Source organism: Pseudomarimonas arenosa (assembly GCF_014841215.1).
GTDB lineage: Bacteria > Pseudomonadota > Gammaproteobacteria > Xanthomonadales > Xanthomonadaceae > Pseudomarimonas > Pseudomarimonas arenosa.
The window spans coordinates 1-40,431 of the sequence record NZ_JACYTR010000043.1 but is presented as its reverse complement, the minus strand read 5'-3'; the positions used below and the strand labels follow the sequence as shown (position 1 = coordinate 40,431).

Sequence of the window (40,431 nt, the reverse complement as noted above, 5' to 3'; positions counted from 1 at the left end):
CCAAAAAGTTCGCCTTGAACGGTACACTCTGTCATGACGGCGTGGTCCTTGTTATTCAGCGTAGACAACTGAATCTTAAGGGAAAACCACGCCGTCACTCATTCTTCTGATGAAATATCCGGGCTAACCCGGATATTTCATGAGGGGTGCGGATGATCACCGAGGACTTTGCGTCGAGTGCAAGGCGCGACGAGCCCAAGTGGTGGGCCCACTTGGGCGAGATCGGGACGCAGTCCCGCGTAGCTGCGACAGCAGCCGAACAACGCGGCAATCGGCGCAAAGGACCTCAGGGCGAATGCCCTGCGTAGCCGCGCAGCGGCCGAATGAGGGCCGTGCCAGCGCCGAAAGATCGCGAACACTCTGTTATCTCAATACCATCGGTCGAAACTCTCGCCCCGCTTGGAATTGCCGGATCTTTCGGCGCGACCTCATGAAATATCCGGGTTAAACGGTGGCTGGCGTCGTTCTGGTCCTGGATCTGGGCGGCCATGCCGCCCGTTGCTTTGCCTACCTGGCCTCGGGCGAGCGGCTGGCACAGTCGATGGAGCCGATCGCCACCGCGCATCCGGCTCGCGGTCGGGTGGAGCATGATGCGGCAGCGCTGCTGCAGGCGTGTCGGCAATCGATCGGCGCGGTGCTGGCCCAGCTTCAGCCCCCTGAACAGGGTGTTCCGCTTGCGATCAGCTGTCAGCGGGCCAGCGTGCTGGCCTGGAGTAGAGACGATTGCCGACCGCTCAGCCCGGTGTTGAGCTGGCAGGATAGTCGCGCCGCCGATCGCATCGAAGCCTGCCGCCAGCACTGGCCGGAATTGCAGCGCATCTCCGGCCTGCGCCCGAATGCCTTTGTCGGCGCCAGCAAACTGGGCTGGCTGGTCGAACACGTCGATGGTCTGCGCGTCCGGCTGCAGACCGGACAGGCGTTGATCGGCCCGCTGGCCAGCTTCCTGCAGCAGGCGCTGATCGGCGAAGCGCAGGCTCGCTGCGCCTACACCTTGGCCCAGCGCAGTCTGCTGTTCGATATCCAGCGTCTGACCTGGTCGGCGTCGGCCTGTGCGCTGTTCGGGCTGCGTGCCGACTGGCTGCCCAGACCGCAGCCCGACGTGCAGGTCGAGCTGTTCGGCAGCCTGCCGTGGTCAACGGCAACGAGCTTGCGCTGTGAGTTGCAGGCCGGTGACCAGAATCTATTGCCGGCCGCACTCTCTGAACACGGCACTTCACCGACGATCATCAATCTGGGCACCGGCGCATTCGTGCTCAGCCCAGGCGAAGCCGGGCCGGGATTGCTGCGTAGCTTGCTGCCCACAGCGGATACGCCGGACGCGACGGCGGAAGGCACGGTGAACGCCGCCGGTGCCGCGTTCGAGTGGTTGGCCAAACAAAGGCATTGGCACAGCACGCCCTGGCAAGCGATCCGTTCACCCGGGCGCGATGCACCGCTCTGCCTACCAGCCCCGAGCGGGCTCGGCTCACCCGACTGGCGAGCGTTGCCGCGCTTCGAATTCAGTGCCGAGCCGGCCGATGATGCGGCCGCCATCAGCGCGGTGGCCGAAGGCATCGCCTTTCTGTTGCGCCGAAACATCGACTGCATGCGCGCTGCCGGCTCAGATCCGATAGCGCTCGGTGGTGGACTGAGTCGTTCAGAGGACTTCTGTCAGCTGTTGGCCAACAGCCTGCAACGTGCGCTGTACACCGTGGATGAGGACGAACTGAGCGCCTACGGCGCCGCCCGCCTGCTCTGGCGAATTCACGGCATCGAACTGCCCGCGCCTCGAGTAGCAGCCCGCTTCACGCCCAACGCGCGGGCCACCCGTATCGGCGAGCAACGCTACCAGCGCTGGCAGGCCGAGTTCTTTCCGTAATCGATTGACTTGAACACTTTGTTTCGATTCGACTCGTCGTCTCAACCACAACCGGCGCGACGTCGTCAGTGCGAATCGGTCTCTTTCCATGAACCGATATCGCAACCTATTGATTCGCCAAAGATGCGCCGTTGCTCCCTTCTCCCCTGGAGGGAGAGATCGATGCGCACTGACAACGCGCGCCGGCTGGTGCCCCGGAACTCCCTCCCCGATGTTCGGGGAGGGCCGGGGTGGGGTTAGCGAGCCGATCTTTGCCTGCCCAGGGGCCTCGCATAGCGAGGTTCCTGGGTAGGGGTCGGGGGTGAGGGGGCGGCGGGCGGCATTCCCCCTCACCCCAACCCCTCTCCCTCCAGGGGAGAGGGGCTTGAAGCCGCTTCGGGTCAAGGCGAACTCCGAATCCCGAATCCCGAATCCCGAATCCCGAATCCCGAATCCCGAATCCCGAATCACGAATCACGAATCCCGAATCCCGAATCCCGAATCACGAATCACGAATCCCGAATCCCGAATCCCGAATCACGAATCACGAATCACGAATCACGAATCACGGCTCTCTGCTTGATAAACCCAAGTCCCATGCGCGCCTGTTGGGCAAACATCTTGAACTGCTGGAACAGTTCGGCATCGAGCGGTCGGCCACTGGGCGCGCGGTCGGCATACAGGCCGCCGATGGCGGTACTGCCTACCCACAAGGGGGCAAAAAAACAATGACCGCCATTCAAGGCGCGCATCGTCTTGCTGGCAGGAACAGGCGGTAGCTCGCCCTGCAACCATGCCGGTTCGGTCTGCTTGAGCCAGGCCGAAAAGCCGTAGGTTTCGCCATCACGAATCGAAAACTCAAATGGCGGACTGAAGTTGGCGCCGTCGGCGATCAGGCTGCTACGCGCCCTCAGCTGGCTGCGGTCCGGCGTGAGCAGGGCAAAGACGACGCGATCCATGCCGACGCCGCGAAACACGCCTTCCAGCACGACCTCCATCAGGGTGATGGCGCTGGGCTTGCCTTCCAGCAAGGTCTGCGAAAGGTCGCGAATGATGGCCAGCTGCAGATGAGCGTCACCCTGCGGCCACAGCGTGCTGGGCGCTGCCGGCTTGGTGTTCGGCACAGCAGCTGCCTGGTCGGCGACCTCGGCCTGAGCGGCGCTGTCTGCTGTCGGTGACCGCGGCGTGGCAGGCGTGTGTGGAACGAGATCAGCCACCGCTGGTGCACCGAGTGCTCTGAGTGTATCGGCTGTTTGTTGTGCCACCTGCCACACGGCACTGTGCAAGTCGCGACTTGAGATGTGCAGGGACTTGGAGATTTCATTGATCAACGTGTTAAGTTCAGGGCCCTCGCCCTTGTGCCGCAGTAGGTAGGCCAGGCTGTTGCCATGCCCGATCAGACTGCTGGCGGTGTTCATCGGCGAGCTGCGATCAAGGGCCTGTGTGAGGGCGGAGCTGAGCCGCCAATCCTTGTTCAGCACGGCGGTCAGATCGCGTAGGGCGAAACCCAACACGTCACGTTCCACCGATTCGCGCTCGGCCGGCGGCCGGCCGAGGGTGTCAAGCAATCGCTGTCGCTGCGCGTCGCCAATATCATCGAGGAAACACATCACCGCCATTTCGCCCAGGTGCGAGAGCAAGGTGGCGATGTAGACCTCTTCTGCGCTTGGATGATGGCTGAGTTGGGCCAGCTTCTGCGCCTGCATGGCGCTGTGAAAGGCAGTGGCCATGGCGTTGGCGACCTGATCGCGATGCGGTCCGACCCACAGGCTGTCGATCACGGCGATCGACAGGCTGAGATCGCGCACCGTGTCGAAACCCAGCATCACGATGGCGCGACTGACCGTGTTGATGCGGGTGCCGGGCGGCGCAAAATAGCTGCTGTTGGCCATGCGCAGCAGGCGGGCGGTCATCGACATGTCCTGCAACACGCAGCGTGCGAGTTCAGCGGCCGAGCTTTCCACGTCATTGCTACGATTGATGATCTGCGCCGCGGTCTGGGCGAAGGCCGGCAGTGAGCGTTCTGACAGCCGTTCTGACCAGGTTTGCAAATTGCTTACAGCGGCTTCCATAAGAATCCTTAGCGCAAGCGTGGCACCGCGAGTATCGGGCAGTTTTATTCGCGCGATTTTCACATTTCGCGGCTGCCGACGTCTAAGGATCATCTTATCCGCAGCGCTGCAGGGTCGACAGTCCAAACGATGAGGAAAGCTGTCAAAGTCGGCGTCACGTGACGGTCGTCGCAGTATCCAAGCTCCACGGGCTCATGCTTAAATGAGCCGTCGACTGGGCCAGGGATGCCGCGGCAGGCGGTAGCCCGCTTTGGAGGTCAGCGGATGGCGGATAGTCAGGCGAGACTGATCGATATCGCACGCTTGCGTATCGGCCTGTTCGTTTACCTCGATTTGAGTTGGACCGAGCACCCGTTTCCGTTCAACAGCTTCAAGTTGCGCAGCCAGGATCAGATCGACACCCTGCGCAACCTCGGTCTGCAGCGCATTCGCTATTCGCCCGATCGCAGTGACGTCGAGCCCTTGAGCGATGCTGAGCTGAGCGGTACAGAGCCGAGCGTCGAACCTGCGGTCGTGGCGCAAGTTCCGGACGGCAAGCGTCCTGAAGATCTGGCCAAAGCCGCGCGGCGCGAACAGTTGCTGGCTCAGCAGGCCAGTCTCGAACGCTGCGAGCGTGCCTTCAGTCAGGCCTCCAGAGCGTTTCGCTCGGTGATCCAGACGGCCCGTGGTCAGCCGGAGATGGCCCGCGAAGAGGTCGAGAATCTGATCGGCTCGATGGTGGCCGAGATGACCGACGAGCGCGAAGTGGCGATTCGCCTGCTGTCAGAAAAGGCCGGAGAGGAAACCAGCCTGCATCCCTTGAACGTGACCGTGCTGTCGGTACTGCTTGGCCGTGCCTGTGGCCTGGACGAGGAAACCCTGTTGACCATCGGTCAAGGCGCCTTGCTGCATGACATCGGCAAGCTCGACCTGCCCGATCGGCTGCATTTTGCCGACGACCCCAGCACGGCAGCGGAACGCAAGGTGTTCCAGCAGCATGTGGAGCACGGCATCGGTATCGGCCAGCGGATGGGTCTGCGCCCGTCGGTGATCAGGGTGATCAACGAGCATCACGAGAATTGCGATGGCAGTGGCTATCCCCTGGGGCTGAAGGGCGAGCAATTGTCCGCCGCATCGAAAGTGGTGTGTCTGGTCAACTACTACGACAACTTGGTCAATCCGGGCAATCCGGCTCAGGCCGCCACCCCGCACGATGCGCTGGCGATCATGTTCGCCAAGCATCGGCAGCAGTTCGACGCCACCACCATGGCGGTGTTCATCCGCATGATGGGCGTGTACCCGCCAGGCTCGGTGGTGCAACTCACTGACAATCGCTTCGCCCTGTCTGTTGCCGTGAACCCGATGCGACCGCTGAAACCGCGTGTGGTGGTGTACAGCGAAGAAGTGCCGGCCGAAGACTCGATCATTCTCGATCTGGAGGATTTTCGCGATCTTGGTGTGCAGCGCAGTATCAAGCCGCTGCAGCTGCCGCGTGCGGTGTTCGATTACCTGTCGCCACGCAAGCGCATGTGCTACTTCTTCGAGCGCGCCCGCTTGAGCGGCGAGGATATTGTCGCTGCATGACGCCACATGCCATCCAGCCGCTGATCGAAGGTGTGCTGGAGGCGGTCTGGCTGGTCGATGCTATCGACTTGCACGTGCGCGGCGTCAATCGGGCGGCCGAAGCGCTGTTCGGCCTGCCGCGCTCACAGATGCTGGGGCGCCCGGTGGTCGATTTCGCCAGCACCTCACAGGATGTGTTTTTCTGGGAAGACGTCGCCGCCGGCCGCTCTGACAATATCTATTCGGAAACCCTGGTCACTCGACCCGACGGCAGCCTGGTGCAGATTGACCGCCGGGTCAGCAAGCTGGCCTTCAGCGGTGGCCCGGCCTTCTACGTCGTCGCCATGCTCGATCGCTCGGCTCAGCATCGTGCCGAGCACGAGCTCGAAACCATCATCTCCGAGCTTCGCGCCACGCTCGAATCCACCGCCGACGGCATTCTGGTGCTGGATATGGACGGCGCCATCCGCGGCTATAACCACCGGTTCGCCGAGATGTGGGATCTGCCGGAAATGCTGCTTACCAAGCGTGACGATCAGGCGGTGTTTGCCTGGATGGAACAGCATGTTACGGACAAGGATAGCTATAGCCAGCGCATAGGGCAGATCGACCGTTCGCCCCTGTTGGAAGCGCAGGATCTGCTGGTGCTGCGTTCGGGCAAGGTGCTCGACCGCGTCACCCTGCCGCAATATGCCCGCGGCCGGCCGATTGGTCGGGTGTTTTCCTTTCGCGATGTCACCCAGCGACTGGCCGACGAAGCCCGGCTGAAGCTGGCCGCCCGCGTGTTCGAATCCAGCATCGATGCGATCTTCGTTGCCAATCCACGGCTCGATCTGATTGCGGCCAACCCGGCGTTTCAGCGCATGACTGGTTTTGCCGACGACGAGATCGAGCATCTCAGCAGTGAGCGATTTCTGGCCGAGCGTGAAAGCGGCAAGTCATTTGCACAATTGCAGGAATCGCTGATCGAGCACGACTACTGGCAAGGCGAGCTGTGGGCGCGGCGCAAGAGCGGCGAAGCCTATCCCTGCCTGCTGTCTCTGGTGCGGGTGCCGAAGAGCGAGGCAGGGGATGAAAGCTATATCGGCTTCTTCAAGGATCTTACCGAGGCACGCGAGGCACAACGCCGGATCGAGGAGCTCGCCTACAGTGATGCGCTGACCGGCCTGCCAAACCGGGTGATGCTGCAAGAGCGATTCCAGCTGGCCATTGCCCACGCCGTGCGCTCGAAGCAAAGCTTCGCCACCTTTTTCATCGATCTTGATCGATTCAAGCAGATCAATGATTCGCTGGGCCATGCCTTCGGCGATCGCGTTCTGGTCGAAGTGGCCGAACGACTGCGACTGTGCCTGCGGCAGGTGGATACCGCCGCACGACTGGGCGGCGATGAGTTCATCTTGCTGTTGAACAAGGTCGATGCGGTGGGGGCCGAAACTGCAGCACGGCGTGTATTGAATGCGTTGGCAGAGCCGATTGAACTGGATGATATGCGGTTCAACCTCAGCTGTAGCATCGGCATTGCCATGTATCCGGGCGATGGCACCGACATGGACGAGCTGATCAAGAATGCCGACTCGGCGATGTATGCCGTGAAGGAGCGCGGCCGTTCGGATTTTCGCTTCTATCAGCGACAGATGAATATCGGTCTGCTGGCGCGGGTCAAGCTCGATCAGGCCCTGCGTCAGGCCTTGAAACAGGGGCGTCTGCAGTTGCATTACCAACCCAAGGTCGACTTGAACAGCGGTCAGGTGGTGGGTGTGGAGGCCTTGGCGCGCTGGCACGATGAGGAGTATGGCAATGTGCTGCCGGCGCGTTTCATTCCGGTCGCGGAGGAAAGTGGCGCCATCGTGCCGTTGGGCGCCTGGGTGTTGGATCAGGCGGTGACCCAGGCCGGTGCCTGGCGCAAGGCAGGATTGCTGCTGCCGGTGGCGATCAATATCTCCGCCGTGGAATTCAATCAGTCAGGCTTCGTGAAACTGGTGGCCGAAGCGCTTGAGCGTCATCAGGTGCCGGGGGAATGCCTGGAGCTTGAACTGACCGAATCGATCCTGGTGGTGGATGCCAACGAAGCCATGGCGCGACTCAAGTCGCTGCGGGAACTGGGTGTGAGGTTGTCGATCGATGACTTCGGTACAGGCTATTCCAGTCTTGCCTACCTCAAGCGCTTCCCGGTTGAACGGCTGAAGATTGACCAGAGCTTTGTCGCCGATATTCCGGGCGATCAGGAGGATGAGGCGATCGCCGTGGCAGTGATCGAGCTGGGCCGGGCGCTGAAACTGCGGGTGACGGCGGAGGGGGTGGAGAACCAGGCGCAGCTCGACTTCCTCAAGCAGCGAGGTTGCACTGAAGGGCAGGGCTTTCATTTCTCCAAAGCCCTGCCAGCGCCCGAGTTGACCGCCAGGTTTGCCAAGCAATTGGTTAAGGTGTAGCCACCGGGTTGTCCAGTGCGCCCACGGCGCATTCGATCAATCTGCGGGCAACACGGCTTCGCGTTGCAGAAAGGCCTGCAGCTGCCGCATGAACGCAGCCTCGAAGTAGGGCGCGTCGTTGTGGCCGCCCGGCATCTCGATCAGTTCGGCACGATCGGCAGCGGCTAGCAGGGCCTGACTGTGCGCGAACGGAATGATTTCGTCATCTCGGCCATGGAACAGCAGCACGGGGCCACTGAACTGGCGCAGGGCAGCGCGGTTATCGAACGGGTCGCGAATCAGTAGCGGCGGCGCCAGCATGCGCCAGGCGAAATCGCGGATCGCGGTGAAGGGTGATAGCAGGACGATGGCGCGCAGCGGGCGATCGAGGCTGAGTTCGCTGGCCGGCCCGGTGCCGATGGAGCGGCCCATGGCGATGATCCGCTCGGTATCCACCTGCGGTTGCGCTGCCAGCCAGTCATAGCCGACGCGCGCCGCTTCACGCAGGCTGTCACGCGAGGGCGCGCCGTCACTGCCGGCATAGCCGGGGTATTCGATCAGCAGGACGTGCAGGCCCAACCTGTTCAGAGGCTTGAGTAACTCGATGCTATGTTCGGCAAGTTCGTAGTTGCCGTGAAAATACAGCACAGCGGCGGAAGGCGGCTCGGCGCGTTCGGCTTCCAACCACCATGCCTTGACCTGGCCAAAGGAGGCCGGAAGGGCGATCTCGTTCGACGCGCCCGTCGGGACGTGCCCCGTACCGGACTGCAGCGCAACGCCGGGAAACATCATCGCGCGCTGCTGCATGAACAGCAGGGCGAGAAACAGCAGGTAGGCCATCGCTACCAGCTTCAGCGTGGACAACAGAAAGCGCCGCATCGGCCTGCTCACAGTTCGATGCGGCGAGTCTGACACAGGCGGCTACAGCGGCGCCCTGGTTCGACGGTTGCGCTGAACAACTCCCGGACGGAGGTGCTTCAGCATCCCGCTACTTGACGCCGTGCATCATCCGCCGCACCAAGGGAATCGACAGGCCAGCCAGGACGGCACAGCCGATACCGATTGTGGTCATCAGCCAGAACAAATCCGCGTACTTGCTGGCTGCTTCGACCAGATTGATCGCCTCGCCCTCGGGAATCTCGATCGAGGCCAGCTTGCCGAACTGTGCGGCCAGTACCTCGGAGAACGCGGTAGCCAGGAACCAGGTGCCCATCATCAGGCCGGCAACCCGCGCCACCGACAACTGGGTGACCGCCGACAGACCGACCGGCGACAGGCACATCTCGCCGATTTCAAGGATGAAGTAGGCCAGCACCAACCACCACACGCTGGCCATCTGGCCGGTGCTGCCGACTTGTTCTGCCGCCATCGCCAGAGGGATAAAGGCGAGACCGCCGAACAGCAGGCCGATAGCCGACTTGGTCGGCTTGGTCGGATTCAGCTGATAGCGATCCAGCCAGCCCCACAGGACGGTGAAGATCGGTGCCAGCAGCACGATGAACATGGCGCCGAGGAAGGTCAGCGAACCGGCGGTTTGCGGCAGCACCAGCAGGTCGCGCACCAGGAGCACCAATACCAGGGCAAAAATGCCGGTGAATACCAGCTTGGGGGCCTGGGAGCTGGCGTTGCGATCGGACAGCTTGGCAGCGATGACAAAGGACAGCGGCGCCAGCAGCAGGGAAGCGATCGACCACGGCATCGGCGTGCCCTCGCGAATCACAAAGCTGGGAAACAGCTCCTTGTTGAGCAAACGATCGGTAAAGGCCACCCAGGAGCCATACGTCTGCTCGTACAGGGTGAAGAAGATCAGCGCCATGAAGATCAGCACCATCAGGGCGATCATGCGGTCGCGCTCGACCTTGCTGCATTGGCTCAGGGTGAACTGCATAAACCAGATGATGACGCCGGTCATCATCAGCGACATCAACGCCAGGGCCGGCGACCAATGCTCGCCCAATCTGCCGACGCCATTGCCCACCGCCCACATCAACCCGGCAATCACCGGCACCGCCAGTACCGCAGCAAGATAGATACTGAACTCACGGTTCAGTCCTGGAATTCCACCTGCCTTCAGCCAGGCAGCATCCGGCGCTTCGGCCTTGCCATGCAGATAGCGCTGACCCCAGAGGAACATGCCCAGGCCCAGCACCATGCCGATGCCGGCAGCGCCAAAGCCGTACTTCCAGCCGTAGGTCTCACCGAGGAAGCCGCAGATCAGCGAGGCGAACAGGGCACCCAGATTGATGCCGGCATAGAACAGCGAAAAACCGGAGTCGCGACGTGGGTCATCCTCGGAATAGAGTCGGCCGACGATGGTGGAAATATTGGGCTTGAGAAAGCCGACGCCGGCAATGATCAAGGCCAGCGAGGTATAGAAAACCAGCAGTGCCGCATCGTCGCGTTGCACCACACCATTGACGCTGGAGGCCTGCTCACCTTCCACCGCCATGCCCAAATGACCGAGCACCAACAGAATGCCGCCAAAGATCACTGCCTTGCGCATACCGAGATAGCGGTCGGCCAGCAGGCCGCCCAGCACCGGAATCGCGTACACCAGGCCACCATAGGCGCCGATCACCTCATAGCCGGCATCGTCGCCGAACAGGTGGTACTTGGTGAGATACAGAAACAGCAGCGCCTTCATGCCATAGAACGAAAAGCGCTCCCACATCTCGGTGAAGAAGCAGACATACAGGCCCTTGGGATGGCCAAGAAAATCATCGTTGCTGAGCTGGGTGGCGTGGGACACGCGCATCCTCCCCTGGTTGTTCAAGTCATGCGCTCGACCACCCTCAGCAGTCGGAACGCGTTGTTAAAATCCCCTTGCGCAAAGGTCAAGGGTAGGGGATCGTCGCGTTACTCGGCGATCCCGAATCTCCAGCATGCCGATCAAGCCGCACTCGACACTGCCGAAGCCCATCCTGGCAAGCCCCTCTCCTCTGGCGGGAGGGGGGGGAGAGGGGGCGTTGCGCCACCAGGCTCAATCCCTCGCTCCCCGCAAGCCCGCGAGTATAGGCGCAAGCGCGGCGCCTGCGGCTAGTCAATCGCCGGGCGGAGGCCTACCATCGCCCGCTGACCTGATTGGGAGGGTGGTGATGTTGCGAGTCAGTCTGGGAATCGCGTTGGCCGCTGTCATCGGCCATGCAGGGGCGGTCGAGCGCGGGATGGCGGTCGAAGATCTGGTCCAGTTCGAGCGCGTTTCTGCGCCAACCCTGTCGCCGGACGGCAAGCAGGTGGCCTACCTGCTGCGCCGCACCGATATGGAGGCCAACAAGGGCCGCACCGCGCTGTGGCTGCAGTCACTAGCCAACGGTGAGCCGCGGCGAATGACTGAGCTCGAGAGCAATGCCAGCGAGCCGAGCTGGTCAGCCGACGGCCAATCGCTGTATTTCCTCTCCTCGCGCAGTGGCTTAAATCAACTCTGGCGCCTGGATCTGGCCGGCGGCGAGGCGCAGGCCGTCTCCGAGCTGCCGCTCGACGTGCTGAATTACCAACTCTCGCCCAATGGCGGGCAGGTGGCCTTCAGCCTGGAAGTGTTCACCGACTGCCCTGATCTCGCCTGCACCACCCAGCGCCTCGACGCGCGCAAGGCAGAAAAGCACAGCGCCCAGGTGTTCGATGCCATGTTCGTGCGCCATTGGGATACCTGGGCCGACGGCCGACGCAACCAGCTGTTCGTGGCTGCCATTGGCGAAGACGGCAAGCTTGCCGCGCCGATTCGGGTCAGCGCCGGGGTCGATGGCGATATCAGCAGCAAACCGTTCGGCGGCAATGCCGACTACGCCTGGTCGGCCGACGGGCGCAGCCTGGTGTTCAGTGCACGATTGGGCGGCAGCAGTGAGGCCTGGTCGACCAATTTCGATCTCTACTCGGTGCCGGCCGACGGCAGCGCCGCACCGAGCAATCTCACCGAAGCCAACAAGGCCTGGGATGCCAATCCTCTGTTCTCGGCCGATGGCAAGACCCTGTATTACCTGGCGATGCAGCGACCCGGTTTCGAGGCCGATCGCTTCGCCATCATGGCCCGTGACCTGGCCAGCGGTGCAACCCGTGAAATCGCCCCGAGCTGGGATCGCTCGGCCGGCAGCCTGGCCCTGGCCGCCGATGGCAAGCGCCTGCTCACCGACAGCAATGATCTTGGCGAGCACGCGCTGTTCGCCATCGACATCAAGACTGGCAAGGCCAGCAAGCTGGCCGGCGGCGGCAGCGTGGCCGGCTTTGATCAGGTCGGCAAGCACCTGGTATTCGCCCGCAGCACGCTCACCGAACCGGCCCAACTGTTCGTTGCCGATGCGCAAGGCCGCGGCACCCGTCAGTTAAGCAGGTTCAACAGCGATCGCCTGGCCGACATCGCCATGGGCGAATACGAGCAGTTCAGCTTTTCCGGCTGGAACAACGAACAAGTGCATGGTTATGTAGTGAAGCCCTGGAACTATACGCAAGGGCAGAAGTATCCAGTCGCCTACATCATCCATGGCGGCCCGCAGGGCTCGATGGGCAATAACTTCCACTACCGCTGGAATCCGCAAACCTATGCCGGCCAGGGCTGGGCCGTGGTGTTCATCGATTTCCACGGATCGACCGGTTATGGCCAGGCCTTCACCGACTCAATCAGCCAGGATTGGGGCGGCAAGCCGCTGGAAGACCTGCAAAAAGGCTGGGCTGCCGCGCTGGCCAAGTACGACTTCCTCGATGGCGACCGCGCCTGCGCCCTCGGTGCCAGCTATGGCGGCTTTATGGTCAACTGGATTGCCGGCGTCTGGACTCAGCCCTGGCGCTGCCTGGTCAGCCACTCTGGCGTCTTTGACCAACGCATGATGGGCTACGCCACCGAAGAACTCTGGTTCACCGAATGGGAGAACGGCGGCAGCCCCTATCAAGTGCCCGGCAACTACGAGAAATTCAACCCCGTTACCCGGGTCAGCCAGTGGCAAGTGCCGATGCTGGTCATCCACGGCCAACTCGACTTCCGCATCCCGGTCGAACAAAGCCTCGCAGTCTTCCACGCCCTGCAACGCCGCGGCGTCGACAGCAAGTTCGTCTACTACCCCGACGAAAACCACTGGATCCTCAAGCCCGCCAACAGTGTTCACTGGCATAACGAGGTGAATGGCTGGCTACAGAGACATTTTGAAGGTGCGGGTAAGTAGACGCGGTGGAGAGTGGCCTGTCAGGGTGCACGGCCGCTTTGTCGCGGCCCGCACAACAGCCCCGTCTCCATGGACTGAGGGAGCCGGGAGGCTGTGCGTGGGATCGGCGATTTGTTTACTTTTGCCTTCGCCGTGCTCACAAGTCAGCTGCTAAACTGCGACCGCTATGAGTACCTCCAAGGTCATCAATCTCAACTCGCTGCGCAAGTCCTGCGGCCAGTGCTCGTTGCAGGAGCTGTGCCTGGGCGGCGGGGTGACTTCGCATGATCTGGAAACGCTGGAGGATCTGGTCAAGAACCGCCGACCGCTGCAGCGTGGCGACGCACTGTATCGAGCGGGTGCAGAGATGCATTCGCTGTTCGTGGCCCGGGAGGGCGCGTTTAAAACGGTGGCAATCAGCGAGTCGGGCGACGAGCAGGTGATCGGCTTTCATCTGCCGGGTGAGCTGATGGGGCTGGACGGCCTGGGCAATGGCCGCCATCGCTGCGAAACCCTGGCGCTGGAAGAGGCCCAGGTCTGCGAAGTGCCGTTCGCGGATCTGGAGCGAGTGGCGGCCAAGATTCCGAGTCTGCAGCACCAGTTGCTGAAGGTGATGGGGCGCAGCATGAATCGCGATCACGATCATCTGGAGATGCTCGGTCGCCGACACGCCACCGAGCGCGTGGCGCTGATGCTGCACAGCATGTCGAGCCGGCTGGAGCAGCTGCATCGGCCGCATCTGAGCTTCAGCCTCAGCATGAGCCGGGAAGAGATCGCGAGCTATCTGGGTCTGGTGATCGAAACGGTGAGCCGCACTTTCTCGCGCCTACAGGATGAGGGCGTCATCAAGGTGCAGGGGCGCAAGATCAGCCTGCTCGATCCGGAGCGTTTGGCGACCCTGGTGCATGAGGGTGACGAGCGGCGCAGTACGCGGGCGTCTTAGCACAGGGTGCTGGACTCAGGCCAAAGCACCAAGATGGATGGCTTTGGCTTCAATTGCGGTCCCGCCCACTTCCCGTGCTCTCGACTTCGGCCCCTCTATGGCCCTCTTGCGGTCCCTCTCGCCTGCGATACCTGGGGAGCGAACGGAGGTTTTCGCGTTCCGTTCTTGGCGCGCGCTATCAGGCTGCTGAAATGCGTCTCAGCAGCCCGCTATAGGCGAGAGTAGGGTGGGCCTGTGGCCCAACCGATGCCAAAGATTGAACCGCTTCCCGATGGCTAACTAAACCGCTGCTTCAGTGCTGGTCGCGCGACTGATCGCCTTGTTAAGGAATTCGTTCAGCGCTTCGCGGCTCAGCGGCTTGCCGATGAAGGCCACGCCAGCGGGCAGGCCGCCGAGTTCGCGGATCTCTTCGGCAGAATGGCTGGACACGGCGAGAATGGCCATGCTGCTGTGTTCGGGGTCGGCCATCAGCGTACGCAGCATGGCCGGACCATTGAGATAGGGCATGACGATATCGGTGATCAGCACGTCGGGACGGTGACGGCCGATCGCCAGCAGGGCGGCGAAGCCATTTTCGGCGAATTCGACCTGCCAGTTCGGCCGCAATCGATGTAGCAGATAGCCGATCAGTTCGCGGTCGGCCTCGTCATCGTCGGCCACCACTACGCGCGGTTCCGCGACGGGTTCCAGTACCTCCTCCGCTGTCACTTTGTGACTCAGCTCGGGATGGCTTAGGGCCAGTTCGCCACTGGCCTGGCGAAACTGCTGCAGGCTGTTGGCATCGATGCGACGGTGTCCGCCGACGGTGCGCCAGGCCTGCAGATGGCCAGCATCGACCCAGCGTTGAACGGTCTGCACCGTCACACTCAACAAACGCGCCACCTCCAGGGTGGAGTAGCTATCTGCGCGTCGCTTCTTCATCGATTCGGTCTCCAGGCTTCGTCGATGACCGGCAGGCCGGTCGCTCGCGCCAGGCGTTCATGGTTTCGGGCATTCGCTCATTGCTCTGAGAGTCAGGCTTTCCAGCCAATTGTTCAAGTTCAAGCACCCGGCGGCTTGCCGGCGCGGTGAGAAGATGACACAAGGAGCGTGAGTAGCCATAGATCAAAGTGCAATCCGGCCGATAGCCGGTGCGATCTGATCGAGCGGCAGCACTTCATTCACGGCTTGCAATCGAATCGCCTCGCGCGGCATGCCGAACACGACGCAGCTGGCTTCGTTCTGGGCAATGGTGTAGGCGCCCTGGGCCTGCATTTCCTTTAGGCCGCGGGCGCCGTCGTCACCCATGCCGGTCATCAGGATGCCGGTGGCATTGGGGCCGGCGGCCTGGGCCACCGAACGAAACAGCACATCGACCGAGGGCTTGTGCCGATTCACCGTCGGGCCGTCGCTGATCTCCACCCGATACAGCGCACCGCTGCGGGCCAGGCGCATGTGCCGGCCGCCGGGCGCGATCAGTACCCGGCCGGGCAGCACCCGATCGCCGTGTTCGGCTTCCTTCACTTCGACCGCGCAGAGCGAATCGAGCCGGGCGGCGAACGCGGCGGTGAAGCGTTCTGGCATGTGCTGCACCACCACCATGCCCGGCACCACCCGTGGCAATCCAGTCAGCACCAGTTCCAACGCCTGGGTGCCGCCGGTCGAGGTGCCGATGGCGATCACCTTGTCGGTGGTCTTGGGTAATGCCTGTGGCGCTGAAACCGCGGGTGGTGGGCGGCTCGGGCGCAGCAGGCGCGGCCGGCTGCGAGCGGCCTGGCGAATCGATTGCAACAGACAGCTGGCCTGCTCGGCGAGAAAATCCTTCAGGCCGAGTCTGGGCTTGGTGATCACGTCGACTGCGCCAGCGGCCATCGCTTCCAGACTGGTGGCGGTGCCGTGTTCGGTCAGGGTTGAGCAGATCACCACCGGGGTCGGATGCTCGCCCATCAGCTGGCGCAGAAAGGTGACCCCGTCCATCCTGGGCATTTCCACATCGAGCACGATTACATCAGGCCATTCCAGCGACAGCTTGGGCTGGGCGGCGATTGGATCGCTGGCGGTCGCCAGCAGGCGCATGCCGGGCGCCTGGTTGATCATCGCCCCCAGCACCTGCCGCACCACGGCCGAGTCGTCGATGATCATCACCTTGATCTCGGTCGGGCGCATCAGCTGCGCCCCGGCTCGCTGCTGAAACTATCGGCTATGCTGCGCAGGCTGTCGAAACGTTGCTCCACCGCGCCTGAGCTGAGGTCGAAGCGGACTCGCCGATAGCCGGCGCGACCGACGCACTGAGCCGCCACTGCCATGCCTTGCTGCTGCAGCAGGTCGAGCACGGCATCGATATTGCGCTGACCAATATCCGGCCCGCTGCAGTGGAACATCTTGCCGCCGCCGAACAGTTTGGCCTGGCATTGGCGTGGGTTGGCGCCGCGCCGACGGAGTTCGCGCAGCATATGGCTTACAGCTGCCGGCGCGTAGCGTGGGTCATCCTGCTCGGCGTGCGGGCCAGGTTCGGGCAGCATGATGTGGCAGGCGGCACCGAGTCGGGTGTTGGGATGCCACAGGGTGAGGCAGATGCAGGAGCCGAGCAGGGTCTCCACCGTGCCGCTGCCCTGGCCGACCATCCAGTCGCCGGGGCCAAGCTGATGCGCGCGGCCGGGCTGAAACGGCACTGCTGCAAACGGCTCGACCGGTTGGCGCGCCAAGACGGTCATTCCTGCTCGCTCAGTCGGTAGGCGCCGGGGGCGATCGACTGCAGCCCGGCCATGCTGCCGTCGAGCAGGGTGCCGAGGTTTTCCGCCAAGCCGACACAGAACAGGCCGCCCGGGCGCAGATGCTTGATCAGCTTGTGCACCACCCGACGTTTGGTCTCGGCATCGAAATAGATCAGCACATTGCGCAGAAAGATCGCATCGAAGCGGCCGAGCTGCGGCATCGCGTCGATCAGATTGATCGCAGCAAAGCTGATATTGCGCCGCAGCTCGCGTGCTACCAGCAGGCTGCCCTGCTGTTCGCCGGTGCCGCGCAGGCAGTACCGGCTGAGCAGTTCACGCGGCAATTGCTGGGCGCGCTGCAGCGGGTAGTGACCCTTAACCGCGCGTTGCAGCATGCGCATGCTGATGTCACTGCCGAGAATCTGCCAGCGCAGGCCAAGGCCCTGGTCACACAGGTTCTGCAATGCCATGGCCATGCTGTACACCTCTTCGCCAGACGCGCAGGCCGCGCTCCAGGCGCGAAACTCGCGGCCGGCCTGTTGCGCGCCGCGGGCGGCTTCGGTCAGCAAGCCGAAGTGGGCCGACTCGCGCCAGAAATAGGTTTCGTTGGTGGTGAGCAATTCAATTGCACATTGCCGCTCTTCAGTCTGTGCAGGGTGTTCGATCTGCTGCAGATAATCGCTGTAGCCGATGCCCAGGGTGTGCAATCGCTTCTGCAAGCGGCTGGCAATCAGGGCCTTCTTGTTGTCCGACAGGGCAATACCGGCGTGTTGCTGCAGCAGGCGGCGGAAGCGCAGAAATTCGCCATCGCTGATTTCCTGCGTGTCGCCGACTGCTGAGTGATTGGCCATCATGACACCAGCTCCGCTTCGAGATTAAACGCGGCCACCGCTGCGCTGAGCTCGGTAAAGTCGAAGGTATGTTGCACATCGAGCAGAATGACCAGACGCTGATTGAGCGTGGCCACGCCGCGGATGAAGTCGGCCCGTACCTGGGTGCCGAAATGCGGTGCCGGGTTGATCTCGGCGGCCGCGATGTTGATCACCTCATTGACCGCATCGACCAGCACACCGACCTCCTGTGTCCGCTCGCCCCGGTCGACTTCCATGATGACGATGCACGAGCGTTTGCAGATCCTGGCCGGCGGCCTGCCGAAACGAACAGCTAAGTCGATCACCGGCACCACCTGGCCGCGCAGGTTGATCACGCCGCGGATTTCGGCCGGCATCAGCGGTACGTCAGTGACCTGTCCGTACTGGATGATCTCCTTCACCGCGAAGATGCTGCTGCCGTACTGGCCGCCGGCACATTGAAAGGTGAGGAACTGCTCCTCACCGCTGGTGAGTTCGAGCGGGCCGGGAGCGACTGCAGTGAGCTGATTCATGGCTGGGGCTCAGAAGCGGGCGAACTGTGTTTCCAGGCTGGGTTCGGCCAGAGCCGGCAGGGTGTGCAGCTTGTTTGTTGCCGTGCGCTGGATGCGTTCGCTGCGGCTGGCCTCGTCGCGGCGCTGCAACTTGAAGAACTCGATCAGCTGCTGCAATTGCTCGGCCTGGCCGGACAGCTCCTCGGCGGTGGCCGCCAGTTCCTCCGACGCTGAAGCATTCTGTTGCGTGGCCTGATTGAGTTGGTTCATCGCCGCATTGATCTGCTTGACGCCGACCGCCTGTTCCTCCGAGGAGGCGGTGATCTCCTGCACCAGATCGGAGGTCTTGCGGATGCTCGGCACCATTTCGTCGAGCAGCTTGCCGGCGCGTTCGGCCACGGTGACACTGGTGCCGGCCAGCTCGCCGATTTCCTGCGCCGCGACCTGGCTGCGCTCGGCCAGCTTGCGCACTTCGGCCGCCACCACGGCAAAGCCCTTGCCATGCTCGCCGGCGCGCGCCGCTTCGATCGCCGCGTTCAAGGCCAACAGGTTGGTCTGGTAGGCGATGTCGTCGACGATGCCGATCTTGGCCGCAATCTGCTTCATCGCATCGACGGTGCGGGTCACCGCTTCGCCGCCTTCCACCGCTTCCTTCGACGCCTTGCCAGCCATGCCATCGGTGACCTTGGCGTTTTCGGTGTTCTGCGCGATCGAGGCCGACATCTGTTCCACTGAGGCGCTGGTTTGCTCGACGCCGGCCGCTTGTTCGGTGGCGCTTTGCGAGATCGATTGCGCGGTGGCATTGACCTGGGCCGAGGCCGAGGTCAGCGACAGCGCCGAGTCGCGCACCCCGGCAATGGTGCCGGCCAGCTTTTCGATCATGGTCTGCATCGCCGCCAGCAGCTGGCTGGGTTCATCGCGTCCTTTGGCTTTGCGGATGCTGACGGTCAGGTCGCCCTCGGCCAGCCGATGCGCTGCGTTGACCGCTTCATTGAGGGGCTTGGTGATACTGCGTGCCAGCAGAAAGGAAAGCACGAAGCCAAGCAGCACCGCGATCGCCATCGCCAGCATCGAGCGGCTGCGGGTTTCGTTGTAGTCGGCCTGCGCCTCGGCGAATTCGCGTTCGGCATTGCTGAGCTGCAGTTCGATCAGTTCAGACAGTTTGGCCGACAAGGGGTCGATCAACGGGTAGAGTTCCTGGATACTGAAACGCTCCAGAGCGGCACGGTCCTGCTCCAGCAGCGCGCGACGCAGCGCCGCAATGGGTTGATCGGTGGCCTGGCGCAGTTGCTCGGCGGCCTGAATCAGCTGCCGTTCTTCCAGGTTCTCGACGCTTTTGGCATAGCGCGTCCAAGTCTGTTCGATCTGCTGCAGGGCCTCCGCAACACCGCGTTCCGCTTCTTCGTAGCTCAGGTTGCCATTGCGCGCCTTGTGGGTGGCATCGACGATGTTTACCGCGTACAGATCGGCCACCACTTTCAGGTCGCGCAGCGGCACCACGTGATGGTGATACAGGCCCTCCATGGAGTGCAGTGCTGCATTCAGGTGCTGCAGACTGAACAGGCCCAGGCCGAGCAGGAACAGGATGTAAATCGATGACAGCAGGCCAAGGCGGGTGCTAACACGCAGTTTGTTCAGCATGGGGAATCTCCACGGAAATCGATTCGGCGGGTACCGGGTCGGGCCGGCGGTTCAGGCAGGTTGTGGCTCGGCGGCAAGTCGCTGCCTGGCCGTGTGGGAATTGCGACTGGCGCGGTGCGCTTGACTGGCCTGTTCGATCAAGGCCGGTACGTCGAGAATCAGGGCCACTTCGCCCGAGCCGAGAATGGTCGACCCGGCCAGGCAGCGCAGCGGGCTGAACAATTCGCTCAGAGGTTTGATGACGGTCTGGTGCTCACCGAGTAGCTGGTCGACCAGCAGCCCGGCGCGCCGCACGCCGTCGCGCACCACCACGATGCTCGGCCGTTGGCTGGATGCGCCGCGCAGATGCATCAAGCGACTGATGCTCAGCACCGGTAGTGGGCGATTGCGTTGCTCGATCACCGTGCAGGCGTGATCCAGGCTCAAGCCAGCCTGACCGCTGATGCACTCCTCGACCTGATCCAGCGGCACGATAAAGTTGCTGCCAGCGCAGCGCACCAGGAATCCGTCGATGATGGCCAGGGTGAGCGGCAGACGAATCGTCATGCAGCAGCCCCGGCCGCGCTGCGAGGCGATCTGTACGCTGCCGCGCAAGGCCTCGATATTGCGTTTAACCACATCCATGCCGACGCCACGGCCGGATAGGTCCGATAGCTGCTGGGCGGTGGAAAAGCCCGGTTCGAAGATCAGGTTAAGTATCTCGTCGTGACCGGGGTTGGCATTGGCGGCCAGCAGCCCGCGTTCGCGGGCCTTGGCGAGTACACGCTCGGTGTCGATGCCACGGCCATCGTCGCGGACCTGCAGCACGATGCTGCCGGAATCGTGCCAGGCACTGAGCTTTAGCAGGCCTTGTTCGGGCTTGCCTGCGGCCAGGCGCTGCGCCGGCAGTTCCAACCCGTGATCGAGCGCATTGCGCACCAGATGCAGCAAGGGGTCGCCGATCTTCTCCACCACCGATTTGTCCAGCTCGGTGTCCTGGCCCTCGAGCTCCAGCCGTACGTCCTTGCCCAGGCCATTGGCGATATCGCGCACCACCCGCTTGTATTTGCTGAAGCTCTCGCCGATCGGCACCATCCGCAGGGCCAGGGTGCCGTTGCGGATCTCTTCGATCAGCCGGGTCATCTGCTGACTCGACTCGACCAGTTGGCCGGCGCCGCTGGCTTCGGCCTGCAGTTTGGTAGCGGCACTGAGGATCACCAGTTCGCCGACCACATTGATCAATGCATCGAGCTTGTCGGCATCGACACGCAGGAAGCGGCTCGATTCGCCTTGTTCGCGCGTGCGGCTCTGCTTGCGCAGGGCGGCGTCGACCAGCTCGGGCTCAACCCCTCGTTCGATCAGGATCTCGCCCAGCGGCGCCGCAGCCGAGGATTCTGCCGCCTGGCTATGCTGGCTGGCGAGTGCGCGATGCAGTTCGGAAGCGCTAACGGCGCCGCAACCGACCAGGATTTCGCCCAGCCGGCTGGCATCATCGGGCAAGTCTTCAATCAGGGCGATATAGGCCTGGGTGCTGGTGTTCGGCGGCAACAAGTGCACCACGCATTGGTCGCGGATGAACTCGAAGGCGTCGTCCAGGGTGGCCTGATCGGCTTCGGTGCGTAGTCGCAACTCAAAGCCGAGGTAGCAGGTTTCGGCGCTGAGCTCGGCCAGGGCCGGCAAGCGGGCATCGAAGGTCTCGACGAATTCGATCTCGCCCAGGCTGGCTAGATAGCGCAGCGTGGCCAGCGGATCGATGCCATGCAAGAAACTGTCGGCAGCAAAGCGCAATGAGATATGCCAGACCGCAGGTACGGCAACTGCCACCAGTTCGGTGGAACGGCTAGGTTTGGAGGCTGTGGTCGGTAGTCCACTGAGTGGGCGCAAGGACTTCAGCAGGGCCTGGCCATCGTCAGCCAGATCGGGCGGCAGCGCCGCCCCTGGCGCCTGACGCGCATGATCGAGCAGATCGGCAATATGATCGGCGCATTGCAGCAGTTGCGAGCTTAACTGGTCGTTCAGAGTAAGGGCGCCAGCGCGCAGGCGGTCGAGCACGGTCTCGACCTCATGGCTGAAGCGGACCAGATCGTCCAGTGCGAACAAGCCGGCCGAGCCCTTGATGGTGTGCACGCTGCGAAACAGGGCGTTCAGGGTGTCGCTGTCATTGGGCGCGTCTTCCAGCGCGAGCAGGCACTGCTCCATCTGCTGGACCATGTCGCGGGCTTCGATGTGAAAGGTTTCCAGGGCGCGAGCGTAGGCATCTTCCTTGTTGCTCCGATTCATGACGCGGTTCCTTCATCGAGCAGGGGAAACCGACCGCGCAGGCCGGTCAGGCCCAAGGTGCGCTGCAACACCGCCGAGGGACGGCGCAGGCGCAATGTCAGGCCGCGCCGTCTGGCTTCTTTCTGCGCCGCCAGCAGCAACTGCAGTCCGGCGCCATCGATCAGTTCAATCGCCGAGCCATCGACTTCGAGCTCGCCTTGGGCGCAGGCAAGCCGGGTCAGCAGCTCGCCCTGCAGCTCGGCCGCTGCCTGCACCACCAGTTCGGTAGGGAGCGCGTAGGGTTGGCTCATCGCTGCAGCCCGTATTTAGCGGCGGGCGCGACCTGTGATCGAGACATCGACTGGCCCTCAGGAAACATCGATATCATTAATATCATCACTTTGATGTGGTGCAACTACCGTCCGTCGCCTCGCGATTTGCCGCTTTAAAACTTGAAGAGTGGGCTAATCGATGAATCTGCGGCTAGTATCGGCTGTCTCCAAACGAGAGAGCAGCGCATGGCGGCGGAGCTTAGAGACCCGGTCGGTGAGCCCAGCGCCTCCGCGGTGGCGATTCCGGCCTGTGATCCGAGCCTGTACAGCGTGGTTGAAACGGCCCTCGATGGCATCATCACCTGCGATGCAGACGGTCGGGTGATGATCTTCAATGCCGCCGCCGAAGCCATGTTCGGTGTGCCGCGCGCTGAGGTGCTGGGGCAGCCGATGGAGCGCTTTATCCCGCCGCAGGTTCGCGAACGACATCCCGGGTGGATGCGCCAGTTTGCCGAAAGCCGCACCCCGCCGCGGCGCATCCGCGGGCCCGGCCAGGTTCGTGCCCTGCGAGCGAACGGCGAACAGTTTCCGGTCGAGGCCTCGATTTCGCACACCGTGGTGAACGGTGCTTCGCTGTTTACCGTGGTGCTGCGCGATATCAGCGAGCGGGTGGCGCAGGAGCTGGCCCTGCGCCAGAGCAGGGCTGCGGTAGCCGATCTCAACAACCGCCTGGCATTGGCCGTGGCCGGCTCGGGCTATGGCATCTGGGAGCGCGATCTCAGTCATCAGCAGCTGACCTGGGACGCGCAGATGTGCCGCATATTTGGCTTCACGGAGCAGGAATTTGATGGTCGCCACGAAACCTGGCGTGCCTGCGTACACCCCGACGAGCTTGCGCGAGTGGATGCCGAGGGGAAAGCATTTCGCCAAGGGCGACCATTTCAGCAGTTCCTCTACCGCATCTATCGACGCAACGATGGAGAGCTGCGCTATATCGAGGGCAATGGCTATGTCCAGCTCGATGAGCAAGGCAAGCCGCAACGCTGGGTTGGCATGAACCGTGATGTCACCGATCGCGTGATGGCGGAAGAAAGGTTGCGCCAACTTAACGCAGAACTCGAACAGCGGGTCGAGCAGCGTACCGCGCAGCTGCTGGCGGCCAAGGATCAGGCCGATCATGCCAGTCGCGCCAAGAGCGAATTCCTGACCAAGATGTCGCATGAGCTGCGCACACCCTTGCACAGCATCCTTGGCTTCACCAAGTTGGCGATCGAGGATGATGCAGAGCTGAGTCAGGAGCAGCGGATGCGCTTTCTGGAGCGGATTCGCCATTCAGGAGACGTGCTGCTTGGCCTGGTCAACGACCTGCTCGACACCGCCAAGATTGAAGCGGGAAAACTGCTGCTTAGTCGTGGTCCAGTTGATCTCGCCGTTATCCTGCTCTGCGTGCTGGAGGAGTTTCAACCGGCGATGGAACAGAAGTCGCTGCAACTGCGCGGCAAACGGCGAGCGCATGCGCCAGCGCTGGGAGATGAGGCGCGATTGGCGCAGGCCCTGCGCAATGTGATCGCCAATGCGCTGCGCTTCGCGCCCCCAGGTTCGGCCGTGCAATGCGAGCTTGAGTCGTTGCCGCGCGCCTGGTTGATCTCGGTCAGCGACCAGGGGCCGGGTGTGCCGGCAGCCGAACGCGAGTCGGTATTCGAGCCCTTCACCCAGAGTTCGGTGGCCACCGGCAGCGGCGGCACCGGGTTGGGATTGCCGATTACCCGCGGCATCGTCGAGTTACACGGCGGACGGGTCTGGTGTGAACCGAGCCCATGCGGAGCGCGCTTCTGCATTGAGTTACCGCGCGAAACCGATGGCGAATAGCTGAATGTGTAGGGCGGCCCCTGGCGCGCCATCGCTCCCCCAGGCAGCCCGCCAGCCCTCCCTCAGGCCTGCCGCTTCAGCACCTGCCGACTGATCTCTCCATCAGCCGCCACCGCCAAACACTCGCCGCTCTCCCGCCAGTCAGCGAGCACGATCCGTTCTGCCGGCTGGCTATTGCTCAGCCTGACTTCATGTTCTGCCGGCCGATGAGTATGGCCGTGAATCAATCGGCCAACGCCGTACAGGTGCAGTGCCTGTTCAATGGCTTGCGGATTCACATCCATCAGTTCCATCGACACGCCTTGCTGATGTGCCTTGCTCTGCGCGCGAGCCTGTTCGGCAAAGGCTCGTCGCGCTGCCAGCGGCTGGCCCAGGAAGCCGGCCTGCCATTGCGGGTCGCGAAATTGCTTGCGAATGGCCTGATAGCCGAGGTCATCGGTGCAGTAGGCATCGCCATGGGCAATCAGGGTATCGATGCCGCCCAGCCGCACCACGCTGGGATCGGGCAGCAAACGGGCCCCGGCGCGCTCGGCAAACTCCGCGCCGATCAGGAAATCCCGATTGCCGTGCATCAGGTACACCCGGGTGCCGGCCTCGTTCAGTGCGCGGAGATGCTCGGCCACTACGGCCAGCAGGGCGCTGTCATCGTCGTCGCCGATGTAGGCCTCGAACAGGTCGCCGAGAATGAACAGGGACTCGGCATTGCGCGCAGCGCCTTGCAAATAGCGCAGCAGGATCTGGCAGCGCGGCTCATCGGTCGAGTCCAGATGCAGATCGGAAATGAAATGGGCGCTGGCTGTGTGCATGGTCGATTTCGCTGATTCGGCCTGGCAAGGGTGCGACTTGGACGCACCGAATGCCGAACGCCGAGTCGCGCGCCGTCGCTTAGTTGCTTACCGCCGGCGCGGCTTCTTCGGCCGCCGGGGCCGCGGGCGGGGCGGCTTCTGCCACCGGCACGATGTCGACCTTTTCGATCAGCACTGTTTGCAGCGGCACATCGCGACTCATCGGGCCTTGCGCCCCGGTCTCCAGGCTGCGGATCTTGTCGACCACATCCATGCCTTCGATCACTTTGCCGAACACCGTGTAACCCCAGGTGTAAGCAGTTTGTTCGCTGACGAAATCGAGCCGCGGATTGTCCACCACGTTGATGAAGAACTGCGCCTGCGCACTGTGCGGTTCGCTGGTGCGAGCCATGGCCAGGGTGCCGCGCAGATTCGACAGGCCATTCTTGCCCTCGTGTTCGATCGCCGGGCGCATCGGTTTGAGCTGCAGATCGGCGGTATAGCCGCCGCCTTGAATCATGAAGCCGTCGATCACCCGGTGGAAAATGGTGCCGTTGTAGTGCCCAGCCTTGACGTACTCAAGAAAGTTGGCGACCGACTTCGGCGCTTTCTCCGGGTAGAGCTCGATGCTCAGGTCGCCCATATTGGTGCGCATGATCACCTTGTTGGGCTGTGCCGGCGCAGCGGCGACCTCCTCGGCAGAGGGCGGTGCAGTGTCCTGCGTCATCGCCGTGCTCGGCAGGGTGATCAGGGCAGACACGGCCAGGGCACGCAGCCAGTTCGATTGCAGCATGGGGTTCTCCAAATCCTAATTAGCAGATCAAGCGGTGAAGGGCTATGACAGCCGGCGAACGCCAAGGTTCGATGGCCGCCATTGTAGCCATAGCCAGCATGATCGGGCGTGTTCTACCAGCAATGTGCATCGCGGTTACACTGCGCGCTATACCAGAACCAGGAGAATCATCGTGCGGACCTTGCTTCTGTCCTTGTTGTGGGTTGGCCTGTTGTTCAGCGCAGAGGCGCAAAGCGCCGAGTCACCGGCCGATGCCGAGCTCTACTTCATCAGTCCGCAGGACGGTGCCCGCCTGAAGTCGCCGGTCACGGTTCGTTTTGGCTTGCGCGGCATGGGGGTGGCCCCAGCCGGCATCGATCTGCCCGCCACCGGCCATCATCATTTGCTGATCGACACCGATCTGCCGCCGCTGGATCAGCCGATTCCGGCCGACGCCAAGCACCTGCATTTTGGCAAGGGGCAGACCGAAGTACAGCTGGAGCTGACGCCTGGCGAGCACACCTTGCAGCTGTTGCTGGGTGATCACCTGCATACACCGCATAAGCCGGTGGTTAAGTCGGCCCGGATCACCATCACGATCGAGCCCTGAGCAGATTCGATGCTCGTTCGGCGCTGCGGGGTTCGATAGCGCCGCAGCGAAGCGATCGCTTCGTCCTGCTTCAGCATCACCCCGCAACCGCGCTAAAATGGCCGGCTTGCTTTGTTGAGAATCATCCATGACCTGTCGTACCCGTTTTGCCCCCAGCCCGACCGGCTTTCTGCATATAGGCGGTGCCCGTACTGCGCTGTACAGCTGGTTGGAGGCGCGTCGCCAGGGCGGCCAGTTCATCCTGCGGATCGAGGACACCGACCGCGAGCGCAGCACCCAGGAGGCGGTCAACGCCATCCTCGAGGGCATGCAGTGGCTGGGGCTGGAGCACGACGAGGGCCCGTTCTACCAAACCCTGCGTACCGATCGCTATCTGCAGGTTGCCGAAGATCTGCTGAAAGCCGGCAAGGCCTATTGGGCCTACGAGAGCAAGGACGAGATCGAGGCGATGCGGGCGGCGGCGATGGCGGCTGGCACCAAGCCGCGCTACAACGGCTACTACCGTGACCGCAACGAGCCCAAGCGCGATGACCCCAACCGGGTGCTGCGCTTCAAGAACCCAAGTTCGGGCAGCGTGGTGTTCAACGACGCGGTCAAGGGCCGGGTCGAATGGAGCAATGAAGAACTCGACGATCTGGTGCTGATCCGCTCCGACGGCTTCCCCACCTACAACTTCGCTGTGGTGGTCGATGACCTTGACATGAAGATCACCGAAGTGATCCGCGGCGATGACCACGTCAACAACACGCCGCGTCAGGTCAACATCTACGAGGCGCTGGGCGCCAAGGTGCCGCGCTTTGCGCATCTGCCGATGATTCTCGGGCCGGACGGCGCCAAGCTGAGCAAGCGGCACGGCGCGGTGGGTGTGATGCAGTACCGCGACGATGGTTTTCTGCCGCATGCGGTATTGAACTACCTGGCCCGGCTGGGCTGGTCGCATGGTGATCAGGAGATCTTCTCGATCGAAGAGATGATCAACCTGTTCCGCATCGAGGACGTCAATCACTCAGCGTCTCGCTTCGATGTCGAAAAGCTGAGCTGGCTTAACCAGCAGTATCTGAAGACCGATCACCCGGACAGTCTGGCGCCGCATCTGATCTGGCACCTGGAAAACCAGGGCTACGATTGGCAAGCCGGACCGAACCCATCGGATGTCATCGTCGCCTTGCGCGATCGGGTGAAAACGCTGAAGGATATGGCCGAGCGTGCGGCCATGTGGTACCGGTCGATCGAAAACTACGATCAGGCCGCGGTGGCCAAGCACCTGAAGGGCGCCGCGCTGATTCTGAGCGCAGCGCGCGATGCCCTGGCGGCGCTGTCGGTGTGGAGCCCGCAGGAGGTCGACGCCGCCCTGCGTCAGGTGGCGGAAGGACAGGGCGTGGGCGTGGGCAAGGTGGCTCAGCCGATGCGTGTCGCCATCACCGGCACCCAGGTGTCCCCCTCAATCGATTACACAGTGTTCCTGGCCGGGCGCGACGAGGCCCTGCGCCGAATCGATGCTGCCTTGCCGCTATGCACTGAATGAAGTCCAAGTCTGGGCATAAAGCGCGGCCTGCTGCACGACAGTGGGCCGATGCACCGATGCTATGATCCGGGCCATGAGCCATGGCCCGATCGAACAGGTGTGCACCCATCCCCATCATCATGTGCATGATGCGCCGGGTCTGGTTGCCGCGGTGGCGGCCATCTGCGAAGAACGTGGCCTGCGCCTGACCGAATTGCGCGAACGGGTGCTGACCTTGATTGCCCAGGAAGGTCGGCCGATCAAGGCTTACGATCTGCTTGAACGGATGCGTGCGGTGCAGGGGGCTGTGGCTCCGCCGACGGTGTATCGGGCGCTGGATTTTCTACTGCAGAGCGGCTTTATTCACAAGCTTGAATCGATCAATGCTTTCGTTGCCTGTCACCATCCGCGGATCGAGCATTCGGTACCGTTTCTGATCTGTGATCAATGCCACGACGCCATCGAGCTGGAAGACGAAGAGATCCCGCAGTTGTTGCGCAGCCGCGCAGAGGCGCTGGGGTTCAAGCCTCTGGCTCAAACCCTGGAAGTGCATGGCCGCTGCGCCCGTTGTCTCAAAAGTGATTGAGCTGAGACGGCACATGGTCAAGCGTCGGTCGGACGTGGTGTCGGCGCTGATGATAGGTCTGTTGCTGGGTGTCGTTGATGTCGGCGCTCAGCAGTCCGCTGTGTCGTCCGCTGTGGAAGTGAAACAGGGTGTTGAGGGTGAAGTAGAGGCTGCGCCGGAGCGGGCGGCTGTGTCGGCAACAACCGCGGACCAAGCCGTGCCGCCAGACGCGGAATTGCAGGACGACATCGAGCGCCTGCAGGAAGTGGCCCCGGCGGTAGTGGAGGCGCTGCCGGAGGTTGCCACCCGCAACTCAAATGAATCGACCGCTACCGCCGAGGCCAGCATGGGCGCGCGGGTAGCGACACCGAGCGTGCTTGATTTCGTCGGTCCACCGGCTTTGGATCCGATCGCGCTGCCGGGGAGTCCGGACTTTGTCGGCCCACCACAGCTGACTTCGTTCGAAATTCTTGGCGAAACCGTGGCGCCCGGTGATCGCAAGCTGTTGCGCTGGAGCGTCAGTCAGACCTTCGCCGGCGGCGATACGGTGGTCTCGGTCAATGTGGTGCATGGAGTGCGGCCGGGGCCGGTGCTGTGCATGGCCGCCGCCATTCACGGCGACGAAATCAACGGTGTGGAGATCGTGCGTCGGGTACTCAATGGGGTTGACGCGAGCGTGCTATCCGGCACCGTGGTGGGCGTGCCGATCGTCAATCTGTTCGGTTTCAGCCGCAATTCGCGTTACCTACCCGACCGTCGCGACCTCAATCGCTACTTTCCCGGCAGTCTGCGCGGCAGCATCGCCTCGCGCATTGCCTATAGTTTCTTCAGCCAGATCGTTCAGCATTGCGATGCGGTGGTCGACTTCCACACTGGAAGTTTCGACCGTGCCAACCTGCCGCAGGTGCGTGCCGACTTGCGTCTGCCTGAAGTGCTGCGTTTTGCTCGCGGCTTTGGCGCCTTGCCGGTGCTGCACAGCAGCGGTAGCCGCGGCATGCTGCGCGTGGCCGCCACCCAGTCCGGTATCCCGGCGGTGACCTTCGAAGTGGGCGCCCCTGGCACGCTGGAGAAGCGCGAAATCGATCTCTCGGTGGATGCGTTGGAGATCCTGCTGCATCACATGGGTTTGGTGCCTGAAGGGCCGGCTGAGCAGGAGCCCCAGGCGGTGTTTTACGAATCGCGTTGGGTGCGGGCCAATGCCGGTGGCATGCTGATCGCCGATGTCGAATTGGGGCAACGGGTAGTTAAGGGGCAGCGACTTGGCATGGTGGTCGATCCGATCAAGAACGTCGAACACGAGATTCTGTCGCCGCTATACGGTCGAGTAATTGGCAAGGCCAAGAATCAGGTGGTGCTACCCGGCTATGCCGCCTTCCATATCGGCGAGGAAACCAGCGCCGAACAGGCCTCCGATGCCGCGGCCGCGGGCCTGTTGGAAGAGGTGGGCGAAGAGGACACCGAAGCGGTGGAACAGCGTGATGCGGAGTATGGCTATTAGCCCAACGTACGCCGCGCCACACCTGCCGTGAGCCTGACGAACGGTTTGCCGGAAATCAATCGCTTGCGTGCTTGTTTTCCGAGTGCGCCGTTCTTGGCGCGCGATTTCACGCTGCTGAAACAAGTCTCAGCAGCCTGCCAAGCAGTTCCATAGATCTGACTGACGGTTCTGGGTGACCAAACCCTCAGTTGTCAGCAGAATTTCTTCGCAGAATGTTATACTGTAGCGGAAACGCCTCCGGTCCACCTGGAGGCGCTGCATAAGTGGCTGATAACACAGAAGAAATGCGAATGAAGGATGCCGACTGGCTGTCACGTGGTGATCGATTGGGCATGGTGGCTTCCACCCTGTGCGCGGTCCATTGCGCCCTGCTGCCGATCTTGATTGCGATGTTGCCGTCCTTGGGGCTGGGTCTCTTGGGCCGGGCCGATCTGGATCAGGCCTTCGTGTTGTTCGCTTCGCTGCTGGCGCTGACCACGCTTACTCAGGGGTACCGACGCCATCGAACGTTCCGCGCCTGGTGGTTCCTGTTGCCTGGCGTCGCCCTGCTTTGGGTCGGTGCCTATACCAGTCTGCATACCCACGGGGTACTGCACACCAGCCTGATGGTGGCGGGCGGGTCGCTGTTGGCCACAGCCCATTGGGTCAACCTGCGCCTCAGCCACGCCAGCCTGCGTACGCAGCCGGTGGGGGCCTGAGTCAGCAGGCTTATCCGCGCCCAGCACTTTAACCAGGGCGCTGCTGCGTGCTACGCTTCGCGGTCTTTCTCAGCCCATCCGGGCTGTCGATACACTTTGCTGAGGAGCAAGAGACATGGGTAAGGGCGACAAGAAGACTTTCCGCGGCAAGGTGTTTGCCGGCAGCTACGGCAATGCGCGCACTGCGGGCGTCAAGATCGGCAGCGCCACGCCGAAGGCCGCGGTAGCCAAGAAGGCGCCGGCCAAGAAGGCGCCGGCCAAGAAGGCCTGAGTTCGGCAACGGCGCAGACTGCGCTGGTCGAAGCATCAAACCCCGGCTGGTCTGGGGTTTTTTGTTGTGCGTGAAACGTGGGTATCGATGCGCCTACCGTCTCAGGTGCGTGCCAAGGGCGACAGCCCGGCCTCGGCCGGCCAGCAGTCAAAGCCACGGACAAACAGATCCGCCTCGGGTTCCATGACCGCTGCCAATTCACTTAACACCTTGTCAGGCAGGCAGGCGTCGGGATAGAAGCCGAACTCCACGCTTCGCACCGGCTGGTCGATTAGCGCGGCCAAGGTGGCCCGGCAATCAGTCGGCCTGGCACCGAACCAGCCATCAATGTACAGAACGCCGGCATTCACACCCGCACAGACCAAGCTGCTCTCTACCCGGCGCAGCGGCCGGGCAAAGCCATTGGCGTAGTACCAGCTGGCAATGCGGCTCGAATGTGTTGCCGAGAGTCGAAAGCTGTCGGCGATACCGGTGCTCTGGTTGTGCAGCTGCGCTCGCTGCTCTGCCGAGTGCAGATCCAGCAAGGTCGCCGCTGGCGCAGCCGGCTCTAGCTCACAGTTCCAGCGAAAACGGTAGCTGGACAGCGGTCGAAAACCAAAGCGCGGATAGAACTCACGAACATTGGGATTGGCATAGAGAAAGATCGGCCGAGCGCCCGCTTGCTTGATGGCCGCTTCGAGCACGTGGCGCGAAAGGCCGCGGCCACGATGGTCCGGATGGCAGGCCACCGCACCCCATTGGTCAGCCTGAATTGACTCACCGTGGATGATCATCGACATCCGCGTAACCCCTACGCTGGCCAGTAACTGATCACCTTCCTGCCAGGCAAGGACCCGGTAGCCCTGGCCCCATTCGCCCCATTCGATCCAGCGAGAAAAGTCGGAGCGGGTGAACACCTGTCGCATCAAGTGGCAGAACGCCGAGTGCAGTGGGTGGTCGTGCTGGTCAATGCATCTCAGCATTTTCGCGCTTCGCTGCGACTTGTGGTCGGAATGCCGACCATAGCGACTTTCGGCCAGAGTTTCCGAACCGTGCCCGCTGCGACTTCACGCCGCGCTCGCCGAACGTTAAGCTCGCCGGCTCCTGAGCACGCCATCGACATGCCTCTTCTCAAGATCAACGCAGAACTGCCGAACAGCGCGGAGGTGGGCATCGCGGCTGGATCCTTCGAGCTCGCGCTGGAGGGCGTGACCATTCCGGTGGCCGAACTGATCGCGCAGGCCGTACAGACCCAGATCAGACTACAGCAGGTGCTGGCGGTCGAACGGCCGCGGCATCTCGACGCCGAGCAGATTGCGCGTGGCAAGGCGCAGGGGCGCGTGGCCCTGCCTGCATCCGTGTCGCCAATCGCGCCTGATCCGAACGAGGAAGTGCGGCGCGCCAGAGCCGCATTTGCGCGTGGCGAATTCCATCTGGTGGTGGACGGCAGCTTCTATCGGCGGCTCGACGAGTCGGTGCCGCTCAGTCCCGAAACCCAGGTCGCATTCTTGCGCCTGACCCAACTGCGAGGCGGTTAGTCCATGAGTTGCCCCCCAATTTCCAGAGCAGACCAATGAACCATGTCGCCGAACAGTGGCAACCCAGTGCCGAGCAACTGAGCCGTCTGCGCCGCTATGAAGCGTGGTTGATGCAGCTGGTCGAAGGCGTCAAGACCCGTGACCAGTTGGAAAAGCTGGCGAGCAGTGCCTATCGCGGCGACGAATCGTTTCTGCAGCTGATTGCCGAGGCGCCGCTGGCTGATGATTTCGAGCGTTGTGTGGCGGATTTCTATTGTTTCCCAGCCCAGGTTGATCGCATCGGCAATCGGCGCTACTACCTCAGCCATACCGATGTGCGCAACCGCATCTGGTATGCCGGTGAGTTCACTCGGCACTTGCTGAGCCATCTGGCGGGTGACTACGCACGAAACCTGCTGCTGGACCGCCTGCGCTTCATGGTCTGGCACCCGAACAGTGCCGATGATCTGCGCGAGCCCGCCTGTTTCGTTCAGTATCGCGAACTGGCCGCGAAGCAGCCCGAGTATGAGCGAAAGTATGTGCTGAGTTCGCTCGACGATGCTTTGAAGCTTGAGCAGTTTCCGTTTCTGTCACCGACACCACCCGAGCTGGTGGTGCAGTGCCTGGAGCTGGCGCGTTCGGCCGATGAAGCCGAGCCGGTGCTGGCGCTGATCGAAGGTCGCGAGGGCCCCAAGTTGAAGCTCGACCTGAGCTTTCCGACGGGTGTCCGGGCCAAGGTCGGTCAATCCATGTCCAGTGCCAGCTTTCTGCTGCTGGGGCTGGAGTTCGGTCGCATCCTGCACCAGATGGGACGCCTGGGAGTGCTTGAGGAAACGCGGATCAGCAACTTGTTGCAGCATATGCACCGCGACCATCCGGACCTGCTCTATCTGTTGCTTTCTGACGAGCTTGACCAGGACCTGCAGCCGTTCCGCCCGATCGCACTGAACTGGCTGTTTGATCTGGCCAACAGCCAGGGGCGTGCACGATTGACAGCGATGGCACGCGATAGCGGTTCGAGCGCGATCGTGCTCAGTGGCTCGCGCTTCCTGCTTGCTGCGGCAAGTCTGCTGCAGTCCAAGCCATTGGTGATGAACAAGCTTGACTACGGCAGTGCCGAATGGAACTCCGCCCAGTGCATCCGGCTGCTGGCCAATGTGCGTGAGCTCGATCCTGGTGAGAGCCACAGCGAGCTGGTACAGGCTTTGCGTCGATTTGAGCCGTCGGTGCTGCGTCAGCTGATAGGCTGTACTGATAGCCAGTTCGGCCCGATTCTGGCGGCGCTGTCGATGGCCGAAGCCTGCGAGTTATGGGAGTTGATTGTCGCAGCAGAGGCGCAGGAGGCCGAGGTGGAATTCGATGCTGTGCGCGCCAATCAGTTGCTGCGGGACCTCGGTGACAAGGTCGATGAGGTATTGGCGCTGGTGGCCGAGACCCAGCGTTTTCCGATCACCCTGAAGCGTATCAAGGCCATGCGCAGCGGCCCGGACAAGAAGTTCGACTCGATGCTCAAGCGTCTGTCGCAAGAGCATATTCGCCTGTACGGCCTGTTTCCGCTCAAGGACGATGCGGACCTGATTCAGCGCTACCAGTACTTGCGCGCGGCGCCGAAGGAGGCATCGAATAAGTTCGGCTACGAACGCGCGGGCAATGTGCGTGAGGCAGCAAGAGTCGGCCTGATCAACCTGGCGAGTACCGCCGGCTATGCCGATCTGGCGGCCCTGGAATGGGCAGTCGAGGCCAAGCAGGCCGATCTGCGCAGTGAGCTGGTCACCGAACTTGCGCATGAGGGGTATCGACTGCGCATGGAGATCGATCAGCACAAGCCGAAATGGGTGATTGAGAAGAATGGCGCCTTGCTAAAGGCGCTGCCGCCGGCCTTGAAGAAGGATCCGGCGCTGGAGCCGATTCTGAGCACCTTCGGTGTGCTGAAGGATCAGGCTGGTCGCTATCGCGCGGCGTTGGAAAATCTGATGGTCGAGGGCACCCAGCTCGACCAGGGCTACCTTGAGAATCTACGCCGATCGCCGGTGGCATTGAGCATGTTGCTGAAGCTGTTCCTGGTCGATGCTGCCGGTCGCAGCGGCCGGCTCGATGCGGCAGAGCAGGGCTTGCTGAATTGCGTAGGCGAGCCGTTCAAACCGACCGGCCCCCTGCGCATTGCCCATGTGGTGGATCTGCTGGCTGAGGGTAGCTTGGCTGACTGGCAGCGTTGGCTGGTCGATCAGGGCTGGCAACAGCCATTCAAGCAGCTGTTCCGCGAGGCCTATGTGCCCACTCCAGTGGAGTTGGAGGCTATGAAGGAGTCGTGTCGGTTCGCGGGTCGACGGGTGAAGTCGCGTGTGGCAGCGGCCATTCTGTCGGCGCGGCGCTGGAAGATGACCTGCGACCCGGTAACCGCCCGAAAGGCGCTGGGGGCGGGTGTCACCGCTCATCTCGAACTGCCCGAGGTCAATCACTTTCTGGCCGAAAGCGAGACCACGGTGCTCGACCGGATCTGGTTTTCGCGTGGTCGCGAGCAGCAGGCGGTTGTGCTCACCGAACTCTCGCCGCTGGCGTTCTCCGAACTGATGCGTGATATCGACCTGATCATCACCGCTGCGGCAGCGGATTCGGATCTGCCCTCAAAGGAGACCATCGATGCGCGCTGCCAGTTGCTGCAGGCATTGCTGCCGACGCTGCGCCTGCCTAATGTCGAGCTCAAGCCACCCTTTGCGCTGATTCGCGGCAAGCTGGCCAACTACCGGCTGCATCTGGGCACGGCGGTGATTCATCTGATGCCGGCTGGCTACCTGTGTGTGGTGCCGGCGCCGGACAGCAAGCGCAGCCGCCTGCAGTTGCCCTTTGTCGATGACGACGCCCGCACTCAGGAAGTGCTGTCCAAGCTCCTGCTGCTGGCGGCGGATCACAAGATCAAGGATCCCAGCATCGTGGCGCAGATTGTTCGCGGCGCCGCCGAGGAGAGCCCGGAGCCGGCGCAGTAGGTCGCCGCCAGCGCAGAATCAGCCTCAAGGCGGTCGGCGGCCGCGCACCGCCTGCTGCCTCGCAGGGCTGCTATTGCGCGTCGAGCTGTTTCAGCATCCGCTGCAGCGCGAAGTGTCGATAGCTCTGCATAACTAGCGATTTCACTTCATTCCAGTTGGTCGATCTGGCGAGGCGCAGCGCGATCCAACCCTGATGACCGATGTAGGGTGGAATATGGAAGCGCGGGTCTTCGGTCATGATGGCCTGTTGCTCGACACCGACCCAGATCTGCAGGTTGAGCTGATCATCCTTGGCCCACAGGGTGACAAAGCTGCGCTTGCCGGCCTTCCAGGTCGGTGCGCCAAATTGCGTGGTCTCGGTGACTTCGGGCAGGGCGCAACACAAAGCACGCAATCGCTGGATCGCGTTCTCTGCAGGCTTGCTGCGTAGCGGGTCGATCTCCTTCAGTTGCAGGCCGGCATTCGGCGCAGCGATCGGAGTCGTCTTCGGAAGTGTTCGACGCAAGGTTGCCGGCGCCACGCAGGCCCAGGCTTCGCGCACTCTGGCATAGACATCCTGCCAGTCGAGCCCGGTGTTCAGTTGCACGCCAACCCAGCCACGCGGGCCGACATAGGGCGGCACAAAGTAGTGCTCGGGCGCGGCCAGGCAAAGCTGCTCCTGAGCGCCCTCCGGGGCTGCCAGCCACAAGGCAATGCGACCGTCACCATGATGATTGGCGACGAAAATGGCGAAGCTCTTGCCGCGCGCCTTGTAGTTCGGTGCGCCATGTGAAATCACCGCCTCCGTCGCGGGCAAGGAGAGACAGAGTTCGTGAATGGCCTGCTGGGCAAGTCGGCGCATAGAACCCCCGAAAGTCCATGCGCATGGTAGCTGAGCCCGAAGAGCATTGCGGAGAGGCGGAAAACGCGCTATTGGAAGTGCTGCGCCACAGCGAGTCGGGGCCGATGAGTCAGCGGGCGGGGTTGTCATGAGCGAGCCAGAGCAGGGCGGCGCTGAGGTCGCCTCCGAAGGCGCGTCAGCGCTGCAGGCTTCGCTGGCCAATCTGGCGCACGTCCTGGGTGGAGGCTGCGGGTCGCTGCAGCTGTGGGTCGATGATGATCTTGGGCTGCACCCACGCGCTGTGCAGGGCGAGCCGGGCACCGTGGCAGATCGGCGTATGGCGCGACAGTGCTGCTTGTTGAGCAGTGTGCAGGTGGAAGCGAATCGAGCCGCCGTGCCGCTGCGGCTCAGCGATCGGCGGGTGGGCGCCGTGCTCGTCCAGTTCGCCTCGGCACCGACGTCCTCGCAAGTGCAGCATCTGCAAGCCTGGGTTGAAGCGCGGCTGGACGCCCTCGACACCTGGTTGGTCGATGAGCGGCTGACCCGTCTGTCGGGCGTGGCGCGGCGCGCCGAAGCGCTGCGTGTGGCGCTGGCAGCCGCGCATGATCTGGAACAGGTGGCCTCGCTGAGCCAAGGTTTCGCAGCGCTGCACCGCGCGCTGGGCCCGCTGCTGGTGGCGGAAAACTTCTTTGTGGTGTTGCTCGATGAGCGCCGCGAATGGCTGCACTTTCCCTATCACTGTGATCAGTACGATCACAACTGGGAGCCGATCAGTTTTCGCCAGGGCCGGCTGCAGGGATCGATGTCGGCGATCATCGTGGCTGCCGGCCGGGTGTTGCGCGGTTCCTCGGAGGAGCTGCTCGAACAGGCCGGACATGGCGATACCAAGGACGATCATCTCTACGGACCTAACGCTTCCGACTGGCTGGGTGTACCCATGGTGCTCGGTGCCGAAGTCTCCGGTGCGATGGTGGTGCAAAGCTACCAGCCAGGCTTTCGCTTTGGCGAAGATGACCCGGCGGTACTGACCATGCTGGCCGAGGCCAGTGCTGCGGCCCTGTATCGGCGCCGGGTGCGCGAAACGCTGGAGCGCATGGTGGCTGAGCGCACCGCCGAGCTGCAGCAGGCGCGCGATGCCGCAGAGCACACGCTGAGTCAGCTGCGAGCGATGCAGAAGCAGCTGGTGATGTCGGAAAAGATGGCCTCACTGGGGCAACTGGTGGCGGGCGTGGCGCACGAAGTGAACACCCCGCTGGGCGTGGCCTTGACCGCCGCCAGCCTGCTCGATGGCCAGACCGTGGCGCTTGAGCGTAGTTTCAGCGATGGTCGGCTGACCCGTTCGGAGATGCAACGCTTCGTCAATGTTGCCCGCGATGCCACCGGCATGGTGTTAAGAAACCTGGAGCGGGCGGGGCGATTGGTGCACAGCTTCAAGCAGGTCTCGGTGGATCAGACGGTGGACGCCCGGCGCCGTTTCGATCTCAGCGGGTTTCTGCAGGAGTTGCTGGAGAGCAGCAAGTCGATGTGGAAGGGGCGCTCGGTGGAGGTGTCTGTTCAGTGTTCGCCGGGCATCGAGCTCGATAGCTTTCCCGGTACGCTTGGGCAGGTGCTGATCAATTTGATCCAGAATGCCCTGACCCATGCATTCGCAGCTCAAGCGGCAGGGGAGATCGGCCTCAGCGCGAACACGCTGGCTGACGATCAGGTGGAGATTCGCGTCCGCGACAATGGCGTCGGCGTGCCTGAGGAGCTACGCGACAAGATTTTCGAGCCGTTCTTCACCACCCGGCGCAATCAGGGCGGCACCGGTTTGGGGCTGCACATCGTGTTCAATCTGGTAACGCAGACCTTGGGTGGCAGCATTGAGTTGGTGCAGGGCTCGGCCGGCACCGATTTCCGCCTCTGCCTGCCGCGCAAGGCGCCGGGGGGCGTTGCCACCAGCGATCCGGCGCAATCGAAGCAGGCGTGAGTGCGTTGGGAGTGTATGGCGTCCGACGCCAAGGCGATCGCGGATGAGCGAGGCAGGCAACCGGCGTGATCGCGAGCAGCGGCGCACGGTCGGTTTGATCGTCGTCAGCCACGGTTTGTCCAAGCTGGGCGATGCGCTGATGAATCCCAAGACGACCCTGGGCTGGCTCGGTGCGAGTCTGGGGGTGCCGGTCTGGATGATTGGCTTGGCGGTGCCGATCCGCGAGGCCGGCAGCATGGTGCTGCAGAGCCTGATCGCAGCGCAGCTCGATCGATGGTCCCGACGCAAGTGGGTGTGGAGTGCGGGCGCTCTGCTGCAGGGGGCTGCGGTCGCCGCCATGGCGCTGAGTGCATTGACCTTGCAGGGCGAAACGGCTGGTTATGCATTGCTGGGCTTGTTGCTGTTGTTCGCCCTGGCGCGCAGTGCCTGTTCGCTGGCCTCGAAAGATGTCATGGGCCGAGTGCTGGACGCGTCGATACGCGGGCGGGCCGGCGGTTGGGCGGCGGCGGCGGCTGGTCTGGCGACCCTGTTGGTGGCCAGCGTCTTGCTTGGCACTGGCGATCTTGGTCAGGCCGAGGTCATTGCGTGGGTGTTGCTGGCAGCGGCGGCGGCCTGGTGGCTGGCCGCGGCCCTGTTTGCCGCGGTCGATGAACCGCGCGATGACTCGGCCGGCAGCACCTCCGGCTCGGCCTGGGCCAAGCTCAGGCTGCTGACCGGAGATCGCCGGCTGATGCGCTTCGTGGTCATTCGCAGCCTGCTGTTGTGTTCGGCGCTGTCAGCACCCTACTACCTGCTGTTGGCCAATCAGCAGGCGTCGATCGATGCCGCCCGCTGGTGGTGGTTCGTGTTGCTAGCGGGTCTGGCCGGCATGCTGGGTGGACCGATCTGGGGCCGCCTGGCCGATCGTTCCAGTCGCTGGGTGATGGGTATGGCGGCGGGTCTGGCCGCCGCCCTCGGGCTGACGGCGTTCGCCCTGGCCAGCGTCGGCTCGAGCTGGTTGAGCCAGGCCTGGCTGATTCCCGGGCTGTTCTGGTTGCTCTGCGTGGCGCACGAAGGTGTTCGTATCGGGCGCAAGACCTGGATCATCAATATCGCCGAAGGTCAGCAGCGACGCGACTACGTCGCGGCAAGCAACACGGCGATGGGGTTGATCCTGCTGCCGGTCGGGGCCTTGAGTGCGATGCTCGCCGAGCGTTCACTGGCTGCAGCGCTGTTGGCACTGGCCCTGCTTGGTGCCGTCGGGGCGATCATGGCTTGGCGCTTGCCCGCGGCCGAATCTTCGTCCTCAGGCTGATCAACAACCTACATTGTTGATCACGGCGGGGCATCCTTGCACCGCGGGAATCTCTGAACTATTGCCGTGCCTGGGCTGAGTCTTTCGGCGCGACCTCATGAAATATCCGCGCTAAAGGCGCCGTGAAGCGCCCGCGAGTACGGGCCTGCCTGCCGTGAGCCTGTCGAACGGCACCGGACTCGCGGGGCTTGAAGTTGGACAGGATGTTCAAACTTCAAGCCGCCGGATCAACAATTCAGATATTCCTTAGCAGAACACTGCAGCAGGTCACCGCGCCTTCGGCCTTCTGCAGCTCGCTCAGCGCCACTTCGTGCACGACCAGTCCAGCATTGCGCAACTGATCACGGGTGTGTGGAAAGCCAGCCGGCATGATCAGTCCGTGTTCTAGCCGTACCACGTTGGCGGCGTGCGGCTCGGCCGGGTCGACCCTGAGCTGCTGGAAATCAGCGAACGCGTCGCTGTCGACCCAATCGGGGTTGATCAGCACTGCTTCGTCGCTGACCGCAGTGACGGCCGACTTCAGGTGCAGGCAGTCGCGCATCGGCACACCCTCTACGCGATAGCCGAAGGGCGCCAGCGCCGTCTGCATCTGTTCGATGGCCGCTGAATTGCTGCGCGCGGACAGGCCTACGAACAAACGCTTGCCGATGCGCAGAACATCGCCGCCGTCCAGTGTGCCCGGCTCGACAATGCGCCGAATCGGGCGATATTCGGCCAGCACGTCGGCCATGGTTTCGATCTCGGCGCGCCGGCTGTCGGCACCCGGGCGGGTGATCAGGGCGATTTCATCGAGAACCACAGCGGTGTCTTCAACGAACACGCTGTCGGGCAGCTCGGGTGTGGCCGGCAGTTCGCGCACTTCACAGCCAAGTTCACTGAGCTTGGTCTGATAGGCGCGATGTTGCAGGCGCGCCAGATCAAGGTCGATCGGCTCGCGATCGACAAAGCTCAGTTCGCAATCGGCCAATCGCGGGCTGAGTTCACGCGTCAGTGCAATCCACATGGGTGTTGTCTCGCGTTGATCAGGACGCTCATGCTAACCCGGATATTTCATGAGGTCGCGCCGAAAGATCCGGCAATTCCAAGCGGGGCGAGAGTTTCGACCGATGGTGTTGAGATAACAGAGTGTTCGCGATCTTTCGGCGCTGGCACGGCCCT

General features: G+C 62.8%; 31 protein-coding genes and 2 pseudogenes. 16 read left to right on the top strand and 17 right to left on the bottom strand.

Going from position 1 to position 40,431, the window contains the following annotated elements:
• The first annotated feature begins 451 nt into the window (after positions 1–451).
• On the top strand, positions 452–1,858 hold the full coding sequence (locus IFO71_RS15815) for an FGGY family carbohydrate kinase (protein WP_192030629.1): 1,407 nt from the start codon (positions 452–454) through the stop codon (positions 1,856–1,858).
• 530 nt (positions 1,859–2,388) lie between these two features.
• On the opposite strand, the gene IFO71_RS15810 is transcribed toward IFO71_RS15815, so the two are convergent.
• On the bottom strand, positions 2,389–3,909 hold the full coding sequence (locus IFO71_RS15810; RefSeq protein ID WP_192030628.1) for an HDOD domain-containing protein: 1,521 nt from the start codon (positions 3,907–3,909) through the stop codon (positions 2,389–2,391).
• 264 nt (positions 3,910–4,173) lie between these two features.
• Between IFO71_RS15810 and IFO71_RS15805 the strand changes: the two genes are divergently transcribed.
• Positions 4,174–5,472, top strand: coding sequence for an HD-GYP domain-containing protein (locus IFO71_RS15805; RefSeq protein ID WP_192030627.1), 1,299 nt, complete (start codon positions 4,174–4,176; stop codon positions 5,470–5,472).
• Positions 5,469–7,880, top strand: a complete 2,412-nt coding sequence (locus IFO71_RS22335; RefSeq protein WP_192030626.1) for a sensor domain-containing protein — start codon at positions 5,469–5,471, stop codon at positions 7,878–7,880. The genes IFO71_RS15805 and IFO71_RS22335 overlap by 4 nt, the downstream gene beginning before the upstream one ends.
• Positions 7,881–7,916: 36 nt before the next feature.
• Here IFO71_RS22335 and IFO71_RS15795 read toward each other — a convergent pair whose 3' ends face one another.
• Together IFO71_RS15795 and IFO71_RS15790 are read right to left on the bottom strand one after the other, a co-directional pair.
• The gene (locus IFO71_RS15795) at positions 7,917–8,738 is read right to left on the bottom strand and encodes an alpha/beta hydrolase (RefSeq protein WP_192030625.1); all 822 of its coding nucleotides are present in this window, start codon (positions 8,736–8,738) and stop codon (positions 7,917–7,919) included.
• Positions 8,739–8,847: 109 nt separating this feature from the next.
• Positions 8,848–10,608 (bottom strand): peptide MFS transporter, encoded by a 1,761-nt coding sequence (locus tag IFO71_RS15790; RefSeq protein WP_332309388.1) that lies wholly within the window; start codon positions 10,606–10,608, stop codon positions 8,848–8,850.
• A gap of 346 nt (positions 10,609–10,954) precedes the next feature.
• Here IFO71_RS15790 and IFO71_RS15785 point away from each other — a divergent pair, with 346 nt between their 5' ends.
• Together IFO71_RS15785 and IFO71_RS15780 are read left to right on the top strand one after the other, a co-directional pair.
• Positions 10,955–13,009 (top strand): S9 family peptidase, encoded by a 2,055-nt coding sequence (locus IFO71_RS15785; RefSeq protein WP_192030623.1) that lies wholly within the window; start codon positions 10,955–10,957, stop codon positions 13,007–13,009.
• Between the two features lie 166 nt (positions 13,010–13,175).
• Positions 13,176–13,931: a helix-turn-helix domain-containing protein gene (locus IFO71_RS15780; RefSeq protein WP_192030622.1), complete on the top strand. Its 756-nt coding sequence runs from the start codon at positions 13,176–13,178 to the stop codon at positions 13,929–13,931.
• 279 nt (positions 13,932–14,210) lie between these two features.
• On the opposite strand, the gene IFO71_RS15775 is transcribed toward IFO71_RS15780, so the two are convergent.
• The 9 genes and pseudogenes from IFO71_RS15775 to IFO71_RS15740 form a co-directional block, all read right to left on the bottom strand.
• Positions 14,211–14,852: a response regulator gene (locus tag IFO71_RS15775; protein ID WP_192030621.1), complete on the bottom strand. Its 642-nt coding sequence runs from the start codon at positions 14,850–14,852 to the stop codon at positions 14,211–14,213.
• Between the two features lie 183 nt (positions 14,853–15,035).
• Positions 15,036–16,076, bottom strand: coding sequence for a protein-glutamate methylesterase/protein-glutamine glutaminase (locus IFO71_RS15770; RefSeq protein WP_192030620.1), 1,041 nt, complete (start codon positions 16,074–16,076; stop codon positions 15,036–15,038).
• On the bottom strand, positions 16,076–16,624 hold the full coding sequence (locus tag IFO71_RS15765; protein ID WP_192030619.1) for a chemotaxis protein CheD: 549 nt from the start codon (positions 16,622–16,624) through the stop codon (positions 16,076–16,078). The genes IFO71_RS15770 and IFO71_RS15765 overlap by 1 nt, the downstream gene beginning before the upstream one ends.
• Positions 16,621–17,478 (bottom strand): CheR family methyltransferase, encoded by an 858-nt coding sequence (locus IFO71_RS15760; protein WP_192030618.1) that lies wholly within the window; start codon positions 17,476–17,478, stop codon positions 16,621–16,623. The genes IFO71_RS15765 and IFO71_RS15760 overlap by 4 nt, the downstream gene beginning before the upstream one ends.
• Positions 17,475–18,008, bottom strand: a complete 534-nt coding sequence (locus IFO71_RS15755; protein ID WP_192030617.1) for a chemotaxis protein CheW — start codon at positions 18,006–18,008, stop codon at positions 17,475–17,477. The genes IFO71_RS15760 and IFO71_RS15755 overlap by 4 nt, the downstream gene beginning before the upstream one ends.
• Before the next feature lie 9 nt (positions 18,009–18,017).
• A pseudogene (locus tag IFO71_RS22665) lies at positions 18,018–18,998 on the bottom strand (methyl-accepting chemotaxis protein); the annotation flags it as partial.
• Positions 18,999–19,091: 93 nt separating this feature from the next.
• A pseudogene (locus tag IFO71_RS22660) lies at positions 19,092–19,628 on the bottom strand (Tar ligand binding domain-containing protein); the annotation flags it as partial.
• Positions 19,629–19,679: 51 nt separating this feature from the next.
• Complete coding sequence (locus IFO71_RS15745) at positions 19,680–21,887, bottom strand: chemotaxis protein CheA (protein ID WP_192030615.1); 2,208 nt, start codon at positions 21,885–21,887, stop codon at positions 19,680–19,682.
• Positions 21,884–22,177, bottom strand: coding sequence for an STAS domain-containing protein (locus tag IFO71_RS15740; protein ID WP_192030614.1), 294 nt, complete (start codon positions 22,175–22,177; stop codon positions 21,884–21,886). Before IFO71_RS15740 ends, IFO71_RS15745 begins: the two co-directional genes overlap by 4 nt.
• Positions 22,178–22,384: 207 nt before the next feature.
• Between IFO71_RS15740 and IFO71_RS15735 the strand changes: the two genes are divergently transcribed.
• Positions 22,385–24,007, top strand: coding sequence for a sensor histidine kinase (locus IFO71_RS15735; RefSeq protein ID WP_192030613.1), 1,623 nt, complete (start codon positions 22,385–22,387; stop codon positions 24,005–24,007).
• 62 nt (positions 24,008–24,069) lie between these two features.
• Here IFO71_RS15735 and IFO71_RS15730 read toward each other — a convergent pair whose 3' ends face one another.
• Together IFO71_RS15730 and IFO71_RS15725 are read right to left on the bottom strand one after the other, a co-directional pair.
• Positions 24,070–24,813, bottom strand: coding sequence for a UDP-2,3-diacylglucosamine diphosphatase (locus IFO71_RS15730; RefSeq protein ID WP_192030612.1), 744 nt, complete (start codon positions 24,811–24,813; stop codon positions 24,070–24,072).
• Positions 24,814–24,892: 79 nt separating this feature from the next.
• Complete coding sequence (locus IFO71_RS15725; protein WP_425502903.1) at positions 24,893–25,585, bottom strand: peptidylprolyl isomerase; 693 nt, start codon at positions 25,583–25,585, stop codon at positions 24,893–24,895.
• A 172-nt stretch (positions 25,586–25,757) separates the two neighbouring features.
• Between IFO71_RS15725 and IFO71_RS15720 the strand changes: the two genes are divergently transcribed.
• From IFO71_RS15720 to IFO71_RS15695, 6 genes are all read left to right on the top strand, one after another.
• Positions 25,758–26,174, top strand: coding sequence for a DUF4399 domain-containing protein (locus tag IFO71_RS15720; protein WP_192030611.1), 417 nt, complete (start codon positions 25,758–25,760; stop codon positions 26,172–26,174).
• A gap of 127 nt (positions 26,175–26,301) precedes the next feature.
• Positions 26,302–27,699 carry a glutamate--tRNA ligase gene (gene gltX / locus IFO71_RS15715; RefSeq protein ID WP_192030610.1) on the top strand — a complete coding sequence of 466 codons (1,398 nt, stop codon included), beginning with the start codon at positions 26,302–26,304 and terminating at the stop codon, positions 27,697–27,699.
• A 73-nt stretch (positions 27,700–27,772) separates the two neighbouring features.
• Complete coding sequence (locus IFO71_RS15710) at positions 27,773–28,264, top strand: Fur family transcriptional regulator (RefSeq protein ID WP_192030609.1); 492 nt, start codon at positions 27,773–27,775, stop codon at positions 28,262–28,264.
• A 13-nt stretch (positions 28,265–28,277) separates the two neighbouring features.
• Positions 28,278–29,741: a succinylglutamate desuccinylase/aspartoacylase family protein gene (locus IFO71_RS15705; protein WP_192030608.1), complete on the top strand. Its 1,464-nt coding sequence runs from the start codon at positions 28,278–28,280 to the stop codon at positions 29,739–29,741.
• A gap of 263 nt (positions 29,742–30,004) precedes the next feature.
• Positions 30,005–30,439, top strand: coding sequence for a MerC domain-containing protein (locus IFO71_RS15700; protein ID WP_332309387.1), 435 nt, complete (start codon positions 30,005–30,007; stop codon positions 30,437–30,439).
• A 115-nt stretch (positions 30,440–30,554) separates the two neighbouring features.
• Complete coding sequence (locus tag IFO71_RS15695) at positions 30,555–30,710, top strand: 30S ribosomal protein THX (protein ID WP_192030607.1); 156 nt, start codon at positions 30,555–30,557, stop codon at positions 30,708–30,710.
• A 101-nt stretch (positions 30,711–30,811) separates the two neighbouring features.
• Here IFO71_RS15695 and IFO71_RS15690 read toward each other — a convergent pair whose 3' ends face one another.
• Positions 30,812–31,672: a GNAT family N-acetyltransferase gene (locus IFO71_RS15690; protein WP_192030606.1), complete on the bottom strand. Its 861-nt coding sequence runs from the start codon at positions 31,670–31,672 to the stop codon at positions 30,812–30,814.
• A gap of 138 nt (positions 31,673–31,810) precedes the next feature.
• Here IFO71_RS15690 and IFO71_RS15685 point away from each other — a divergent pair, with 138 nt between their 5' ends.
• Positions 31,811–32,227, top strand: coding sequence for a hypothetical protein (locus tag IFO71_RS15685; protein ID WP_192030605.1), 417 nt, complete (start codon positions 31,811–31,813; stop codon positions 32,225–32,227).
• Between the two features lie 35 nt (positions 32,228–32,262).
• The gene (locus IFO71_RS15680) at positions 32,263–35,190 is read left to right on the top strand and encodes a DUF4132 domain-containing protein (protein WP_192030604.1); all 2,928 of its coding nucleotides are present in this window, start codon (positions 32,263–32,265) and stop codon (positions 35,188–35,190) included.
• A gap of 70 nt (positions 35,191–35,260) precedes the next feature.
• Here IFO71_RS15680 and IFO71_RS15675 read toward each other — a convergent pair whose 3' ends face one another.
• Complete coding sequence (locus IFO71_RS15675) at positions 35,261–36,031, bottom strand: MmcQ/YjbR family DNA-binding protein (protein WP_192030603.1); 771 nt, start codon at positions 36,029–36,031, stop codon at positions 35,261–35,263.
• Between the two features lie 127 nt (positions 36,032–36,158).
• On the opposite strand from IFO71_RS15675, the gene IFO71_RS15670 reads away from it, so the two are divergent.
• Together IFO71_RS15670 and IFO71_RS15665 are read left to right on the top strand one after the other, a co-directional pair.
• The gene (locus tag IFO71_RS15670) at positions 36,159–37,979 is read left to right on the top strand and encodes a sensor histidine kinase (RefSeq protein ID WP_192030602.1); all 1,821 of its coding nucleotides are present in this window, start codon (positions 36,159–36,161) and stop codon (positions 37,977–37,979) included.
• Between the two features lie 43 nt (positions 37,980–38,022).
• Positions 38,023–39,273 (top strand): MFS transporter, encoded by a 1,251-nt coding sequence (locus IFO71_RS15665; RefSeq protein WP_192030601.1) that lies wholly within the window; start codon positions 38,023–38,025, stop codon positions 39,271–39,273.
• 235 nt (positions 39,274–39,508) lie between these two features.
• Here the strand turns inward: IFO71_RS15665 and IFO71_RS15660 are convergent, their stop codons facing one another.
• On the bottom strand, positions 39,509–40,276 hold the full coding sequence (locus tag IFO71_RS15660) for a dimethylarginine dimethylaminohydrolase family protein (RefSeq protein WP_192030600.1): 768 nt from the start codon (positions 40,274–40,276) through the stop codon (positions 39,509–39,511).
• Between the last annotated feature and the right edge of the window lie 155 nt (positions 40,277–40,431).

Coding starts and splice junctions, on each gene's coding strand:
- IFO71_RS15810 (WP_192030628.1), bottom strand. CDS start 3,909: ATGGAAGCCGCTGTAAGCAATTTGCAAACCTGGTCAGAACGGCTGTCA.
- IFO71_RS15685 (WP_192030605.1), top strand. CDS start 31,811: ATGCCTCTTCTCAAGATCAACGCAGAACTGCCGAACAGCGCGGAGGTG.
- IFO71_RS15660 (WP_192030600.1), bottom strand. CDS start 40,276: ATGTGGATTGCACTGACGCGTGAACTCAGCCCGCGATTGGCCGATTGC.
- IFO71_RS15795 (WP_192030625.1), bottom strand. CDS start 8,738: ATGCGGCGCTTTCTGTTGTCCACGCTGAAGCTGGTAGCGATGGCCTAC.
- IFO71_RS15775 (WP_192030621.1), bottom strand. CDS start 14,852: ATGAAGAAGCGACGCGCAGATAGCTACTCCACCCTGGAGGTGGCGCGT.
- IFO71_RS15665 (WP_192030601.1), top strand. CDS start 38,023: ATGAGCGAGGCAGGCAACCGGCGTGATCGCGAGCAGCGGCGCACGGTC.
- IFO71_RS15680 (WP_192030604.1), top strand. CDS start 32,263: ATGAACCATGTCGCCGAACAGTGGCAACCCAGTGCCGAGCAACTGAGC.
- IFO71_RS15705 (WP_192030608.1), top strand. CDS start 28,278: ATGGTCAAGCGTCGGTCGGACGTGGTGTCGGCGCTGATGATAGGTCTG.
- IFO71_RS15725 (WP_425502903.1), bottom strand. CDS start 25,585: ATGCTGCAATCGAACTGGCTGCGTGCCCTGGCCGTGTCTGCCCTGATC.
- IFO71_RS15740 (WP_192030614.1), bottom strand. CDS start 22,177: ATGAGCCAACCCTACGCGCTCCCTACCGAACTGGTGGTGCAGGCAGCG.
- IFO71_RS15755 (WP_192030617.1), bottom strand. CDS start 18,008: ATGAATCAGCTCACTGCAGTCGCTCCCGGCCCGCTCGAACTCACCAGC.
- IFO71_RS15770 (WP_192030620.1), bottom strand. CDS start 16,076: ATGCGCCCGACCGAGATCAAGGTGATGATCATCGACGACTCGGCCGTG.
- IFO71_RS22335 (WP_192030626.1), top strand. CDS start 5,469: ATGACGCCACATGCCATCCAGCCGCTGATCGAAGGTGTGCTGGAGGCG.
- IFO71_RS15745 (WP_192030615.1), bottom strand. CDS start 21,887: ATGAATCGGAGCAACAAGGAAGATGCCTACGCTCGCGCCCTGGAAACC.
- IFO71_RS15805 (WP_192030627.1), top strand. CDS start 4,174: ATGGCGGATAGTCAGGCGAGACTGATCGATATCGCACGCTTGCGTATC.
- IFO71_RS15675 (WP_192030603.1), bottom strand. CDS start 36,031: ATGCGCCGACTTGCCCAGCAGGCCATTCACGAACTCTGTCTCTCCTTG.
- IFO71_RS15695 (WP_192030607.1), top strand. CDS start 30,555: ATGGGTAAGGGCGACAAGAAGACTTTCCGCGGCAAGGTGTTTGCCGGC.
- IFO71_RS15710 (WP_192030609.1), top strand. CDS start 27,773: ATGAGCCATGGCCCGATCGAACAGGTGTGCACCCATCCCCATCATCAT.
- IFO71_RS15690 (WP_192030606.1), bottom strand. CDS start 31,672: ATGCTGAGATGCATTGACCAGCACGACCACCCACTGCACTCGGCGTTC.
- gltX (WP_192030610.1), top strand. CDS start 26,302: ATGACCTGTCGTACCCGTTTTGCCCCCAGCCCGACCGGCTTTCTGCAT.
- IFO71_RS15765 (WP_192030619.1), bottom strand. CDS start 16,624: ATGACCGTCTTGGCGCGCCAACCGGTCGAGCCGTTTGCAGCAGTGCCG.
- IFO71_RS15785 (WP_192030623.1), top strand. CDS start 10,955: ATGTTGCGAGTCAGTCTGGGAATCGCGTTGGCCGCTGTCATCGGCCAT.
- IFO71_RS15670 (WP_192030602.1), top strand. CDS start 36,159: ATGAGCGAGCCAGAGCAGGGCGGCGCTGAGGTCGCCTCCGAAGGCGCG.
- IFO71_RS15730 (WP_192030612.1), bottom strand. CDS start 24,813: ATGCACACAGCCAGCGCCCATTTCATTTCCGATCTGCATCTGGACTCG.
- IFO71_RS15735 (WP_192030613.1), top strand. CDS start 22,385: ATGGCGGCGGAGCTTAGAGACCCGGTCGGTGAGCCCAGCGCCTCCGCG.
- IFO71_RS15760 (WP_192030618.1), bottom strand. CDS start 17,478: ATGATGGCCAATCACTCAGCAGTCGGCGACACGCAGGAAATCAGCGAT.
- IFO71_RS15780 (WP_192030622.1), top strand. CDS start 13,176: ATGAGTACCTCCAAGGTCATCAATCTCAACTCGCTGCGCAAGTCCTGC.